We start from the raw sequence: 57,671 nt of genomic DNA on the forward strand, positions 1-57,671 counted from the left end.
AATAATTCAAGTGAATTTGTTTGAAAGAAGAACTTTAAAAGCTTTATTTTCACCCGATAAAATACCCATAAAACAAGAGGAAGCTCATTTGAGCTTCCTCTTGTGAAAAATTGTGGGACAGCAATGCTTGTCAGGCTCCTTTTTGACATTTGAAACTACGCGCTTCGCTTGTCTTGAGTAATTTTTAGAGCAGTACATAAAAAAGAATCTCCCATAACGGAGATTCTTTTTAAAGCCTACGCGCAGCATAGCTGCTTGTCTTGCGGCGTGGCGGAGCAGTACTTTTGATATAAGAAAAGCCCCGTTTATGGAGCTTTTCAAATGTTGACCTACGCGCACCTTCGGTGCTTGTCTTGAAGAAAAATAAGGCAGTGTCTTAGTTTTTTCACTTGAAGCATAGCTTCTCGTCTTGCGCAAGGGCAGAGCAGTACTCTTTTCAATAAAAAGAGCCTCAAAAGAGACTCTTTTTAAATGCTTGCCTACGCGGACTTCGTCCTTGTCTTGCGTAAAAAAGAAAAGCAGTGCTTTCTTTTTTACTCAGGCTTTAGGCCTTCAGCTTTTTCCAATGATTCATCATTGTTAAAGAACTTCTCGCGTTGCTCTTCAAGGAACTTTTTCGCATCCGGTTCAAACACGTTTAAACGCTTTTCATTGATCAGCGTGGTCTGGTGTTTTAGCCATTCTTGCCAAGCCTGTTTAGATATCGTATCAAACAGTTCCTGACCCTTTGCACCCGGGAATGGTGCAAAGTCTAAACCTTCCATTTCTTGTTGATACTTACGGCAAAAAACTTGTCGAGACATATCAATACTCCAATTTAAAGCGAAAGCAATTAAGCGTAAAGTTTCTCTAGGCGAGCATGCGCACGTTCGATCGCAGCTTCAACCTGTGCAGGTGCAGTACCACCGATGTGATTACGTGCATTCACAGATGCTTCTAAAGTCAGAGCTTTTTCAAATACGTCGGCTTGAATCAGGTTAGAGAACTGTTGCAATTGTTCAAGTGTCAGTTCAGACAGGTCTTTACCTTCCTGTACACCCAGAGCTACCGCTTTACCCACAATTTCGTGTGCATCACGGAATGCTACGCCATTTTTTACCAGATAATCTGCCAGGTCAGTGGCCGTTGAGAAGCCACGAAGTGCTGCTTCACGCATAATTTCGATGTTTGGTACAAGCGCAGGAATCATATCCGCAAATGCCATTAATGAACCACGGACGGTATCGATCGCATCAAATAATGGTTCTTTGTCTTCCTGGTTATCTTTGTTGTAAGCAAGCGGTTGACCTTTCATTAGGGTCAACAAGCTCATCAGATCACCATACACACGGCCAGTTTTACCACGGATCAGTTCAGGTACATCCGGGTTTTTCTTCTGCGGCATAATAGATGAACCAGTACAGAAACGGTCTGGAATATTTACGAACTTGAACTGAGCCGATGTCCATAGGATCATTTCTTCAGACATACGTGACAGGTGCATCATAATTAAAGATGCCGCAGCATTAAATTCGATACCGAAATCACGGTCAGAAACGGCATCAAGTGAGTTTTCAGCAACAGCTTCAAAACCTAGAAGCTCAGCGGTATAAGCACGGTCAATCGGGTAAGTCGTACCTGCTAGAGCAGCAGAACCGAGTGGCATACGGTTAACACGTTTACGGCAATCAATCAGACGCTCAGAGTCACGTACCAGCATTTCAAACCAAGCCATCAAGTGATGACCAAAAGTCACTGGCTGTGCAGTTTGCAGATGGGTAAAACCCGGCATGATGGTATTGGTATTTTTAGCTGCCAGACCCAGGATGCCTTTTTGTAATTTTTCCAGTAATTTCAGGATGGCATCAATTTCATCACGTACATACAGGCGGATATCTGTGGCAACCTGGTCATTACGGCTACGGCCCGTATGCAATTTTTTACCGGTGATGCCGATACGCTGAGTCAGGCGCGACTCAATGTTCATATGCACATCTTCAAGGTCAATGCGCCATTCGAAGTTACCTGCTTCAATATCTGCTTTAATGGCAGTCAGACCTTCGATAATGTCATCACGTTCCTGTTCGGTCAGTACGCCAACTTTTGCCAGCATGGTTGCATGTGCAATCGAGCCTGCAATGTCTTGTTTATAAAAACGTTGGTCAAATTGAACAGATGCTGTAAATTCAGCAACAAAAGCATCAGTCGCTTCAGAGAAACGACCGCCCCACATACCCGAAGTCTGGGCTTGTGATGGATTTGAGGAATTAGAAGATGTGGTCATGTCGGCTCAATCAGATTAAAAGCAGTAGAACGAAAAAGAGTATAACAAATTCAAAGCCCGTTGCCGAAGTCCAAGTCGATCAATCTTTTACATCTCCGACTGGATCAGCGCAAAGCTCCTATTTTTTTAGCCAGATTGGCAAGCTGCACTATTTGCTGGAAATGTTTATTGGCGGCAATGTGCTGGCCATGGTCTTAGCCTTGGCAAAAACACAGTCCTGGCAGGCGCTCAATCTGGTAGATCTGCTTCAATATATGCTGTATATCAACTGGATACTGTTATGTTTTGCAGCGCTAATCGAGCTTTTTCATCAGCATTTTCAGCGCATGGGGATTAAGCTGGCATTAATCTGCGGATTTTTGCTATTACAGGCGATTGTTTTGGTAACTACGACCAGTCTGAATGTGCTGACTTATTTTGGCAGCAATTTGAATTTTCAGGGACTGAGTCTGGCAGTCGCACTGGATCAGGTCGGCCTACATCTGAGTTTTGGTATCCTGTTAGGCATGTTCTGTTTTCGCTATCTGTATTTGCGTGAACAATGGGCGCAGCAGCAGCACAGTGAATTACATGCACGGATTCAGGCCATGCAGGCCAGGATTCATCCGCATTTTCTGTTTAATAGTCTCAATAGCGTGATTAGCCTGATCAGTATTGACCCGGACAAAGCCGAACAAATGTTGCTGAATTTGTCCCGTCTTTTTCGGGCCAGTTTTCAGGAATTGAAGCTGGTCAAGTTGCAGGAAGAAATTGAACTCTGCCAGCGCTATCTGGAGATTGAACAGATTCGTCTGGGAGAGCGTTTGCAGGTCGAATGGAAATTAGAAAACAAAGACTTATACTCACAAGTCCAAATTCCATTATTGACTTTACAACCCCTAGTGGAAAATAGTATTTTCCATGGAGTTGAAAAAATTTTGACAAAGAGTACCATAAGCATATTGATTGAAATCTTGCAAAATCAAATTAATATCATCATAACAAACCCCTATACGCAGGATAATAAAACATTAAAAAAGGGACATGGTATTGCAATTGAAAATGTCAGACAGCGTCTGGAAGCTTATTACGGACCTACGATGACGTTTCAGACTTTCGCCGGTGGAGGGGTGTTTACCACGGTTGTGCAATATCGCTATAAATAAAAAGAAATCAAGGAAATCACAGTTAACTTATAATCAAATGAATAATGTTGACTGGATTAAGGAGGAGAAATGGACGTCCTGATTTGTGACGATGAGCCTTTGGCTGTCGAGCGACTATCACGTTTAGTCTCTCAACTGGGGCATGATGTGGTTGCAACAGCTACGCATGGTCGTCAAGCAATTGATCTGGCTCACCAGCATGAACCTGATGTCATCTTATTAGATATTCAAATGCCTGAAATGGATGGTTTGACCTGTGCGCAGCATTTGCGTCGGCTCGACCCGATGCCGGCTATTGTCTTTTGTACGGCCTATGACCAACACGCGCTGGATGCATTCAAGTCTAATGCAGACGGCTACCTGCTTAAACCGGTGATGCAACAGGAATTGGCACAGGTTTTAGAGCATCTAATTAAACTTACCCAAGCTCAAATGAGCCAACTAAAACAAAAAGAAAATATGGAAGAAATCAATATCAGCCGCCATCAAATTGCGGCAAAGACCTATCGCGGGGTCGAATTGGTGCCAGTTGAAAATATCTATTATTTTCTGGCGGATCAAAAATATGTGACCGTACGCCATAAAAACGGCAGTGTCCTGATTGATGAAACCCTGAAGGAGTTGGAACAGGAGTTTGGACATCAGTTCATCAGGATTCACCGTAATGCACTGGTTTCGGTTCACTATCTGGAAGGCTTGGAAGTGGTGAGTTCCGGCCAGTATCAGGTGCGTTGTCGTGAACTGGAAGAGCGTCTGGCGGTCAGTCGGCGTCATTTGCCATTCTTGCGGGAACGGATTCAGAAACTCTAAACGGATCAATGAGTTCGTTTGGACCAGTATTGAAACTTGCATAAATTCGCTTGCATTTTCAAGTGAGCAGGTTAAGTTTAGACTATTGTTCTCATTGACTGTTTATTGAAATTTATGAAGACCCTAAAAATTGCTACTCGACAAAGTCCACTTGCGCTCTGGCAGGCGGAACATATCCGTGCACGCTTACAGGACCTGCATGCTGGACTTCAGGTCGAGTTAGTCACTTTTGTTACACAGGGTGATAAAATTCTTGATACGCCATTGGCTAAAATTGGCGGTAAGGGCTTATTTGTAAAAGAATTAGAAGCAGCCTTACTAGATGGTCGTGCTGATCTGGCAGTCCATTCAATGAAAGATGTGCCAATGGCTTTGCCTGAAGGCTTATCTTTGGCAGTCATCTGTGAACGTGAAGATCCACTGGATGCTTTTGTCTCAAATACTTATGCCAGTTTTGACGAATTGCCTCAAGGTGCCAAAGTTGGAACTTCCAGCTTGCGCCGTAAAACCCAGATTTTAAAACAGCGTCCGGACCTTGAGATTATCGATTTACGCGGTAATGTTGGTACACGCTTATCCAAACTGGATGCAGGTCAGTATGATGCAATCATCCTGGCCAGTGCCGGTTTAAAACGCTTGGGCCTTGCAGATCGTATTCGTCATAGTATTGTGCCTGAAGTAAGTTTACCCGCAGTAGGACAGGGTGCACTGGGCCTGGAATGCCGGAGTGGAGATCAAGCGGTATTAGATTTAATCCAGCCTCTATTACATGTAGAAACTGATGCGTGTGTCCGTGCCGAACGTGCCTTTAATGCCTATCTGGAAGGTGGCTGTCAGGTGCCAATCGCAGGCTATGCTACTTTAAATGAAGGTGTCATTTCGATTGAAGGCCGGGTCGGTAGTATAGATGGCGCAACTTTGCTACGCGCACAGCAGAGCGGAAACATGGCAGATGCAGAACAATTGGGCGTGCAGCTGGCTAAAGATCTGCTAGATCAGGGCGCAGGCGAGTTATTGAAAGCCCTTTATTCAAAATAATGTTGTTCATTAATACCCGTCCGAGTGATCGTGCTGCAAATTTAACGCAAGCCCTACAGACAGCGCAAATTCCGGTGATAGAGTTGCCCTTGCTAGAACTGGTACAGCAGCCTTATACGGATGAGCTAGCCAGTTTATTTAGGCAGCTACCCCAAGCAAAACTGATTGTCGTAGTGAGTCCGACCGCTGCCCAAATTGGCATGCAATATTTGCAGCAGGCAGGCCTATCATTGCATGATCTTGGAAGTGTCCAGTGGGTCGCTGTGGGTAAAGCTACCGAGCGGGCTTTAGCAAGCTACGGTATCCAGAGTTATGTGCCTGATGTGGAGACTTCGGAAGGGATGCTGCAATTGCCTGTGCTACAGCAATTAGCTACCGGATCAACTGTCGCCTTTTGGCGAGGTGAAGGTGGGCGTCAATTTATGATGCAGCATTTAAAGGATCAGCAAATTCATATATTGAATTTCATTTTATATGATCGTCAGTGTCCGCCAGTGACTTCCGAGATATTAGTTAAACATTTGACGAGCCTTGAAGCTAATCCCCGTTATGCAGTCTTGGTCAGCAGTGAAGCGAGCTGGCTTAACTGGCTAGCCTTGATGCAGCCGTATCCGCATCTCATTAATCGGGCATTGTATTTGGTTTTGGGGCCGCGTTTGGCTGCCATGCTTGGGGAATATCAACAGCAACATCAGGCTGGTTTTCAATTCGCTCAGTTAGAGGACTTAAGCGGATCGACGATTTTGCAGCAGCTACTGATGTACTAGGAAACGCATGAAAAAATTATTCATTGTTTTTTTCATCTTGAGCTTGGTGTGGATTGCCAAGCTGAGCTATGACCTGTTTGGCTTAAATTCAGCACAGACTGAATTGACCCAGAATTTTAAGCAGCTGCAACAGCAGAATGCCAATCTGAATGATCAGCTGGTGGCCTTAAAACGTCAGGTTGCTACGGGCCAAGCAGCAAACCCTGAAACACCGAACAAGGGGACAGTTCAGGATACTCCTAGGGCTGACTTGCAGGATGATCTGCCTTTAGTCGAGCAATATCTGGATCTGGTTGAGTTTGCCTTGCAGCAGCAACAATATGCAATGGCTATGGAAAAGTTAAACCAGTTATCTAATCAGCTTGAACATCTAGAACTGGCACCTGCTCTTCTGGGTAGCCTGAATCAGGCGATTGACAAGGATCGGGAAGTCCTTAAGCAGTTCATTAACAATCGTTTAGTACAACAGAATAAATTAAAAGAATTATTGCAACAGATTGATGCTGAGATGGAAAAGGAAATCCAGGTGCAGCATCAGAATCGCGCTATATCCCAAAGCTCATTCTGGCAGCGCTGGATTCAGATTGAATCAATCGAGAAGCCAAGTGCGGTCTTAATGCAGCGTAATCTGGTCTTAAAAGAAGCTCAGTTGCGTTTACTGATTGCAGAAAATAGTGTGCAACAAGGACAACAGGTAGCTTTCCAGCAAGCCCTGAAAAGTGTGATCGAGGTATTGGCGCAACTTCCGGATGCGCAAAGCAAACAATGGATTCAACGACTGGAACAAATCAGGGCAGCACCTCAGACGCCTACTCCTCCGCTCAATACGCGTACCCTGATCGGTTAATTGCTTATGAAACAGATTTTACTTGCTTATTTACTGGTTGGTTTGCTGGGCTTAGCGATCTTGAGTGTACTGAGCTATGGTTATGGTGCGGGTTATGTTTATCTGTACTGGCGCGAACTACAGATCCAGACCACTTTCTGGTTTCTGGTAGGCTTGCTTATCGCAATCAGTTTCCTGATGCATATGCTGTGGTATGCGACCAAACGTTATCTCAGCTTTAAACAGCGTAAACATGAAACGGTATTCAGCTTTGCACGCCTACATCCTTATGAGCAGTTAGCTGTGGTTTGGTTATTAAATGCTGCACAGGATCAACGGGATTTTATTCAGCAGTCTTTTAATCAGTCGGGATTGCTCAAGCATATTATTGATGCCCGATTATCCTGGGGACAGCAACAATATAGCGAAGCATTGAGTAGTTTAAATCAGTCCAATCCAATGGCATTTGAACTGGCAGAATTACAGCGAATTGAAATCTATTTATCACAGCAGGATGGTCAGCAGGCATTAACGCATTTAGAATTTTTAAATCAACATGAGTTATCTCCCTGGTTAAGACGAGTCAAAACCGCTTATGAAAAGCGTTTAAATGCTTTATGGGGGCAATTTGCCTTACAGTTTCCCTGGTTATATTTACGTTCAACCAAATATGGACATTTAGACCAAGAAGTAAAAAAAATATGGCTGCAGCAATTATTAATAGCTTATGATCAAGCTACTGAAGATGATTTGGAATATTTAAAACAACGTTATCTGGATTTAAAACAGGACATATTTAATCGTGACTATGAAGTCAAGCTATTATGGTTGAAACTATTATTTAGAATGCCGGAAATGAGTGTTGAGCATGAAAGCCTTGCTAAACACTTACTGGAACTCCAATTTAATCAGGATGTATTTTATTTATGGTTCCAGCAGCAGTTATTAAAGCAGTTTCCAGATTATGCAGATATTGAGCAGCAGATCTCAGTTTGGGATGCAAAATATACTGCACTGCCAATATTAAGTTTTGCCAAATGGCATATTCTACAGGCGACTGGCCGGGTAGAAGAAGCTCAGCAATTGCTGGATCTCTATCCAGATGACATCCGCATGAGCTATTTGAGAATTAAATCTGTATTGCAGGGAAGAGAGGATTTAATACAGCAGTTAAATGCCGTATTTGAATCGAATGTTAATTTTATCGAAATCAGAATTTGAGGAAATAATGTCAGAATTACAACAATATCCGGTGATTTATTCGCAAACTGTTGCATGGGGAGACATGGATGCGTTTGGGCATGTTAATAATGCGATGTATTACCGTTATATAGAAAGTGCCCGTTTGGCTTATTTGGGTAAATTAAATATTTTTGATGAAGATATTTTAACAGTAGTGGCTTCAAATCAATGCCGTTATTTAAAACCTGTAGTTTATCCAGATCAATTAAAAGTGGCGGCACGAATTGATGAAATTCGGAATAGTGCAGTCAGAATGCATTATTTATTATGGAGTGAACAGCAGCAAAGTATCGTAGCTACTTCCGAAGCAGTAATTGTATGTTTAAATAAAAATATGCAGAAAACTGAAATACCTGAACATATTCGAGAAAAAATAAAATCGCTGGAATTAACTGTACAACATGAAATTTAATATAGAGTTTCATCTCTAATTTAATGATTAATTTTGTAATGGCCCTTAAGTTTATTGTTGTAAATTTAAAATTTTATATTGAATATTACACTTAATATAAATATGATGGGTTCGTTATTTATTAAAAGAAATAATGCTATTTATTGGAGAATATGATGCCAGATATTACAAATTTATCAGTTGAAGAGTTAAAACGTTTACAAGCAGAAGCTGAGTCTTTAATTGCTTTGAAAAAAGATCAGGAAATTGAAGATGCTTATCATCAGGTATTGGATATTGCCGACAAAGTAGGCTTGACGATTGAACAGCTTCTTGAATTTGGTGCTTCTAAACGTAAAAAAACTGCACGTAAGTCTGTAGAGCCACGTTATCGCAGTAAAAGCAATCCGGAAGACACCTGGACTGGTCGCGGTAAACAGCCACGCTGGTTAGTTGCTGAATTAGAGAAAGGCGCAAAACTGGAAGATTTCGTGATCTAATCCTTCTGCCGCATTATTCATCATCAGGCTGTTATGCATACGGCCTGTGATTGATCAGCCAAGCATATCCTGCTTGGTTTTTTTATGCCTATGAATTGGCGTCAGAGAAAAAGTGTGCATAATGTGATTATAAAATGACAAAACTATAAATTTAGGGGTTTCGATTGGATAGGTTGGTCGTGGCGGGATGAGCAATAAGCCGAAAACATTAAAATGGTTGATATTTGCAATTCTAGCCTTTTTTGTCTTTGTGATTCTGCAAGTACCTGCAGCTTGGTTAATTTCAAAATTTTATAAAAATAATCAGGTCTTACATAATGTAAGCGGGAATATCTGGCAGGGAAGTGCGGACTGGAAAAAAGGTAATCTTCGGGGAAGTCTGAACTGGCAGGTTCGCCCTTTGGACCTGTTGTTGCTGAGATTAGGGGCGAATATTGATCTGCATAGCGGTAATACCCAGTTTTCGGGTGTGATGGGCTATGGTCTGAATAAAACTTTAACCGTCAAAAACCTTGAGGGACAGCTTGCACCTGAAACTTTAAAGAAGATTGCTGACTGGCAATGGCCTACCAACCCGATTCAGTTTAAAGAACTCGATTTTAAATATAAAAAAGAGCAAGGCTTTAGTCATGTAGACGGTCAGATGCAATGGAGTGGTGGTGAACTGATTTACACGTTTGCCCAGCGTCAGGAGCGTATGAATGTACCGGTTCTAAGTGGTCAGTTATCCGATGAGAATGGGCAGCTGCTGTTGGACGTACGCGACAATCGTGATCAACGTATGTTGAATATTAAACTGGATCCAAGCTTGATGCTGGATATTCAGCTGACACAGCGTTTTCTATTGAATGCTCCTTCTTATGCCGGTAAAGCTGGGCTGGATACTTATGTGATTAGTACCCGTCAGCCTTTAATGGGGGGCTTCAACTGATGGCAAGCCCACTCGATTATTTTAAAAATATTGATCTGAAACAGACAGAACGTGTTGCTCCGATTTTATTGTTCCTGCTGATTCTGTATTTATGCTGGAAATTGGCTGCTTTATTCTGGCTTCTGGTGGCTCCTCCACAAGCGATGCAGATTGATCAGGTAGAGCTGGGGTCACAACAGGCTCAAGTGCCAAATATAAGTGCCTTTTCACTATTTCAGGAAAATACTTACGCAGCGAACACTGCTGAAACTGCCAATATTGTCTTGCAGGGAGTTGTGGTGGCGAGCCCAAGCTATAACTCTTCAGCAGTCTTGAAAATTAATGACCAGTCTGACCGTTATCGGGTCGGAGAAGTATTGGGGAATAGCGGTTTTACGCTGGCTGAAGTGTATTGGGACCGGGTGATTTTGCGTAAATCAAGCGGTGCGACCCAAGAAATCCTGTTTAAAGGGTTGGAAAATGGTTTAAACCAGCCAATCGTGCCGGATACCTCAGCATCTTCAAATCCGATGCCTCCGATGCATATGGAAAGTGGTATGCCTGAGCAACCTTCACCGCAGAGTGAAATCAATCGGGCTATCCAGCAGATGCAGGAAAATAAGGACCAGTACTTACAGAATATGGGGGTAAGTGCAGCAGAGGGTGGTTATGAAGTCACTTCACGGACACCGGCTGCACTGCGTAATCGCTTGGGGTTAAGACCGGGAGACCGGATTTTGTCTTTGAATGGTCAGACCCTGTCACAGGGACAAACCGAAGCACAATTACTGGAACAGGCTCGACGTGAAGGTCAGGTCAAACTCGAAATAAAACGTGGTGATCAGGTGATGACCATACAACAGGATTTGAAGTGATGTGTCATCACGCATAGGGTTAGGAAACACAAAAGTTTATGGCTTTATTTAATAATAATCGATCAGCATGGGCATTCTGTGTGGCCGCCCCATTGGTTGCTATGGTCAGTACGGCAAGTTATGCGCAAACCTGGAAAATCAATCTCCGGGATGCAGACTTAACCGCCTTCATTAATGAAGTGGCGGATATTACCGGTAAAAATTTTGCGGTAGATCCCCGAGTTCGAGGCAATGTCACGGTCATTTCCAACAAGCCACTGAATAAAAACGAAGTTTATGACCTGTTTTTAGGCGTCTTGAATGTCAATGGTGTAGTGGCCATCCCTTCAGGAAATACCATCAAGCTGGTTCCAGACAGCAATGTCAAAAGCTCCGGGATTCCCTATGATGCACGTCATCGTGCTACCGGTGACCAGATTGTCACTCGCGTGATCTGGCTGGAAAATACCAATCCGAATGACCTGATTCCGGCCCTGCGTCCGTTGATGCCACAGTTTGCCCATTTGGCTGCCGTTCCGGGTACCAATGCACTGATTGTGTCGGATCGGGCGACCAATATCTATCAGCTGGAAACCATCATCCGTAACCTGGATGGCACGGGTCAGAATGATATTGAAGCCATTAGCCTGCAATCCAGTCAGGCCGAAGAAATGATCGAGCTGATTGACTCTATGGCAGCAACAGGTGCAGCTAAAGATTTGCGTGGTTCACGGGTGCGGGTCATGGCAGATGTGCGTACTAACCGGATTCTGATTAAAGGGGATCCAGCGACACGTAAGCGTATTCGTCAGATTATTGAAACGCTGGATGTACCTGCAGCAGACCGTCTGGGTGGTTTAAAAGTCTTTCGTTTGAAATATGCCAGTGCCAAGAATCTTTCGGAAATTTTGCAGGGGTTAGTGACAGGGCAAGCAGTCAATACTGGTTTGGATAATTCCTCTTCTAGTTCGTCTTCATATAATTCGACTAATAACCTGAATAATAACAGTACTACCAACTCAAACAGCTCAACCGCATCCAATATTCAGTTAAATACCGGCATGAAAACCGAGCAGGGCGGGATCAGCAGCTTTAATGCCAACGGCGTCAGCATTATTGCGGATGCCACGCAAAATTCATTGGTGGTCAAGGCTGACCCGCAACTGATGCGTGAAATCGAATCTGCGATTGATCAGTTAGATGTACGCCGTCAACAGGTTCTGATTGAAGCTGCAATTATTGAAGTAGAAGGAACAGATGCAGATCAGCTGGGTGTGCAATGGGCCTTAGGTGATATCAGCAGCGGAATTGGTCTGATCAATTTTGATAATTTTGGCACCAGTCTGAAAAATATTGCAGCGGGTTATCTGACTGGCGGTGGTGCAGGTGCGGCGAGTACTGTAGGTGCAGGCAGTTCATTGGTGATCGGTGATTATCGTGAAGGCAGTGATGGTTCACGCCGTTTATACGGCGCGATGATTCAGGCCTTAAAAGAAACGACCAAGTCTAACCTGTTATCTACGCCGTCGATTGTGACCATGGATAATGAGGAAGCCTATATCGTTGTCGGTGAAAATGTACCCTTTGTGACAGGTTCAGTTTCTACGGGAGCCGCAGGTGTTGCCAATCCTTATACCACTATTGAGCGTAAAGATGTTGGGGTCACTTTAAAAGTCGTACCACACATTGGCGAAGATGGTACGGTACGTCTGGAAGTTGAGCAGGAAGTCTCAGATGTAAAAGCCAATAAAGGCCAAGCGCAAGATCTAGTCACCAGCAAACGTGCGATTAAAACCTCGATTCTGGCAGAACATGGACAAACGATCGTACTCGGTGGCTTGATTTCGGACAATACCAGTTATGGACGTCAGGCAGTACCGGGTCTAGGGGCAATTCCAGGGGTGGGACGTTTGTTTCGCTCAGAAGGTAAGTCTAATCAGAAACGTAACTTATTGATCTTTATCCATCCAACGATTGTGGGGGATAAAAATGAAGTGCGTAAACTGACGCAGCAACGTTATGGTCAACTCTATAGCCTGCAATTGGCGCTCGATTCAGACGGTAATTTTGCCAAGCTACCGGAAAGTGTTGAAGATGTGTATCAGCAGCGTATTCCAGTTTCCAAGACACCACTGATGAATTCGTCCTACCAGAATGTTCCGAGTGCGCCAGCGTCAACACCGTCAGCCGCAGCAGTGGCTACACCGATAGCAATTGAGCCGGGGATTCAGCGACAAGTGGTACAGCAGCCAGTCCAGCAGGTTGAAAAAAGTAGAAATACCGTTACAACAACCACACTTAGACCCAAAAGCTAGACCATTCGCATTTGCATACAGCATGTTATGATAATGTCAAAGAGAATAGAGAAGTAGATTTCATGACTTGGAAAATACAGGCAATTACCGATGATTTGACCGGACAGGAAATAGCGATTGACCGTGACATGCTGGTGGGGCGTCATCAGGCGGCTGATATTGTGCTGCAGGCTGCGGAAATCTCGCGTAAGCATGCTGCTTTTCTGCTAAAAGACGATGCACTGTGGGTACAGGATCTAGGTTCATCTAATGGCACTTTTGTGAATGACTTGCGTATTGAGCAGGAAACGCAGTTACAGCAGGACGATGTAGTCCAGTTTGCCAGCTTGAAATTTCTGGTTCTTGAACCTGTAGCGCCTGTTGAAGTGGCGCCAGAAGTTGAAGAAACAGCAGAGCAAGTGGTTGAAGAGATCGAAACGGTTGAGAAAACTCCTGCCCAGCAGATGAATGAGCAGGGCATTCCAGAATTGAAAGAGCGTGATGCTTCAGTCAACTTGACCCGTGATGGTATGCCGACCAATGTCGGTATCCCAAAACCTGCGCCTATTGCTGAGGGTGTAGATCTGAGCTCGGTTAAGCCAGAACCCGCACCAATTCCGGTGGAACAGCCTGTTTCTCGTGTAGAGCAGGAAAAAGAAGCACAGAAAAATGCATCTATTGGACTGATTTCACTAATCGTTCTGATTATTTTGGCGATTATCGCTTGGGTGTTGTTTAAATAAGCCCATGATTGGTTACAATCGAGGCATGCATCACGCATGCCTTTTTTATGGCTGCAAATAAAGAAAATGAGGCTCAGGATGTCAATTGCACAACTGGAACAACGTAAGCTGATTTTATTCGATCTGGATGGCACCTTGGTGGATTCAGCCCATGATTTGTATCGGGCCATGAATATGAGCCTGAATGTTTTGCAGCTACCCCTGGTGACTGAGGAGCAGGTACGGGTCTGGATTGGTAAAGGAACGTCCAAGTTCTGTGAAAGCGTACTCCAGCATTTGGTGGGTGAGGTATTACCTGCCCAACATCAGGAATTACTTACGACGTTCCTGGAAATTTACAATGCCGATCCTTGTGTGGATACCAAGCCATTTGACGGAATTATCGAGTTTCTGGAATGGGGTAAGGCTAACGATAAAAAACTGATCTGTGTGACCAATAAACCAGAAGAACCGGCACGCAGTATTCTGGATATTCTGGAAATGGCGAAATACTTTGATGACACCATTGGTGGTGATCGCTTTGCCGAGCGTAAGCCAGATCCGCGTCAGTTGTTGCATTGTGTGGAACATTATGGCGTGACCAAAGACCAGGTACTGATGATCGGAGATTCGGTCAATGACATCGAAGCTGCGCGCCGTGCGGGTATAGATTGTATTGTAGTCAGCTATGGCTATAATCATGGTGAAAATATAGCAGACTGTGATCCTCAAGAAATTGTTGATGATCTACGTGAATTGCTTGCTTAAATAGGGTACGAAGGAAATAAGATGAATAGTTGTAAGGTTTTTCGATGGCGTCGCTCAGTTCAATTCCATTTTCATACTGAGTAACCCTAATTTAAAGAGAAAAACCGAATGACAACTTCAGCTCAATTCCAGCAACTTGCATCTCAAGGCTACAACCTGATTCCTGTATACCGCCAGCGCCTGGCTGATACTGATACTCCTTTATCTATCTTTGCCCGTCTAAAACAGCACCAACAGGCTTATCTGTTCGAATCTGTGGAAGGGGGAGAAAACTGGGCGCGCTATTCAATTATCGGCCTGGGTGAATCGACTGTATTCTCCTGTAATGCGGGTGAACTGACTGTTCAGCATCCAGATGGCTCTATTGAAAAACAGCACTGTGCCGATCCATTCCAGTATATCCGTGACTTTCAGGCACAGTTTAAAGTACCGACCCAGGCAGAACTTCCAGCCTTACCAAGCTTTACCGGTGGTCTTGTCGGTTACTTTGGTTATGACTCAGTACGTTATATCGAACCTAAGCTAAAAAATGTGCCTGAAGCTGATCCGGTAGGCTTGCCAGATATCTGGATGATGCTGTCCAAAACCGTCATCGTATTCGATAATCTGAAAGATACCCTGTTCCTGATTGTCCATGCCGATGCAGCGGATCAGGCAGCTTATGAGAAAGCGCAGCAGCAGCTGGATGAGCTGGAAAATATTCTGGCAACACCAGTGAGCCTGAAAGCAGAAAAACATACAGCACCGCACTTTGAGTCTTTAACTGGACATGACAACTTTATTGCCTCTATTGAAAAGGTAAAAGAGTACATTCGTGCCGGAGATGTGATGCAGGTCGTGCCGGGTCATCGTATGGTTTCTGATTTCGATGGTGAGCCTTTACAGGTCTATCGCGCATTACGTCATCTTAATCCATCACCTTACCTGTTCCTCGTGCAAGGGCAGACCTTGGAAAACAATACGCCGTTCCATATTGTGGGTTCTTCGCCTGAAATTCTTTCTCGTCTGGAAAATGGCATTGCGACTGTTCGTCCACTGGCGGGTACGCGTCCACGTGGCAAGACCAAAGAAGAAGATCTGGCACTGGAAAAAGATTTACTGTCTGATGAAAAAGAAATTGCCGAGCACTTAATGCTGATTGACTTGGGCCGAAATGATGTCGGTCGAGTATCCAAAATCGGTAAAGTACAAGTCACTGATCAAATGGTGATCGAACGTTACTCGCATGTGATGCACATTGTGTCAAATGTACAAGGTGAAGTACGTGATGATGTGGATGCACTGGATGTTTTTAAGGCAACTTTCCCTGCGGGAACACTTTCTGGTGCGCCAAAAATTCGTGCCATGGAAATTATTGACGAAGTTGAGCCAGTAAAACGCGGAATTTTTGGCGGCGCTGTTGGTTATTTAGGCTGGCATGGTGAAATGGACATGTCGATTGCCATTCGTACCTGCGTGATTCGTGAAAATAAGGTCTATGTTCAGGCTGGAGCAGGGCTGGTTGCGGACTCAAATCCTGAGTCAGAATGGAATGAAACCCAAATAAAAGCTCGTGCAGTGATCAAAGCGGTTGAATTATCATCAAACGGATTGATTTTGTGAGTTTTTGGCGTTTTTTTTGAAAAAAACACTTGCATGGATTCTGAGTTTTGCTAAACTGCACACCGTTCCGATACGAAACGTACGAAACACTAAGAAACGCCGGCATAGCTCAGTTGGTAGAGCAACTGACTTGTAATCAGTAGGTCCACAGTTCGAATCCGTGTGCCGGCACCATCTTAGAGAGTTTGGAGTGCGAAGTAAAGAACGACACTGATGTAAGTGTAAAAATGGTGAGGTTCCCGAGCGGTCAAAGGGGGCGGACTGTAACTCCGCTACGAAAGTTTCGAAGGTTCGAATCCTTCCCTCACCACCAATTTTAAGACTTCAAAGTGGTAAGTACCAACATCGTGCGGGAGTAGCTCAGTTGGTAGAGCGGCAGCCTTCCAAGCTGCATGTCGCGAGTTCGATCCTCGTCTCCCGCTCCATTGTTTGAAGTGCTAATATTTGCTCTTATAGCTCAGTGGTAGAGCACTCCCTTGGTAAGGGAGAGGTCTCGAGTTCAAATCTCGATAAGAGCTCCAGATTACAGTTTGGCAACGTGGTTGCAAAAATATTTCAAAAGCAGGCTATTTAGTCTGCTTTTCAAGTATTTGGTGTTTGGTTTTTTTTAAACGATATGTCGGAGCTGGGTTTTACTCAGAATTGTGTTCGACGTAAACGAGGAAGATTAACATGGCTAAGGCTAAGTTTGAACGTAATAAGCCACACGTTAACGTGGGCACAATCGGTCACGTTGACCATGGTAAAACAACTTTAACAGCTGCGATTGCAACTGTATGTGCTAAAAAATTCGGTGGTGAAGCGAAAGACTACGCTGCAATCGACTCTGCACCAGAAGAAAAAGCACGTGGTATTACAATTAATACTTCACACGTAGAATACGATTCTCCAACTCGTCACTACGCTCACGTAGACTGCCCGGGCCACGCCGATTATGTTAAAAACATGATTACTGGTGCTGCTCAGATGGACGGCGCGATCCTTGTATGTGCTGCGACTGACGGTCCAATGCCACAAACTCGTGAACACATCCTGCTTTCTCGTCAGGTAGGTGTACCTTACATCGTTGTATTCTTGAACAAATGCGACCTTGTAGACGACGAAGAGCTTCTTGAACTGGTTGAAATGGAAGTTCGTGAACTTCTTTCTACTTACGACTTCCCAGGTGATGACACTCCTGTAATCCGTGGTTCAGCACTTGCTGCACTTAACGGTGAAGCTGGTCAATACGGTGAAGACGCAGTTGTAGCTCTTGTTGAAGCGCTTGACTCTTACATCCCAGAACCAGAACGTGCAATCGACCAAGCATTCTTGATGCCAATCGAAGATGTATTCTCAATTTCTGGTCGTGGTACAGTTGTAACTGGCCGTGTTGAAACTGGTGTCATCAAAGTTGGTGAAGAAGTTGAAATCGTGGGTATCAAAGACACAGTTAAGACTACTGTAACTGGCGTTGAAATGTTCCGTAAACTTCTTGACGAAGGCCGTGCTGGTGAGAACTGTGGTATCTTGCTTCGTGGTACTAAACGTGAAGACGTACAACGTGGTCAAGTACTTGCTAAACCAGGTTCTATCAAACCGCACACTAAATTCGATGCAGAAGTATACGTACTTTCTAAAGACGAAGGTGGTCGTCACACTCCATTCCTTAACGGTTACCGTCCACAGTTCTACTTCCGTACAACTGACGTAACTGGCGCGATTTCTTTGAAAGAAGGCGTTGAAATGGTTATGCCTGGTGACAACGTAGAAATGTCAGTAGAACTGATTCACCCAATCGCAATGGACCCAGGTCTACGTTTTGCGATCCGTGAGGGTGGTCGTACAGTTGGTGCTGGTGTAGTTGCTAAAGTAACTGCATAATCATAGAATAGAAAATAAGCTGGAGTTTCGGCTCCAGTTTATCTACAGGCCAGTAGTTCAATTGGTAGAGCGTCGGTCTCCAAAACCGAATGTTGGGGGTTCGAGTCCCTCCTGGCCTGCCAAGTTTTTTCAAAAGACGCTTGATGTCGGCAAAACTGGTCATATAATAAGTCGCGAAACCTACGACGAGTACAAAAATGTCGAATGATAAATCACGCGACGCATTAAGCGAAGCGGCAATTCCTCAAAGAAATAATCCTGCTGTAGATGTAAGTTCTGGTTCTCCATTAGACATTGTTCTATGGGTTATCGCCTTGATTTTATTGGTCGGTGCTATGATGGTAAACCAATATTTACCTGCATACTGGGCGCCTGCGAATGATATTTGGGTGCGCGTTGGGGTAATTTTGGCTTGTATCGTTGTGGCATTCGGTTTATTATACGCCACCCATCAAGGCAAAGGCTTTGTTCGTCTTCTTAAGGATGCACGAATCGAGTTACGTCGAGTGACCTGGCCTACCAAACAAGAGACTGTGACCACATCTTGGCAAGTCCTTGCTGTTGTAGTGATTGCAGCCATTGTTCTATGGTGCTTTGACTATGTTTTAGGCTGGTTAATGAAGTTTATTATCGGGTAAGAGAGCTATGAAACGTTGGTACATTATTCATGCCTATTCAGGTTATGAAAAACAAGTGATGCGTTCGCTTAATGATCGAATCCAGCGTAGCGCTGTTGCCGATAGCTTTGGTGAAGTCCTTGTTCCTACCGAAGAAGTGGTAGAAATGAAGGATGGCAAGAAGCGTAAATCAGAGCGTAAGTTCTTTCCTGGCTATGTATTAGTCGAAATGGAAATGAACGATGACACTTGGCACATTGTTAAAGAATGTCCAAAAGTGCTTGGCTTTATTGGTGGTACGGCTGAAAAACCGGCTCCAATTACGCAAAAAGAAGCTGATGCAATCCTTGCACGTGTACGCAATACTGGTGAAGCACCGCGTCCTAAGACCATGTTTGAACCAGGCGAAGAATTACTCGTAATTGACGGTCCATTCACTGACTTTAAAGGTGTGGTGGAAGAAGTGCTTTACGACAAGTCACGCTTAACGCTGACTATTAACGTATTTAACCGACCAACTCAGGTTGAACTGGAATTTCGTCAAGTCGAAAAAACAGTTTAATTTGTTCGGGTTGAAAACGCCTGATTTGCGTGCAAATCAGGCATTGTTGTTGTAACGGTATCGTTACTTGAAATCATTGGGGAGCCTAGCGGCGTTTGCACCCAGAGGTAATTTGAAATGGCTAAGAAGATTGACGGCTATATCAAGCTGCAAGTTCCAGCTGGTAAAGCGAATCCATCTCCACCGATTGGTCCTGCACTAGGTCAACGTGGTGTTAACATCATGGCATTCTGTAAAGAATTCAATGCTGCGACACAAAAAGTTGAAGCTGGTCTGCCAATTCCAGTCGTGATCACTGTGTACAACGACAAGTCGTTCACATTCATCATGAAAACTCCACCTGCTGCTGTTCTTCTTAAGAAAGCTGCTGGTATCCAAAAGGGTTCTTCTGTACCTAACAAAACTAAAGTTGGTAAGTTGACTCGTGCTCAATTGGAAGAAATCGCGACTACTAAAGAACCAGATTTAACTGGTGCTGATTTAGACGCTCGTGTACGTACCATTGCTGGTTCTGCACGTTCTATGGGCTTGGAAGTGGAGCTATAAGACATGGCAAAGTTAACTAAACGTCAAAAAGCCATTGCTGCTGCTGTAGAAGCACAGAAAGTTTACACTTTAGAAGAAGCTGTAGAAGTTCTTACTAGCCTTCCAGCTGCGAAATTCAAAGAATCTTTGGACATCGCTGTAAACCTAGGTGTTGACCCTCGTAAATCTGATCAGGTTGTTCGTGGCGCGACTACTCTTCCTGCAGGTACTGGTAAAACTGTACGCGTAGCTGTATTTGCTCAAGGCGCTGCTGCTGAAGCTGCGAAAGAAGCTGGTGCAGACGTTGTTGGTTTCGATGATCTTGCTGAAAGCATCCAAGGCGGAAACCTTGACTTCGACGTAGTGATTGCTGCTCCTGATGCAATGCGCGTTGTTGGTAAATTAGGTACGATTCTTGGTCCACGTGGCTTAATGCCAAACCCTAAAGTAGGTACTGTAACTCCTGACGTAGCAACTGCAGTTAAAAATGCAAAAGCTGGTCAAGCGCGTTACCGTGTAGACAAAGCAGGTATTATCCACGCTGCGATCGGTCAAGTAGGTTTCTCTGCTGAAGCTGTTCGTCAAAACGTTGAAGCTCTTGTAGCTGACCTTAAGAAAGCAAAACCTGCTACTTCTAAAGGTGTTTACATTCAAAAGATCACTCTAAGCTCTACTATGGGTCCTGGTCTGATCGTTGATGTAGCAAATGTTTCTAAATAAGTTATAAACTTATACAGAATTTTAAAGCCCTGAGTAAGTTTTAAAGCACTGCTTTAAAACTTACGCAAGAAGAAACCGGTTTCGGACTACTTGCGAACTTAGGCAGACTTTGAATTGATAAATGTAAATTTATCAGCGTCAAAGACCTCAGGCGAGGGGAGTTTTATGCTTTCCTCTTAATACTCCAGCCTGCGTAGACGCGGTGGTGTGATTTGTTCATCCTCCGCGTGTGATTTCAGAGATGAATTCACGAATTGGGAGTGTGCTTGTGATCAGGCACATAAATCACCGTTAGGAGGTTTTACAATGGCTCTTCTTATTGAAGGCAAAAAACAGATCGTAGCTGAAGTAAGTGAAATTGCTTCTACTGCATTTGCCGCTGTTGTTGCTGACTACCAAGGTTTAACAGTTGAGCAATTAACTGCTCTTCGTGTTGAAGCTCGTAAACTAGGTGTTAAAACACGTATCGTGCGTAACACTCTGGCTAAACGCGCTCTTCAAGATACTCAATTCAATATCTTGAACGACAGCCTTGTTGGCCCAACAATCTTAGCTTTCTCGACTTCTGAAGACGACATGGGTGCAGCTGCACGCTTGTTCGAAGAATTCGCAAAAACTAACAAAGCATTCGAACTTAAAGCTGCTGCATTTGATGGCAAAGTTTACGAAGGTGCTGAAGTTAGCGTAATCGCGAACCTTCCGAACCAAGAAAAAGCGCTTACTATGCTTGCAAACGTTCTTCAAGCTCCTATTTCGAAATTGGGTCGCCTTATTACTGCGCTCAAAGAGAAAAACGAGTCAGAAGCTGCATAAGCTTAAATTTATTTCCACACCATTCAATTTCCATTTGGAGTTATTCTCATGGCTTTAACTAACGAAGAAATCCTAAACGCAGTTGCAGAAAAAACTGTTCTTGAACTTGTTGAACTAATCTCTGCTTTCGAAGAGAAATTCAACGTATCTGCTGCTGCTGTTGCTGTTGCTGCTGCTCCTGGCGCTGCTGCTGCTGCTGAAGAACAATCAGAATTCAACGTTGAGTTGACTTCTTTCGGTGGTAACAAAGTTGCTGTAATTAAAGCAGTTCGTGAAGCTACTGGTCTTGGCTTGAAAGAAGCTAAAGACATGGTTGAAGGCGCACCTACAGTTCTTAAAGAAGGCGTTTCTAAAGAAGAAGGCGAAGAGCTTAAGAAAAAACTTGAAGAAGCTGGTGCTACAGTTACTCTTAAGTAATTTCTTAAAGGAGCCGGTTTTTTTATAATCGGCTCCAAAAATTGGCTGATGGCTCTTGGGTCATCAGCCTTTTTGCGTTACAATAATCGGCTCGATTTTTGTTTGCATGATATAAAATTCATACAAATTAAAAATAAACATAATGAACAAACGCTTACCAATATTTTTCATTAAAAAAATATTGTTAAGCGTTTTAATACCACTAAAAATTGCAGCATTTGTAAAGAGTGGTGGCCATATCGGCCAGCGTAATTCCTTCTGAGCCCGTTCTGCAGGCGGGCTTGGTTTACACTTTCCGAGGACTCCAGATGGCATACTCATATACCGAAAAGAAACGGATCCGTAAGAATTTTGGTAAATTGCCTAGCGTCATGGATGCTCCGTACCTGCTCGCGATTCAAGTCGACTCGTACAGAACATTCTTACAAGATGGCAAATCACCAAAAAACCGCGAAGATATCGGTCTCCAAGCCGCATTTCGTTCAGTTTTTCCTATTGAAAGTTATTCTGGCAATGCTGCTTTAGAATTCGTTGAGTATAGTCTTGGTAAGCCTGAGTTTGATGTACGCGAATGTATCCTTCGTGGCTCAACTTATGCAGCACCAATGCGCGTAAAAATTCGTTTGATCCTGAAAGATCGCGAAACTAAATCAATCAAAGACGTACGTGAACAAGAAGTCTACATGGGCGAAATGCCGCTTATGACAGACAACGGTACTTTCGTCATTAACGGTACCGAGCGTGTAATCGTATCGCAATTGCACCGTTCACCGGGCGTATTCTTTGACCACGATAAAGGCAAAACTCACTCAAGCGGTAAAGTCCTTTATTCAGCTCGTATCATTCCTTACCGTGGTTCATGGTTAGACTTTGAATTCGATGCCAAAGACCTGGTCTACGTACGTATTGACCGTCGTCGTAAATTGCTTGCGACTGTGGTGCTTCGTGCGCTGGGTTATACCAACGAACAAATTCTCGACATGTTCTACGAGAAAGTACCTGTGTATCTGGACATGGGTAGCTACCAGATTGACCTTGTTCCAGAGCGCCTGCGCGGCGAAATGGCACAGTTCGACATTGCTGACAAAGACGGCAAAGTCATTGTTGAACAAGGTAAACGTATTAACGCACGTCATGTACGTCAAATGGAAGCATCTGGTCTTGAGAAGCTTTCTGTTCCTGATGAATACCTGTACGAACGTATCACTGCTGAAGACATCCCACTGAAAGATGGTGATGTGATTGCAGCCAATACTGTTCTAAGCCATGAAATTATGGTGAAAATTGCAGAAGGCGGCGTGAAACAGTTCAACGTCCTGTTCACTAACGATATTGACCGTGGTCCATTCATTGCGGATACATTACGTGCTGATACCACAGTAAGCCGTGATGAAGCACTTGTAGAAATCTACAAAGTCATGCGTCCAGGTGAGCCACCAACAAAAGAAGCTGCTGAGAACCTGTTCAACAACCTGTTCTTCTCTTCTGAGCGTTATGATCTGTCTCCAGTCGGCCGTATGAAGTTCAACCGTCGTTTGGGTCGTCCTTACGAAGTGGGTACTGATCAGAAGTCACGCGAAGTTGAAGGCATTCTCTCGAATGAAGATATCACTGATGTATTAAAAACATTAGTAGAAATCCGTAACGGTAAAGGTGAAGTCGACGATATCGACCACTTGGGTAACCGTCGTGTTCGTTCTGTGGGTGAAATGACTGAGAACCAATTCCGTGTAGGTCTGGTTCGTGTAGAACGTGCTGTTAAAGAACGTTTGTCTCAAGCTGAAACTGATAATCTGTCTCCGCAAGACCTGATCAATGCGAAGCCAGTGGCTGCTGCAATCAAAGAATTCTTTGGTTCAAGCCAGTTGTCTCAGTTCATGGACCAAAACAATCCGTTGTCTGAAATTACACACAAACGTCGTGTATCAGCACTTGGGCCTGGTGGTTTGACTCGTGAACGTGCGGGCTTCGAAGTACGTGACGTACATCAAACTCACTATGGTCGTGTATGTCCAATTGAGACTCCTGAGGGTCCAAACATTGGTTTGATCAACTCTCTGTCTGTTTACGCCAAATGTAACAACTTCGGTTTCCTGGAAACTCCATACCGTAAAGTGGTTGATGGCCGCGTAACTGATGACGTTGAATACCTGTCTGCGATTGAAGAAGTAGGTACTGTAATTGCACAGGCCGACTCTGCAGTAGATAAAGACGGCAACCTGTCTGAAGAATTCGTTTCTGTACGTCACCAAGGTGAATTCGTACGTATGCCTCCTGAAAAAGTGACGCATATGGACGTATCTGCTCAACAGGTTGTATCTGTAGCAGCATCACTGATTCCGTTCCTTGAGCACGATGACGCCAACCGTGCATTGATGGGTTCGAACATGCAACGTCAGGCTGTTCCTACGTTAATCGCTGACAAACCACTGGTTGGTACCGGTATGGAAGCGAACGTAGCACATGACTCTGGTGTATGTGTAATCGCGAAACGTGGTGGTCGTATTGAATTTGTTGACGCTTCGCGTGTCGTGATTCGTGTCAACGAAGACGAAATGGTTGCAGGCGAAGCAGGTGTAGATATCTATAACCTGATCAAATACACACGTTCTAACCAGAACACTTGTATCAACCAGAAAGTTCTTGTGAACCTGGGCGATAAAGTAGGTCGTGGTGACGTTCTGGCTGACGGTCCATCAACTGATGGCGGTGAGCTTGCGCTTGGTCAAAATATGCGTGTAGCGTTCATGACTTGGAATGGTTACAACTACGAAGACTCGATCTTGTTATCTGAGCGTGTTCTTCAAGAAGACCGTTTAACGTCTATTCACATCCAGGAACTTTCATGTGTTGCACGTGATACCAAACTGGGTGCTGAAGAAATTACTGCCGATATCCCGAACGTGGGTGAAGCAGCGCTTTCTAAACTGGACGAGTCAGGTATCGTTTACATTGGTGCTGAAGTGACTGCAGGTGACATCCTTGTCGGTAAAGTAACACCGAAAGGCGAAACTCAGTTGACGCCTGAAGAAAAATTGCTTCGTGCAATCTTCGGTGAAAAAGCAGCTGACGTAAAAGACTCATCTTTACGTGTTCCATCTGGCACCAAAGGTACAGTGATTGACGTTCAAGTGTTTACACGTGACGGTCTTGAAAAAGACGAACGTGCTCAAGCAATTGAAAAAGCACAGCTTGATGCTTACCGTAAAGACTTGAAAGAAGAATACAAAATCTTCGAAGAAGCAGCACGTGAACGTATTGTTCGCTTGTTGAAAGGTCAAGAGTCTAACGGTGGTGGTACGACTAAACGTGGTGACAAACTTTCTGAAGACGTACTTTCAGGTTTAGAGCTTGTTGATCTACTTGACATCCAACCAGTTGACGAAGCAATCGCTGAGCGTTTAACTCAAATCCAAGTGTTCTTAAAAGAGAAGAGCCAAGAGATTGATGAGAAATTTGCTGAGAAGAAACGTAAACTTTCAACTGGCGATGAACTCACAACTGGCGTATTGAAAGTTGTTAAGGTTTACCTTGCGGTTAAACGTCGTATCCAGCCTGGTGATAAGATGGCGGGTCGTCACGGTAACAAAGGTGTTGTATCAAACATTCTACCTGTTGAAGACATGCCACACGATGCGAACGGTGTACCTGTAGATATCGTTCTTAATCCGCTTGGCGTACCATCGCGTATGAACGTGGGTCAGATTCTTGAAACTCACTTGGGTATGGCGGCTAAAGGTCTTGGCGATCAAATCGACAAGATGTTGAAAGAGCAACGTACTGTACTTGAGCTTCGTGAATTCTTAGACAAGATTTACAACAAAGTAGGTGGCGAGCAAGAAGATCTTGATAGCTTAACCGACGAAGAAATCTTGGTATTATCTGGCAACCTTCGTAAGGGTGTTCCACTTGCGACGCCTGTATTTGATGGTGCTGAAGAATCGCAAATCAAAGAGTTGTTAGAACTTGCAGGTCTATCACGTACGGGTCAAACTGTATTGTATGATGGCCGTACTGGTGAACGTTTCGACCGTCCTGTAACTGTAGGTTACATGTACATGCTGAAACTGAACCACTTGGTTGACGACAAGATGCATGCGCGTTCTACTGGTTCTTACTCTCTGGTAACGCAACAGCCGCTGGGTGGTAAAGCACAATTCGGTGGTCAGCGTTTCGGTGAGATGGAAGTCTGGGCACTGGAAGCATACGGTGCAGCATATACGCTTCAAGAAATGCTTACTGTGAAGTCGGATGACGTTGAAGGCCGTACCCGTATCTATAAGAACATTGTAGATGGTAACCATTATATGGACCCAGGTATGCCTGAATCGTTCAACGTATTGACCAAAGAGATCCGTTCTTTAGGTATCAACATTGAACTGAAAAATGGTGACTAAGAAATCTCCCCCGACCCCTCTTTAAGAAAGAGGGGAGAAAGTCCCCCTTTATAAAGGGGGATTTAGGGGGATTTTTGAGATTCCCGAATTTCAGTAAAAAACAATATTTGTGACCCAGTCGGGAAGTGAAAATCTCCTCGACACACGGAGAAAAAAATTGAAAGACTTGCTCGATATCATGCGCAAAAAGACGGATTCCGACGGTCATACTCCAGTAGAGTTTGATCGCATCCGTATTGGTCTTGCGTCACCAGAAATGATTAAGTCGTGGTCTCATGGTGAAGTTAAAAAGCCAGAAACCATTAACTACCGTACGTTCAAACCAGAACGTGACGGTTTATTCTGTGCCAAAATCTTTGGTCCAGTAAAAGATTACGAATGCTTGTGTGGTAAATACAAGCGTATGAAATACAAAGGCGTCATTTGTGAAAAATGTGGCGTTGAAGTAACAACTGCGAAAGTTCGTCGTGAGCGTATGGGTCACATCGAGCTTGCGTCTCCAGTTGCACACATCTGGTTCTTGAAATCACTGCCTAGCCGTATTGGTCTTCTTTTAGACATGACGCTACGTGATATCGAACGCGTATTGTATTTCGAATCTTACGTTGTCACTGACCCAGGTATGACTCCATTTGAGAAATACCAACTTCTTAACGATGAAGAATACTTCAATGCGTTAGAAGAACACGGTGATGAATTCACTGCGAAAATGGGTGCAGAAGCGGTGCAAGACTTGCTTAAAGATATCGATCTTGAAGCTGAAATTGCGCGTCTTCGTGAAGAAATTCCAAACACAACTTCAGAAACTAAGCTTAAAAAAGCTTCTAAGCGTCTGAAATTGATGGAAGCATTCAACGATTCGAACAACAAGCCAGAATGGATGGTGATGAACGTACTTCCAGTACTTCCACCAGATCTTCGTCCGCTTGTACCACTTGAAGGTGGTCGTTTCGCGACTTCTGATTTGAACGATCTTTACCGTCGTGTAATCAACCGTAACAACCGTTTGAAACGTCTTCTTGACCTTGCGGCTCCAGACATCATCGTACGTAACGAAAAACGTATGTTGCAAGAATCTGTAGATGCATTGCTGGATAACGGTCGTCGTGGTCGTGCGATTACTGGTTCTAACAAACGTCCTCTTAAATCTTTGGCAGATATGATCAAAGGTAAACAAGGTCGTTTCCGTCAGAACTTATTGGGTAAACGTGTCGATTACTCTGGTCGTTCGGTAATTACCGTAGGTCCAAGCCTGCGTTTACACCAATGTGGTCTTCCTAAGAAAATGGCGCTTGAACTGTTCAAGCCATTCATCTTTGCGAAGCTGCAAGCCTCTGGTCAAGCAACAACCATTAAAGCTGCGAAGAAAATGGTTGAACGTGAAACTCCAGAAGTTTGGGATGTTCTTGCCTCTGTGATTCGTCAGCATCCAGTAATGTTGAACCGTGCGCCGACCCTTCACCGTCTAGGTCTTCAAGCATTTGAACCTATTCTGATTGAAGGTAAAGCGATCCGTCTTCACCCACTCGTATGTGCTGCGTTCAACGCCGACTTCGACGGTGACCAAATGGCGGTACACGTACCATTAACACTTGAAGCTCAGTTAGAAGCTCGTGCGTTAATGATGTCGACTAACAACATTCTGTCTCCAGCGAACGGTGAGCCAATCATCGTACCGTCTCAGGACGTTGTCTTGGGTCTTTACTACATCACTCGTGATGCAGTAAATGCCAAAGGTGAAGGCATGGTGTTCGCGGATACTGACGAAGTGAACCGTGCGCTTGCGACTGGTCAGGTAGATATGCACGCTCGCGTGAAAGCACGTGTACACCAAACCGTGATCAACGAAAACGGCGAACGTGAACAGCAAACGATTATCGTAGATACGACTCCTGGTCGCTGTCTGCTTTGGGAAGTTGTGCCTGAAGGTATGGACTTCCAGCAAATTAACGTTGAGATGACTAAAAAGAACATCTCTAAGTTAATTAACTCTTGCTACCGTAAACTGGGTCTGAAAGACACTGTTATCTTCGCGGACCAATTGATGTACCTTGGCTTCCGCCAAGCGACTCGTTCTGGTGTTTCTGTTGGTATGGAAGACATGGTCATTCCACCACAAAAACAAGCGATTATCGGTAAAGCCGAAGCTGAAGTTCGTGAAATTGAACAACAGTTCGAACAAGGTTTCGTAACTGCCGGCGAACGTTATAACAAAGTGGTCGATATCTGGGCGCGTACAAACGACCAGGTAGCGAAAGCGATGATGGATAACTTGTCATTCACGACTGTTAAGAACAAACAGGGTGAGGACGAGAAACAGAAATCATTCAACAGCATCTACATGATGTCTGACTCTGGTGCCCGTGGTTCTGCAGCTCAGATTCGTCAGTTGGCTGGTATGCGTGGTCTGATGGCGAAACCGGATGGTTCGATCATTGAGACACCAATTAAAGCGAACTTCCGTGAAGGTTTGACAGTACTTCAGTACTTCATTTCAACACACGGTGCGCGTAAAGGTTTGGCCGATACAGCACTGAAAACAGCGAACTCTGGTTACCTGACTCGTCGTCTGGTAGACGTTGCGCAAGACTTGGTCATCACTGAGCCGGATTGTGGTACGTTGTCTGGTCTTGTCATGACTCCGTTCATTCAAGGCGGTGACGTGATCGAGAACCTGGGTACTCGAGTACTGGGTCGTGTAGTTGCAGAAGATGTGAAACGTGCGGGTACTGAAGAAGTTATTCTGCCGCGTAACACATTGATCGATGAAAAACTTGCAAACTACCTGGAAGAGCAAGGTGTCGATGAAGTTAAAGTACGTTCAGTCGTATCTTGTGAATCTACTTTCGGTGTTTGTGCGAAATGTTACGGTCGTGACCTTGCACGCGGTCACTTGGTAAACCCAGGTGAATCTGTGGGTGTTATGGCTGCTCAGTCAATTGGTGAGCCGGGTACACAGTTAACCATGCGTACCTTCCACGTAGGTGGTGCTGCGAGCCGAACTTCTGCTGCAAACAGCGTACAAGTTCGTAATAAAGGTACTGTACGTTTCCATAACGTAAAAACTGTACAACATGCCAAAGGTCACTTGGTATCAACTTCACGTTCAGGTGAAATCGGTATTGCAGATGACTTAGGCCGTGAACGTGAACGTTACAAACTGCCATATGGTGCGTCTATCTTGCTGAAAGATGGTGAAGCTGTAGAAGCAGGCGGTATCGTAGCGACTTGGGATCCGCATACACATCCACTGGTTACAGAAGTAGCTGGTAAAGTTCGCTTCAGCCAGATTGCTGATGGTGTAACTGCAACATCGAAAACTGATGATGCAACTGGTATGACCACTGTTGAAATCTTGCCTGTAACAGCACGTCCTGCTTCTGGTAAAGATTTACGTCCAGCTGTTGTGCTTGACACAGTAGATGGCGGCGAACAGTTCTACTTCTTGCCACAAAACACTATTCTTTCTGTCCGTGATGGCGAAACAATTGGTGTGGGTGACGTAATTGGTCGTGTACCACAAGAATCTTCACGTACTCGTGATATTACCGGTGGTCTGCCACGTGTTGCTGACTTGTTCGAAGCACGTAAACCGAAAGAACACGCAATCCTTGCAGAAGTGTCAGGTGTTGTAAGCTTCGGTAAAGAGACCAAAGGTAAAAACCGTCTGGTCATTACTCCGGATGATGGTTCTGAGATCTACGAAGAGCTGATTCCGAAATGGCGTACCATTAACGTGTTCGAAGGCGAGCATGTGAACCGTGGTGAAACTATTTCTGATGGTCCACAGAACCCGCATGACATCTTACGTCTGAAAGGTGAAGTGGCGTTGACCAACTACATCGTGAACGAAGTTCAGGACGTTTACCGTCTGCAAGGTGTAAAAATCAACGACAAGCATATTGAAGTGATCGTACGTCAGATGCTGCGTAAAGTTGATATCACTGACGGTGGCGATACAAGCTTCATCAAAGGTGAACAAGTGGATTACATCCGTGTGATGCAAGAGAACCAAGCTGTTCTTGCGCAGAACAAGTTCCCTGCGAAGTTTGAACGTCAATTGATGGGTATTACCAAAGCGTCGCTTTCTACTGACTCGTTCATCTCCGCTGCATCGTTCCAGGAAACTACTCGTGTGTTAACTGAAGCGGCCGTAACAGGTAAAGAAGATGATCTACGTGGTCTGAAAGAAAACGTAGTTGTAGGTCGTCTGATCCCAGCAGGTACAGGTCTGGCTTACCACTTAGAGCGTCGTCGTCAAGAAGCAGAAGCTGCAGAATTTGAACTGCACAATGACTTCTCCGATGTAGACCAGGCGTTGAGCCAAGCATTCAGCGATGAATTTAACGGTCTGTAATTAGCCGCTAAATCATTTTAAAAAGCCACCTTCGGGTGGCTTTTTTATTTCCTAAAATTATTCATATTTATATTGCTAGAAAAGATCAGATTATCTGGTAGTTACTTGTCCTAAATATGGAGAAATCCTCAATAAAACATGATCTTTCATGCGCTCTTTACAAAATAAATCATGAGGGTTTCAAGATTTAACATCTTGTTATGAATCGCTCCTTAAAATCAGGTTAATCTTAAGTCAAAGCACGAAGGAAGGCCAAGATCATGAAAAAGTTAATGAGCGTAATGGCTGTTGCAACTATCTCCACTTTTCTGTTGGCAGGCTGTGAAAATATGTCTGCTAAAGATCAACGTATTGGCGCAGCCGCGCTCGGTGGTGCAGTGGGTGGTGGTGTAGGTAACAGAGTGGGTGGTGGTGTTGGTGCAGCAGTTGGCGGTGGTGCCGGTGCAGCAGTCGGCAGTAAAGCTCAAGGTGGTTCAAACCGTAATGCGACCTATAGTGGTGTCGGTGGTGCTGTAGGTTCTGCAGTGGGTAAAAGCATCTTTGGCGGTACAGGTGGGGCTGCAATTGGTGGTGCCATCGGTGGTGGTGCTGGTGCAGCGATCGAACAGAATAACCGTCGTCGTTAATCGACAGAACTATCCTCCAGATCGATTTAAAAGCGCCTCAATGGCGCTTTTAGTTTATTCAATTTCGTTATTTAGCTTCTCGAGGCTTGCCTTTGCTCTGTTTAAGGCGGATATAAACGGTCTTTTGTACCTCAGCGATACGCACACCGGAATCATCATAAATATTAAGCTGATACTGGCGATAAACCGGACTATGGTTAGCTGCCAGTTCTTTTACTGTTTGTACTTCCTGCTTGGAAATCCGGATGTCAGCATAGACTGTTCCGCGTCCTGGCGCCAGAAACTGAATGGTAGAGCTTTTATCCCAGACAATGTATTTTGGACCCAGATGGTGCATCAGCAATAACATATAAAACGGATCGACCATGGAATACAGGCTGCCACCAAAATGTACTCCGACAATATTCTGATTCTTGCGAGTCAGTGGCATTTTCACGCGAACGTGATAATTGGCAAAGTCCATTTCATCAATGACAATGCCTGCTCCACGGTAAGGGGCATAGCGATTCAGTATAAATTTGGATAACAAGGGCAGTTGCTGAATTTTTCGTAATAGGCTCATGCGGATATTCTTTTTTCTGGTCTCGTATGCATACTAGAACAACAAAAATAAGCTGGCATTGATAAATCGTGCCTATTTCAACAATAAAAGAGTCAATCAGCGAATAAGGATACATCTATGCAAAGACATAGCCAGTGGGTAGATACCAGCGATCATCAACGTCTCTATGTGAAAACCTGGGGTGAGCCTGAGCGACCGCCTTTAGTGCTGGTTCATGGTTATCCTGACCATCAGGATGTCTGGGAAGCGGTGATTTCTCACCTCGTTCAAGATTATTTTGTGGTGACCTATGATGTGCGCGGAGCAGGAGACTCCAGCGTTCCCAAGAAAATTCGGGATTATCGTCTGGAACGTCTGTGTGCAGATTTAGAGCAAGTGGTCGATCAGGTCTTGCCAGGACGAGCTTTCCACCTTGCGGCTCATGACTGGGGGTCAATCCAGGCTTGGGAAGCAGTCACCGAACCTAAATTTAAAGGCCGGATTTTGTCTTTTAGCACCATGTCAGGTCCATGTCTGGATCATGCTGCTTTCTGGATGCGTGAACAGTTTAAACAGTATAAGGCCAAGTTTTTTAAACAGATGACCAAGTCTTGGTATATCGCGGTATTCCAGCTACCTTTTATAGCACCTACAGCATGGAATTTCTTTAATGCAGAACGTTGGGGCAAAATGATCAGTCAGCTGGAACAGCAGGATAATCTGCCGCTAAACCAGAATATTGTCAAAGACGGCAAATATGGCGTCAATCTGTATCGGGCGAACTTTCTACCACGTTTATCTCGACCTAGACAGCGTTTTGCGATCTGTCCGGTACAGGCAATTGTGCTCAAAAAGGACCAGTTTGTTGGCCCGGATCTGATTGATGAAATGCCAAAATGGGTGGAAGATTTTTCCCGGGTAGAACTGAATGCCAATCACTGGGCTATCCTAAGCCAGCCGGAACAGGTGGCTCATCTGATTCATAATTTTATTCAGCAGAAATTAACAGCGACCATCTGATACGGAGATTGGGAACGTGACTCGGCAAGGGATAAGTGGAAGAATTTTTATCCGGATTTTCTGATAAAATAGCCGTTTTCTCTCATTCCCAATTCATTATGTTCGCAATTCTTGCTGCTATTGGAGTCATGTTTGGACTCTCATTGGCACGTGTACCTGTGGTTTTTGCCCTGGTCATTGGTGCTGTTACGGGTGGTTTGTTGGCAGGTCTTGGCCTCCAGGGAACTTTAGACGCATTTAACAATGGTCTGGGCGGTGGCGCTAAAATTGCCTTGGCCTATGGCATCCTGGGTGCCTTTGCTTTGGCCTTGGCACGTTCCGGTTTGCCTGACTTGCTGGCCTATAAAATGATCACCACTTTAAAAGGTGAGGCATCAGAAAAGGCACAGAACAAGGTTAAATATCTGATCTTCTGTACAGTGGCATTGGCTGCCGTTTTCTCGCAAAACGTGATTCCGGTACACATTGCCTTTATTCCGGTTCTGATTCCACCGTTATTGCTGGTATTTAACCATCTGAAGCTGGATCGCCGTTTGGTGGCCTGTCTGCTGACCTTTGGTCTGGTGGGAACATATATGCTGGTTCCAGTCGGTTTTGGTGCCATCTTCCTGAATGATATTTTGGGCCATAACATCAATACCTTTGGTAAGCCCTATGGCTTTGAGATTACTTATGACCAGATTCCCGCTGCGATGGCAATTCCGGTCTCAGGTATGTTCGTGGGTTTGCTGGTGGCCATGTTTATCAGCTACCGTAAGCCGCGTCTCTATAAAGATATCCATGTGGAACAGCAGCAAAGTATCTCTGCTGAACTGGGTGTAGAACAAAAATCAGCGAAACCGCAAATTGCCAAACTGACCATCTGGATGGCAGCGATCGCGGTGATTGCAACTCTTGTGGTACAGCTCTATTCAGATTCCATGATTCTTGCCGGTCTGGTCGGTGTCGCAATCTTGAGTTGTGCCGGAATCTTTAAATGGAAAGAAGCAGATGATGTGATCATCACCGGTATGCGTATGATGGCCCTGGTTGGCTTTATCATGATTGCCGCGCAAGGTTTTGCTGCCGTGATTGAGGCAACAGGACAGGTTCCTGCGCTGGTTGAAGCGTCGGTTGACTGGATTGGTAATAGCCAGGCACTTGCCGCCTTTTTAATGTTGTTGATTGGTCTGCTGATTACTCTGGGTATCGGTTCATCATTCTCTACCATTCCGATTCTGGCGATTATTTATGTACCGCTCTGTATTCAATTTGGTTTTAGTCCTGCAGCAACTATTGCGATCATTGGGACTGCGGCTGCTTTGGGCGATGCCGGTTCTCCAGCATCAGATTCAACTTTAGGCCCAACATCCGGTCTGAATATGGATGGTCAGCATGACCATATGAAGGATAGTGTGGTTCCAACCTTCATTCATTTTAATATTCCGCTTATCATTTTTGGCTGGATTGCAGCCATGGTTCTGTAAGTCCTTTTTATAATCTGCTCTGATATAAATCGGAGCAGATTTGCCTAGATTTAAAATAAATTATAAGATGTATTTGAAATATATTTTTAAATAAAAAATTAATATAAACCTGATTATTTTACTCTGAATATTATTATTTTAATCTGATTAAATTACTGGGTATTTAAAACCAACCAATATAGTCAATTTAAAATAAATATTTAATAATTACATATACTTAAATAATAAATAAAATTTAGTTTTATAATATCTATTGCATATTAATTTAAGCCATGTTTATTATTAATTAAGAAATATTTTCTTAATAATTATTCTTCCCTTGGGGGTATTTTAAAATGTTAAAGCAAGTAGCTCTAATTGCATTAATGGGTCTTTCAGCATCTGCGATGGCAGGTCAATGGCAAGTAAAGGTGGGGGCTTCTGTATTAGCGCCTGCTCAGGAAACTGACCTGATTCCTGGTGTAGTTGAAGATGCTAAAGCAAGTAGCGAACTCAATTTCACTCCTTCAGTCGAATATTTTTTCAATGACAATATTTCAGCCGAATTATTATTGGCTACCCCATTTAAACATGATGTTGAGATGGCGGGTGATGTGAAAATTGCATCATTAAAACATCTACCACCAACGATCACAGCCAAATATAATTTTAAAAATTCAAGCCGCTTTACTCCATATATCGGTGTAGGTGCTACTGTATTCATTCCATGGGATGAAGAATTTAGCCAAACTGCAAAAGACGCATTAGGTGTAGCAAAGCTTGATGCAGATGTTGCTTATGGTGTAGCTGGCCAAGTCGGCTTTAACTTCCAGCCAGCGGATGCAAAAAACTGGGGTGTATTTGTTGATGCACGTTATGCAGACTTAGATACAGATCTGGAAGCAAGAACTGCTGATGGTACAAAAATTAATTTAGGTGAATTTGGAATCGATCCTTGGGTGTATACGATCGGTTATAGCTATAAATTCTAAGCTCCAATTTTTGGTTCATTTTTTCCAAACGCCTCATCTTGAATGGGGCTTTTTTTCAAAATAACAACGATTTATAACGTATTGAAATTGAGCAAATTGGCAATACTCAAATATATTAAAACGAATAAAGTAAATATTAATTGAATACGACTTAATAATAAGGAAGATCAAAGCATGAGTTTTTTGTCGAAGAGTCTTTTGATCTTCAGCACGCTGTTTATTTCACAGAGTTATGCTGCCAGTTTTAATTGTCAGAAAGCGACAACCGCGACTGAGAAAACAATTTGTGAACATCGTTTGCTGAATGACGCTGATGTCAAAATGAGTACCAGCTATAACATCTTGCGCCGTATGGTGCCGATGGGAACACGTTCGGTGATTCAACGCGATCAGGTGAAATGGCTACAATTTCGTGACCGCTGTCAGGAATCTGTATCCTGCTTGAGTCAGGTCTATAATATGCGTCAGCAGCAGCTGGATCTGCATTTTGATCGTATCTATAAGATGGGACCTTATTAAGTCTTATCCATCCCATCAATTAAACTGATAAAAATGAAAGCCATAAAAATATTTTTTGCGAAAAAATTATTTTAAGGCTATTGAAAATTATTGAACTCACTCCATTCATATAGGCAACAGTTAACATCTGTATCTAAAATAATAGGAGTGATTCATGAGCGATTTAAGCGTACAAAAACACAGTTTCCAGGCTGAGGTAGCGCAGTTACTGCACCTTGTGACCCATTCGCTTTATTCAAATCCTGAAATTTTCCTGCGTGAATTAATTTCTAATGCTTCAGATGCGTGTGACAAATTACGTTTTGAAGGGATCAACCATCCTGAATATTATGAAAATGATCCTGACCTCCGCGTACGTGTCAGCCTCGATCCAGAAAATAAAACTATTACCATTTCAGATAACGGGATCGGTTTAAGCCAGCAAGAAGCCATTGAAAATTTGGGGACAATTGCCAAATCTGGTACCAAAGACTTTATGTCAAAACTGACAGGTGATCAGAAAGCTGATGCTCAGCTGATTGGCCAGTTTGGTGTCGGCTTCTACTCAGGCTTTATTGTGGCTGATAAGATTACTGTAGAATCACGCCGTGCCGGTACGGATGCCTCAGAAGGGGTGCGCTGGATCAGTGGCGGTACCGGTGAATTCGAAGTTGAACAGATCACCAAAGAAGGCCGTGGTACCGATATTATTCTGCATCTGCGTGAAGATGCGTTGGATTATCTGCAAAGCTATAAAGTCAAACAGATCATCAATAAATACTCAGATCACATTAGCCTGCCAATCCAGATGCAAAAAGAAGTCTGGCAGGAAGAAGAATCTGCTGAAGGTGAAACACCAAAAGGCGGTCAATATGTGAAGACCGATGAGTGGGAAGCGATTAACTCGGCCAGCGCATTGTGGACTCGGAATAAATCTGAGATTACTGAAGAGCAATATACCGAATTCTATAAAAACCTGACTCATGATTTTGCTGCACCATTGGCTTGGGTGCATAACCGTGTTGAAGGTAGTACTGAATACACCCAACTGCTTTATATCCCAAGCAAGGCACCACAGGATATTTTTACCCGTGAAGCCAAAGCTGGCATCAAGCTGTATGTGAAACGTGTGTTCATTATGGATGATGCGGATAACCTGATTCCAAACTATCTGCGCTTTGTACAGGGCGTGGTAGACAGTGCCGATCTGCCATTGAACGTGAGCCGTGAATTGCTGCAGGAAAGCCGTGATGTGAAAACCATCCGTGAAGGCAATACCCGCCGTATTCTGACCACTTTGGATAATCTGGCAAAATCTGAAGATGAAAAAGATCAGGAAAACTTCAAAACTTTCTACCGCGAATTTGGTGCGGTGCTGAAAGAAGGTTTAGGTGAAGATTTCGGTAACCGCGAACGTATCTTGAAACTGCTGCGCTATGCAACTTCAACCAATGATGAAGTAAGCACTTCATTGGCGGACTATAAAGCACGCATGAAGGAAGGCCAGAAAGCGATTTACTATATTACTGCTGAAAGCCTGAATGCTGCGAAAAACTCACCGCAACTGGAAGTGTTCAAGAAAAAAGGCATTGAAGTATTGCTGATGTCAGAGCGCGTCGATGAATGGGCAATGAACTTCGTGCATGAGTTTGATGGTACGCCATTGCAAAATGTATCTAAGGGTGCAGTCGATCTAGGTGATCTGCAAGATGCGGAAGAGAAGAAAGCACTTGAAGCGGCTGCTGAACAGTTCAAACCTGTGGTTGAAAAGCTGACAGATTCTTTGAAAGACAAAACCAAAGAAGTACGTGTAACAACTCGTCTGGTTGATTCACCAGCGTGTCTGGTCACAGGAGAAGGGGAGCTTTCTCCACAACTGATCCGTATGCTGAAAGATGCAGGTCAGGCTGTACCGGATGTGAAGCCGATTCTGGAGATCAACCCGGAACATCCACTGGTGAAAAAACTGGAAGGTTCTGCCCAGTTTGATGATCTGGCCAATGTTATCTTTGATCAGGCGATGATTGCAGAAGGTGGTCTACCAGAAAATCCGGCTGAGTATGTAAAACGTATTAACAGCCTATTGTTGGGTTAATTTTTATATTTCAAAAATCCCTCTACGGAGGGATTTTTTATGTTCTGAAATTAGCTATTAAAACTTTAATTTTCTTTTAATAATTTAAAAAAACGATAGCCAGAATAAAAAAATACCTTTAAGTTTTAAATCTATAAAATAGATAATAATTAAAATATTAATTTATAATAACGATTATTAAGTTAAGAGAATTCTCCCATGAAAAAATCACTGATGATGAGTCTGAGTACAATCATTCTGATGTCAATGAGCGTAGCCACACTGGCCGATACTGAGTCCAAAAAAGTGACTCGTAGTGATCGTATTAGTTTTCAGGCACCAATGAAAAAAGAAGCGCCAAAAGTAAAACGAATTCAGCGTACAGACCGCGCGGTATGGAATATGCCACAGATGGAACAGCCTTCTTTGCAGCAAAAACGTGTGATTCGTAGTGATCGAATTACCTTTACAACGGTTGAGCACCGCCAATAAAAACTTATTGGATTCAGACATTAAAAAGCCCATATTTTATGGGCTTTTATAGTTTCGGATTTGTTCAAATTTAGAAAATGGCCTCAAGACGTACCATCGCACCCAGATAATGGCTGCGGTCCAGTCGGTCATCATTCAGATAGTTCAGGTCGCCTTGCACAAAGAACCATTCACGTAAGAAAGGCTGTCTCCAGGACACATAAGGTCCCCAGCGATTTAAGCGTAAATCTTTATCATCCAGATAGCCGCCCGTATAGATGCCATAGTTAAAGCGGTTGCCCTGGAAAAATTGATGCTGTCTGAAGGTATAGTTGTCCCAGGTCAAATCGTCTTCCTGCTCATCTGCATAGGTCAGATTTAACTGATTGGAAAAAAAGGCCTCATTGGGACGGGCATGAATCAGTTCCAGGTTAGTTCGCAAATAGTTTTCGCTCTGCAATCCATAGCGATAAATCTGTTCAGCATGAAAAGAGAAATCATTCTGCATCGCCCAGTCTTTACTGATTTTGGCTCGTACATAGATATCATCCCCAGAACGTACCCCCAGATCCAGATCGCTGTCGAAAGGTAGGCCATTTGAAAATTCTGACCAGCGGAGTGCAAATGAGCTGTTGTTTTCGCGGGTACGGCGAATATCCAGATTTTTATCCCGGGAATTGCCAGGATTTTCATTGGTAATCGCGACATTGGTGTCCAGTTCGTTATCCAGACTGTCATCACCAAAGACCAGACTTAACTTTTGTTCCAAGGTGGGAAGCTTGATTTTTCCTCGAATCCTCGGCTTGATTTCATAGTTTTCATATTTGTCCCAGCTATTATCCAGGATAATTCGCAAGGTCGCAGTCGCTGGCTCATCCGGGTTGGTCTGGCCAAACCAGTTATCAATCTTATGTGCGGTGCGGTCTGCCCATTCACGGATTCTTTTCTGCTTTTTGTCAGCCCAAGATTTATCTTCTGTTTCCTCAGTGGTGGGCACCATCGCTTCGTCTGACTGTTCAGGTAAAATCGTAGGCGTGGCATCGATCAAGCGTGGAATCTGATCTAAAATACCTGTACCTGTACCTGTACCTGTACCTGTAGGCTGTTCTGTTTCTGCAGGTTCTGTAGGAGATGCTTCTGCCCAAACTGGGCTACTACTTAATCCCACGCCAAGTGATAGCAATAAGATTCGAGTAATTTGGTTTATTCGCATGAGTTGATTCTTGCTCTTATCGTATTTTATTTACTGCGCTAGTTTTCTAAAAAATAAGGAAAAAAAGCAAGGATAAACTACATAACTACATCAATTATTTAATGATTTGTGCCTGAATTGCCATATAAAGATCTAAAACCCGTACCGGCTGTGACAATCCTAAAACAATTTGATGAATTTTTTGCCAATTCAAGTCCTTATCTCGTTTGAGCATTAAATAAGGATAAGCGATTTCCTGATTAGACAATGCCAGGCGGCGTTCCCCATGAATGACCCGAATTTTCTGATGTTCCTGTAATAATAAAATTGGAGTGGAAAAATCAGCGGGCGCTTCCTCAAAATTGATAAATTTCTTTTGATGAATACACCGAGCCGGAATATAGGCATAGCTTTCCTCAGGCATCCAGACCGTTTCGGCTTGTTGCAGATACATTTCACTGAAAAGATCTATCTGATCAAGGCAGGCACCTAAAGCTGCCCATGATATGGATTTTATCTCTATACAATGCCATCCACGCTGCATGCCCCAGTGCTGGATACAGGAATTGGCTTGCAAGAGACTCGGTGCGCCCAAGAGCATCAGATATTTCAGACCTTGCCCTTGCTGATCGGCCTGCATGGCAAGATAAACAGGACGTGCCTGCCAGTGGTCTTCCTCGGCATAATATAGCGCTATTTCCAGATCGGCCGGTTGGGAGACAGTCGGTTGTAATTCTAGGGCACAGAGACGCCGTATAGTCGCTCCAGCATGTTCTAAGGGATGCAGCAGGGCAGAGAATTTACCTAGCTGTATAGATTCAGGAAAATTAATATTTTCATCTATTATCAAAATAGAGGATGAACTATCCGTGTTGTCTATTTCTATAGACAGCTCAGCTGTTTTAGCTTCTTCTGTTTTGCCAGTTGCTCTGTCTAAATCAGGTTTAATTGTTTTAGACAATTGAGGTGCAGTGATCTTGGTCTGAATCTGCAAACTGCCCTGATGATAACGCGCGATTTCTAGGGTAAGCGTATTGAATTCGGCATCCTGAACAGATAAAGCCGGAATATCCAGTTGGGGATCGAGAGGAAAATATGCGTCTTGTTGCTGTTGCTGCAAAAGCCAGTGATGGCAATTTGCTAATTCATCCCATTCACTATGTAAAAAATCAGTTTGCTCTACAGGACCCAGCCAGATTTGCCAGCCTTGTTGTGGCTGATGCAAAAAGGCCCAGCCTGTTTCTGAATGTGCAGTGAGTGCCTGTTGCAGCTGGACAGGATTCTTAAAATAACCGCGATAACAGTGATGAAACTCGGTGCTCGCCGCAAACTGATGTGCTGCCAGCTCAGGCTGGACACGGGATTTAAAACTTAAAATCTGATTTTTAAAAACAGGTTCATCACAGAGATGAAAAATATCCTGGAGCCGTTTTTTGGTTCGGGCGGCTTCATATAAACTGAGGGATTTATGTTCTAGTTGCTGCCCCAATTCATTTAATTCTTTAATTAACTTTGCTTTTTCTAAAGCATTCATTTTAGCTCTCTAGATATATTTGAGTGCTTTATCCAGTGACTTGGCCATGATCATATTGACTGCAAGTTCTACCAGTTTATATTCGGTAGAGTTGGGATCTGGATAACGCTCAGCCATTTCAATCAAAAAATCCACAGAAATTGCCTGCGGAGAAATTTTTCCCTGTATTAATGCTTGAAGCTGGTTCATAACAAGAAAGTCTGAAATCAATAAAAGATCAGGTTCTGATTATAAGCATCTGTTTGACAAAATACTTGATTATTTTGAGTATTTTTTAAGCGAAATTGGTAGTTGTTTTTGAATAAAAAGTGAATGAAATCAAAATAAAATAAAAAATAATGAGGTTTTTAATGCTCTTTAAATAGAAGAACAAGTTAGATTTTTAAAATCCGGAAATAAAAACAGGCTGAATAATTCAGCCTGCTGGGAGATTTCGCTTAAAGACTTAAGCCGCTTTTTCAGTTTCTGCAGTTGCAGTATCTGTTGCTACAGTTTCAACTGGTGCTTTGCTCACAGGGAAATCTGGAAGATAAACTACTTGAGCCATTTGTGCTGAAGCTTGTAGAGAAAAAGCCATCACAGTTGCTGCGCATAAAAATTTAACAGTTTTCATAACATGACCTTTTGATATCTAGATGTTCAAGAGTTTGAACAAGAAAAAAGTTAGTCCTAAATCACGTGAAAAATAATATCAAATGGCAATTAATAAAAAATGATCAAATCGGCAAGAAAAGCAAATAAACTTAGATAAAACAATATATTAGAATATTTGCTCTAGATGGTTTTGGGTTGTTTTTTATACATTTTTTAGATGTTTTAGAAGTTTTTAAGCAAACATTTATTTGTTGATTATTTAAAACTAGAGATCTAGATTTAAATTTTTTTAAAGCAGTAAGGGTAGATTAGTATTTGTTCATTCCCTGTAAGTTTTTGCTATCGCTTGTTTGCTAAGAGCTGTAGAGAAATTTAAATCAACTAAGATGAATGCTTCTATCTTCACAGAGTGAGTGTTGAATCATGGCAATTGCAAAAGTGGTAGAAGTCAATTCAAGCAGTAGTAAAAGCTTTGAGGATGCAATTCAAAGTGGCATCGCGAAAGTCACAGAAACGATTAAAAATGTTCAAGGTGCCTGGATTAATGAACAGAAAGTCGTGATTAATGACAATAAAATTACCGAATATCGTGTGAATCTAAAGATCAGTTTTCTGGTTGAATAATTCATATCATCCATAAAAAAATCCCCATCTTGAATGGGGATTCTTTGATTTGATTTAGTTTTTATTCAGGCTTTGCCGGAACATCACAAGCATCTGTAGAACACTGATCAGCTGCTGGCTGTTGCTGTGGTTCCTCTAAAGCTTTTTCAAGAACTTGCAAGAAAACTTCCTTCGGCTGAGCACCTGCCAAAGCAATGCGCTGATCAAATACAAAGAAAGGAACACCGGTAACTTTGAGCTGGTCACGTGCTACTTCCTGGTCAAATTTAACAAAGTCCGCAAACTCATCCGAGTCGAGTAAATCATCTACTTCAACCGGGTTCAGGCCAATACGCGCCGCGACATCTTCCAACGTTTCACGTTCACCAATTGGCAGGCCTTGCGTCATATAGCTGTAGAAAAAAGCTTCCTGAGCTTCATTGCCCAAGCCTTTACTTTGTGCCAGGTGAATGATGCGATGCGCATTCAAGGTATTGCCAGAGTTGGCACCTTCCCAGTTAAATTCAATGCCTTCCTGTTTGGCCATGGCTGCGATATTGCGCTGCATGTCTTCAACTTCTGCCACTGAACGGCCATATTTTTGTGCCAAACGCTCAGAGTTGGAAACTTCCTGACGGACTGGCGCTTCAGGATCTAGCTGAAAACTATGCCAATGGACTTCAAGTTCAATTCCGCTTTCCTTTGCAGCAGCTTCCAGCCGTTTTTTACCAATATAGCAAAAAGGGCAGACCACATCTGACCAAATATCTACGCGCATGTCATGTCTCTAATCTTTGTCTTGTTAGAAGTATGAGGGTGAAGAACTGGAATTTAAAGCCCTGCATCCAGACTAAGTGCAGTTTTTTAATCATTCAAAATATTTAAGAAGTTAAGCTGATCAGATTCTTATGGATAGATTTGTCTTTGTTTATTTATTATTTTTCCCATAAAAAACGCCCCGTGGGGCGTTTTCTGAAGCGGTCAATTAAGCAGTTTTGACTGCAGCTTCTACTGCAAGCATATGACCATTTTCTTCAAAGTTAGAGTGCCAAGATAATGCTTCACGAAGCAGGTGAGGTGTATGGCCACCTTTTGCACATGCACGGTCGAAGTAGTCATTCAATGCATCTCGGTACATTGGGTGTGCACAGTTGTCGATGATCGCACGAGCACGTTCACGTGGCGCCAAACCACGAAGATCTGCCAGACCTTGTTCAGTCACTAAGATATCTACATCATGTTCAGCATGGTCAACGTGAGACGCAAATGGTACTACTGAAGAGATGTCGCCACCTTTCGCGATTGATTTAGTCACGAAGATTGCAAGGTGCGCATTACGAGCGAAGTCACCTGAACCACCAATACCGTTCATCATTTTGGTACCACATACGTGAGTTGAGTTCACGTTACCGTAAATATCAAACTCAAGTGCAGTGTTGATGCCGATAATACCTAAACGGCGTACCAGTTCAGGATGGTTTGAAATTTCCTGTGGACGTAATACAAGTTTGTCTTTGTAGTGCTCAAGGTTGTTAAATACTTTTTCGCCATATTTAGCAGAAAGTGTAATAGAAGAACCTGAAGCAAACTTCATTTTACCGGCATCGATCAATTCAAACGTACAGTCTTGTAGTACTTCTGAGTACATGATCAAGTCTTCGAAGTTTGAATCTTTCAGACCCGTCAATACGGCGTTTGCAATGGAACCGATCCCTGCTTGAAGAGGGCCAAGGTTTTTCGGTAAACGCTCTTCAGCCACTTCTTTTTCAAAGAAAGCAATCAAGTGGTTGGCAATTGATTGAGTCTCATCATCTGGTGCAGTTACAGTTGATGGAGAGTCATGCAATTCATTGTTGAATACGATACCCACGATTTTTGAAGGATCGATATTGATTGCATGTGTACCGATACGCTCATCCACTTGAGTCAATGGAATCGCTTGACGTGTTGGACGGTAAGTCGGGATATAGATGTCGTGCAAGCCTTCAAATGCAGGACTTAAATTCGTGTTGATTTCAACAATCACTTTCTCTGCAAAAATTGCAAAACTTGCAGAGTTACCTACAGAAGTTGTTGGAATGATGCCGCCATCTTCAGTGATCGCAACTGCTTCAATTACCGCTACATCAGGTTTTTTCAACTGCTGGTTACGCATCTGTTCAACGGTTTCAGACAAATGCTGATCGATGAACATCACTTCGCCTTTGTTAATCGCTTTACGTAAAGTGCTATCTACCTGGAATGGTAAACGACGTGCCAATACGCCTGCTTCAGTGAGTTGCTTGTCCAAATCGTTACCGAGTGATGCACCTGTGATCAACGTGATTTTCAGTGGATTTGCTTTTGCGCGTTGTACCAAAGCTAAAGGAACCGCCTTCGCTTCACCAGCGCGAGTAAAGCCACTCATACCCACAGTCATACCATCTTCGATGAATTCAGCAGCTTGTTCAGGGCTGATGACTTTGTTGTGTAGGGAGGCTAAACGGATACGATCTAAAGACATTTCAACTCTCATAAATTCTTAAATAATGATACGGATTGTACCGATCAAAAAATGTATTTTGCATAGGTGTTAGGCTAAGGTCTAATTTTTTAGCTAAATGTAGGTATAATGAAAAATGATGTTTTTTAAATGATTGAATTATTGGAAATTAAAATGAATTATATAGAAATACTAAAAAGTCGTTTGTTGCTTTTATGATCACTTACTAGAAGTGATCAGTGAGCGTTTGACGAATTTTATCCAAGGTGGTTGGGGTAGCAGGTGCCTCTGAATCTGCTGTTTTCAGGGGTAAGGCAATAATGGCTTCCAGACCACCTTCAGGCCGATTTTGGATATGCAGCTCACCTGAGTGAATATCAACAATACGTTTGACAATTGCCAGACCTAAACCACTGCCTTGTACGGTACGCGCAGAATTTCCACGAACAAAGGGTTGCATCAACGCTTCAATCTGGTCTTCTGGAATCCCTTCACCATGATCGGATACACTGATCATCAGTTTATGATCTTGTACATAGGCAGCAAGCTCGATCGGTTCAGCACCATAACGTTTCGAGTTATTGATCAGGTTGCCAATCAGGCGTTTCAGCGACATGCTGCGTACCTCAACCAGTGGTATCTCTTGAGGTGTAAAGCGGATATCAAGTGGCTTAAACTGCTTGACCAGTTCCTGCAACAGCACATTGACATTGGTTTCTTGCAGCTCTTCATCGGAGCCATCCCGCATATAGGAAATGAACTGGTTCAGAATGGCATCCATATCCTCCACGTCATAAATCAGACCTTCCTTGAGAAAGTCTTCATCCGGCATCATTTCTGCGCTAAGACGAATACGGGTCAACGGTGTACGCAGGTCATGTGAAATCCCCGCGAGCATGATTCGACGATCACGTTCGGTTTGATCTAAGGTATAAATCATCTGGTTAAAGGCATGATTCACCTGACGGATTTCCAGCGGACCATGATTAGTATCCAGATAAGGAGCGGAACCATTTTTACTATAGCTGTTTGCTGCATTCTGCAAGCGGCGTAAAGGACGGTTCAGCTGACGCACCAGCGTCAGGATAATAATACCGGCAATGAGCGGCGTACCCAGCAGCCAGCCTAGAATCAGTTCAGGGCTATAGTTGGCATAGGTCTTAAGAGGTTCACGTACCCAGTTGCCATTCATTTCAGGGGTTTGAATCCAGATGCGTGGACTTGGCTTGAACTGGAAATAAACGGTCGCCTGTTCGATTCTTAATTCTTTGGCCAGTTTGGTCTCAATCTGGTTAGTAAAGAATTCGGCAATGACCTTGTCTTTTACATTGGGGTATTCAGCCGGATTGGTGACATATTCGATTCCGATCCGGTTTTTGAGCCAGGTATCAATATCGACTTCCTGTTCCTTATGATAAAGACGCAGGTCTGGATTATTGAGAATTTCCAGCTCCATGGCCAGATAACGCGCGTGTTGCTGAATTTCAGGTAAATAAAGCGTACGCCAGAAAAACCAGATTGACATGAACAGGCTGAAACAGACCACAAAGACCACCAGTACAGTGGTTCGCATCGCTGCGGAGCGCGGTTTGATTTTGTCCAGAAAGCGTTCCCAAGGGGTACGTTTTTTTTCTGAGTAGCTGACAAAATCGGTAAATTTTTGTGGGTCGATGGGGTCGAGTTTCACTGAGCAATCCTGTGCTATGACTTCAGCAAATTATTATGAGTTGATTAAAAGGCCTTATCACACCGGAGTCAAACCATCTGTAATTTAGATATAGGTTGAAACCTTCGGTTCGACCTACTTTTGTTTCGGCAAAAGTAGGCAAAACCATTTTCATTCGCAAAACTCGTCAAATTGCGGCAAGTAATCAATTTATCGCAGAAACATTAGAGATGAATACCTCCTGCCTCAAACAGTTGCGAATGAATTTGTCACGTAATTAAAAACTAAATTGATAGACGGACGAATATTTTACTTTCTTCTAATAAGAAAATTATTCAGCACCATCTGGAACAAACACATAACCGACACCCCAAACGGTTTGAATATAACGCGCACGGGCAGGGTTTTCTTCAATTAGGCGACGTAAGCGTGATACCTGAACGTCAATTGAACGCTCCATCGCACCCCATTCACGGCCACGTGCCAGATTCATCAGCTTGTCACGCGTTAAAGGTTCACGTGGGTGTTGTACCAGCGCTTTCAATACTGCAAATTCACCAGTGGTCAGGGTCACTACCTGGCCCTCACGAGTCAGAGTACGAGTGGACAGATCCAGTGACCAGGGGCCAAAGGATACCACTTCCATTTGCTGGCTAGGAGCGCCTGGAACTTCACGGACTTGACGACGCAAAACTGCACGGATACGTGCCAGCAATTCATTTGGATTAAATGGTTTAGGCAGGTAATCATCTGCACCGGCTTCCAGACCTGCAATACGATCTGAATCGCTGCCACGTGCGGTGAGCATAATGATTGGAATATCAATATTCGACTGGCGTAGGCGACGACAGATACTGAGGCCATCTTCTACAGGCAGCATAAAATCGAGCACAATTAGAGAAAACAGTTCCCGCTGTAATAGTCGATCCATCTGGGTGGCATCGTGCGCAGTTTTAACGACGAAGCCTTTATCTTCAAGGAAACGTTGTAACAGGGTACGCAGACGCACATCATCATCGACAACCAGGATGCGCTCGACCCGGTCGGTTTCGGTATGTACAGCATCGGGTTTTTCAGCAGGTACCACTAAACTCATGAGGTGCTCCTTTATTCTTTATTGTCGTCATAAACAAAAAATGAAATATGCTTTGAGTATACGATTCATTACTATTAATTGACTATGCTCTAAAGCATCAAATATTGCAGTTAAAATCAAGACATAGATACCAAATATATACATCTATATGCGAAAAAAATCGTCCTGGAACAAGAATAAAAAGCAAAGTTCATGCAAACTTTAGTGGAAAAACTGGAAAACGATCGTATACGGTTATATGAAGCTTATATAAATTAATAAAAACAATGGTGGATTTTATAGACCTGGTCTTTATAATCATGCCATTTAGTACTTATCCTTGTGGGATCAAACACGATGACTGACTTAGTTCAGCAGTTGGCAAAAGAACTTGCCGTACGTCCAAATCAAGTAGAAGCTGCCATCAAACTGATTGATGAGGGTGCCAGCGTTCCTTTCATTGCACGTTACCGTAAAGAAGTAACGCAGGGCTTAGACGATACGCAACTACGCCAGCTCGATACACGTTTATCGTATTTGCGTGATTTGTATGAACGCCGTGAAAAGGTGATCGAATCACTAAAAGAACAAAATAAATTATCTGATGATTTATTGGCACGGGTGAATGCGGCAGAAACTAAAAATGCCCTAGAAGAAATTTACGCACCATACCGTCCAAAACGTACCAGCAAATCGTTTAAAGCCAAAGAAGCCGGTTTAGGTCCGATTGCAGAAAAAATCTTTACTGAAGCCGTGGATCCAGCAGAAGCATTAGCGGGCTTTAGCCATGAAGATTATCCAGATCAGGAAAGCCAGCTTGATGCAATCCAGCACATCCTGATTGATGACTGGGCACAGAATATTGCGTTGACCACTGAGCTTAAAGCAATGTTTGCTAAAACTGCTGTGCTGAAAAGTCTGGTCGCTAGCGAAGAGAAAAAAGAAGTTGGTAAAAAATTCCGTGATTACTTCGATTTCTCTGAAAATCTGAACAAGGTACCTTCACACCGCTTATTGGCAATGCTACGTGGTCGTCAGGAAAATGTCCTGGGCTTGAAAGTAGATGGTGAAGATGATGCACCATTGGCACGTATTGAAACTGAATACAACCTGGATACCATTCAGCCGCAATCTCGTCAGGATTTCCTGAAACAGACTGCAAAACTGTTCTGGCTTGGTAAAGTTCGTCCAACGATCGAACATTCATTATTGACTGAAAAACGTCTGGCTGCTGAAGCTGAAGCAATGCAGGTCTTTGCTGAAAACCTGCGTCATTTACTGCTTTCTGCGCCTGCAGGCGCACGTACGACACTGGGCGTAGATCCTGGTATCCGTACTGGCGTAAAACTGGCAGTGGTGAATGAATCAGGTGATGTATTGGCACATAGCACCATTTACCCATTTGCACCGAAAGATGATAAAGAAGGTTCACAGACTGAATTGGCACGTCTTTGCCGCGAATTCAATGTTGACCTGATTGCAATCGGTAATGGTACGGCAAGCCGTGAAACTGAAGCATTGGTTGCTGAAATGATGGCTGCAAATAGCGACCTGAAATTGACTCGTGTTTCTGTTTCAGAAGCGGGTGCTTCTGTTTACTCAGCATCTGAACTGGCTTCTCAGGAATTGCCTGAACTTGATGTATCGATCCGTGGTGCAGTATCAATTGCACGCCGTCTGCAAGATCCATTAGCAGAACTGGTGAAAATCGATCCTAAATCCATTGGTGTAGGTCAGTACCAGCATGATGTGAACCAGACCGGTCTGGCAAAAACTCTTGAAGCAGTGGTTGAAGACTGTGTGAACTCGGTCGGTGTGGATGTAAATACTGCATCTGCTGCGATCCTGGGATATATCGCAGGTCTGAACAAATCAATCGCGCAGCAAATCGTGGACTTCCGTAAAGAAAATGGCCGTTTTGACAATCGTCAGGATCTGAAAAAAGTGCCACGTCTAGGCGAACGTACTTTTGAACAGGCAGCGGGTTTCTTGCGTATCCAGCAAGGTTCAGAACCATTAGATGCTTCTGCAGTTCACCCTGAGTCTTATCCACTGGTATCTAAAATTGTTGAAGCAAAAGCAATGACTGTTAAAGACATCATTGGTAATACTGAAATCATTCGTCAGGTCAATGCTGAAGAGTTTGTGGATGATAAATTCGGTCTGCCAACCGTTCAGGATGTTTTAGCTGAACTGGAAAAACCAGGCCGTGACCCACGTCCAGAATTCCGTACCGCAAAATTCCGTGATGATATTACTGAAGTGGCTCAATTGACTGAAGGCATGCAGCTGGAAGGTGTAGTCACCAATGTGACTAACTTCGGTGCTTTCGTTGATGTTGGTGTACATCAGGATGGTTTGGTACACATTTCTGAACTTGCCAATGAATTTGTGGCTGATCCGCATAAAGTGGTGAAACCAGGTCAAATCGTACAAGTTCGTGTACTGAACGTTGATGTTGAACGTAACCGTGTCAATCTGTCGATGCGTCCTGAAGGCTCTGAAGCGCCAGCGAAAGCACCACGTCAACCACGTCGTGACAATGAGCAACGCGGTGAGCGTAAGCCACAAGGTAAACGTCCACAGCATGCGCGTCCGCAAGGTGATCGCCCGCATGGCAAGAAACCTCAGTCGGCTAAACCACAAGAAAATAAAATTGGTGGTTTAGGTGCACTATTACTTCAAGCCGGGATTAAAGGTTCGAAATAATCTTTAGGCTCTAAACGAAAAACCTCCCTTTTGGGAGGTTTTTCATATCGACAATATTAAAAAATCTCAAAGAATCTAAAAATGCTAAGAAGTTATTATCAAAGTTCCATCCAAGATTTTTTATCTAGCTCAAATGACTTAATCTTAGGTAATTTGGCACAGCATCATGAATTTGCACTTGAAGATTTACAGAAAAATGCTTGGTTAGCACAAATAGATATTTTAAAAGCAAATTTAGTTGGTATAGCAAAGGGTCGTCTTTACTTTGAGTACAGCATTCCTCGAATGGGGAAGCGTGCTGATAATATTCTGATTATTCGTGATTTAATCTTTGTTATTGAGTTTAAGGTTGGGGAAAGTTTTTATTCTGCAACTGCAAAAAATCAAGTGATTGATTATTGCTTGGATTTAAAGAATTTTCATTCACAAAGTCATGATAAAAAAATTATTCCAATTCTTGTAGCTACTGAAGCGGATACACAAAAAATCATTTGGGAGGATGTAGATGATCTTCGAGCACCCATTTGTTGTCATCAGTACAATTTAAACCAAATGATTCTACAGGCTCTTGCGCATTATGATGTGGGTATGGACATTAATATCCAAGAGTGGAATCAAGCCATCTATAGACCAACACCCACGATTATTGAAGCAGCGAAAGCACTTTATCAAGGACATCAAGTTGAAGATATTTCCAGAAGTGATGCGGGGGCGATTAATTTAAAAATAACTTCAGCACGTATTGAACATATTATTGAAACAACAAAAGAAAAACGACATAAGGCAATTTGTTTTCTTACAGGGGTACCGGGTGCTGGAAAAACATTAGCAGGGCTGAATATTGCTAACCAGCGACTAAAAAAAGACGAATCAGAACATTCAGTTTTTCTCTCGGGCAATGGTCCACTTGTTGATGTGCTAAGGGAAGCGCTGATTCGACAAACAGTCGAAACAGCAAAAACTGAAGGTCAACTTGAAACCAGATCAAGTGCTGAAAGAAAAGCAAAAGCTTTTATTCAAAATATCCATCACTTTCGAGATGAGTATTTAAGGTCATTAGAAGCTCCTATTGAAAAGGTGGTGGTATTTGATGAGGCACAAAGAGCTTGGCGCAAAGAACAAGTTTCTAACTTTATGAAGCAAAAAAAGGGAATTCAGAGCTTTGATAAATCTGAACCACAATTTTTGATTGAGGTAATGGATCGGCACACAGATTGGTGCGTGATTATTTGTTTAATCGGTGGCGGTCAAGAGATTAACACTGGAGAAGCAGGGGTTATCGAATGGTTAGATGCTTTACAACAGCATTATCCTGAATGGCAGATTTATTATTCTGAGAAAATTTTAGAGGATCGTGTCTATATACAAGATCAAAGCCGAAAGCATCATTTAATTCAGCATGGCAATAAAGAACCTGATTTACATTTGGCGGTATCAGTAAGGTCGTTTAGAAGTGAAAGAGTTGCTGAACTTGTCCAAGCAATTTTAGATGGTGATGCGATGAAAGCACAGCATGTTTATAGCCAAGTTGTAGAATCCTATCCAATTGTTATAACAAGGAATTTGGAACAAGCTAAGTCATGGCTAAAACAACAAGCCAAAGGGACAGAGCGTTACGGCATGATTGCGAGCTCAGGCGCAAGAAGACTCAAAGCAGAGGGGATTGATGTTAAAAATAAAATCACACCATCTGATTGGTTTTTGAATTCTACAATTGATGTACGTTCTTCATATTACTTAGAAGATGTCGCCACAGAATTTGATGTTCAAGGATTAGAATTAGATTACTGCTGTGTTGCGTGGGATATTAATTTTTACTTTAAGGATGGTTGGTGTTATCAAGCATTTAAAGGAACAAAATGGCAGAACATCAATCAGATGGAAAAGCAAAAATATCTACTGAATACTTATCGTGTTTTGTTGACTCGTGCGCGTCAAGGAATGGTGATTTACCTACCGAATGTAGATGATAATGATTGGACCAGACCGAGTGAATTGTATGATTCAACATATCAATTTTTAAAAGCCTGTCATCTCAAAGAAATTTAAAAAAAGCCTCCCAATCGGGAGGTTTTTTATTTTGGATTAGCTATTAATAATCGGAACAATCCAGCTGGTAATAATCAGTAAAATACCCAGATGTCCCAGTTTACGTGTCACATAAACCAGTTTAGACGGTGGTTGTTCCAGCTGTTTGGCATACTCTTCCATGGTGATGCCTTGTTTGCCTTTACTAGTATATAAAAACACACCCAAATCCAGACAGATCAGAATGGTGCCAATATCTGCCACCAATTCCATCAGCTCAAATTGCTGGGTATACAGCGACATGCTAACGCTATAAATTAGATAAAGTCCAAAGGCTATACATGCATATTGCAGGATCACTAAAAATTTCTGCATAAATCTCAACAGTTCAAAAAATTAAGGCAATTATACAAACAATTCGGACAGGCTGTGCCCATTACAGGCTTTGCATCACATCGGCAAAATTCTGCTTCTCGACCAGTTCCAGAAATTCATCTCCCAAGCGCTGACTTTCTGCAATACATTGCTTCCAGAGCTGAATCCGCTGAGCTTGATCCAAACCCTTCAAAGTGAAGTCCTTACGATCCGGTAAACGACCCAAAGGCAAACTTTGCAGATATTCCTGAGAAGGTGAAATTAGCAAAGTTCGTGCCTGATTTTCCGGGCTTGCCGTGCGTTTAAACAGTTTATCGAACCAGCCAGGAGTAATGCTGTCAGTAAAATGCGGATACAGCACGATGCCTTTGCTCTGAAATGGTAGGTCAATATGATAGTCAATCAAGCCACCATCGCGATAATAACCTTGCGGTGCATCTGGAATATTATTGACCGCTGCCATGACGCCCGGAATAGAGGCAGAGGCCATCAGCCAGGACAAAACACTTTGCTCAGTCAAGGCATGATAGTGTGTGGTAAATCCATCATCGGCAATTTTAAACTGTTCACCGGTATTCGGTTGGCTGATCACACGTTGCATAAAATGGCGGCTATGTTTACGCGCCACAGCGGTAGTTCCGACAATGCCAGCTACAGAGGCGAGTAGGGGGAGGGCCTTGTCACTCTGGAAAATGTGTTGGGCTTTAATCGACAATACCGTCAGATGATAATCTGGATGATTCACCAGATCGGTTTCTTTGCCTTGTACCAGATCCAGCAGCATGCCACGACAAACGTCACTGACTTCTTGGCGAGTCATTTTCTTGTGAAAGTATAAATGGGTATACAAGTCGGCAAGACGTTCAGTACCTGCTTTGGCTCCCCAGGCCGCGACACTGGCAAAACGCCAGCTACCAATGGATGAACCGACTAGCGTTCTACGCTGAGGAGCACGTGGGAAAAACTCGCCAAAAATGGCCTGATCCAGTCCCTGAATGCCAATACCCTTGGGGCCACCTGCAGCACCCGGCACAATATCGACCTGTTCGGGTTGCAAACCTTCTTTCAGAATCAGCTCACGAGCCTGATGCCCAGCGCGGATTTTCAGAGCAGGCGCATGTTTTTGTAAAATCTGCATAAAGGTTCAACCCATATTTGACCAATGAGGACATATTTTAAGCATCTGGTCACAGAGCCCAATGGCAAGATATACCCTAAGGTGACTTTGCAGTCATAGGGAGGAGAAAAATAAAAAACCTGAACAATGTCAGGTCTTTTAAGCAGGTTATTTCAGTTATTTTGCAATCCGCCAGACTGCGAGTACGCTTGCCAGTACGATCAGAATCACTGATACAAACCATGGTGAAATGATCGCAATCGAAAGCAGGATGGCCATGATGCTGCCAAAAATCCAGCTACGTTTTTGCTGATGTTCCATTTGCAAACGCATACTTTGCAATTCATTGAGCTGTTTGGCATGCCAGGCAGACTGGTTTTTCAGACCGTTCAGGCTGTCGATCATCAGAGTCGGTAAGTCCTGCGCACCCAAAAGCAGATCCGGGATTTTTTGTCCCAGTTCTTTAATATTTTTTTGCGGATTCATCTGGGCTTTGACCCAATCGGTGAGGATTGGTTTAGCCAGGCTCCAGATATCCAGCTCAGGATACAAGTCTGTTCCCAGACCTTCTACATGAACCAGCGTTTTCAGTAACAACATCAGTTGTGGCGGGATTTCCAGATGGAAACGACGGGCGATGTCCATGACCTGAATCAGAATTCCGGCAAAGTCCAGTTCATGCATTGGCTTGGAGACCATTGGACCTACAGTGCGACGCATTTCGCGTGCTAGCGCGTCCTGATCGGTACCTGGCGGAATCCAGCCTGCCTGATGCACAATCTGAATCAGCTGCATGAAGTCGCTGTTCATGACCGCCAGCAGCATACGTGCTACCGTCATCTGGTCATGCTTGGATAGCTCGCCCATAATCGCACAGTCCAGCGCAATAAAGCGCGGATTGGCCGGATTGATAGTTTCAACAAAGACATTACCCGGATGCATATCCGCATGGAAGAAGTTGTCGCGGAAGACCTGAGTAAAGAAAATCGTCAGACCTTTACGTGCCAGATCAGCACGATCCATACCCAGTTCATCAAAGGTGGCAATATCCGAAATCGGAACACCGGTAATCCGTTCTGCCACCAGCACGTCCTTACTGTCCATATAAACTTCAGGCACATACATCATACTGGAGCCAGTGAAGTAATGACGCATACGGCGGGTATTGTCCGCTTCCAGAGTCAGATCTAGCTCATTCAGAATGATCTGGCGATAGTCCTGAATAATTTCAGACAAGTGTAGGGCACGCGCTGCTTCCAGACGCTTTTCCAGAAAATCACCCAGCCAGCTTAGAATTTCAAAATCCTGCAAGATCTGCTGGCGAATATTCGGGCGGGTCACTTTGACCACCACTTCACGGCCATCATGCAGGGCTGCAGTATGCACCTGTGCAATCGAGGCGGCTGCTAGTGGCTGAGTATCAAATCGGGCGAACAGGGTATTTACATCCGCTTTTAAGGACTCCTGAATACGCATCTTGGCGACATCATTATCAAAGGGCTTGACCTGATCCTGTAACAGGACCAGTTGTTGCAGCACTTCAGGCGGAATCAGGTCACGACGGGTCGAAAGCAACTGACCCAGCTTGATTGCCAGTGGTCCCATTTCTTCCAGTGCCAGTTTCAGCTTGAGCGGATTTTTACGCTCACGGCTGGACCAGGCTGCCGGATGCATACGAATTAAAGATAAAATATGCCGGGCTTTTTCAGGAAGTTCTTCCGCAGGAAACAACGTGTCGAGTCTATAGTGCGCGGCGATGCGCCAAAGTTCGAGTAAACGTGAAACATGCGGAATCATAAAGCGGTGTACCTAGTATTGAGAAGGAATATGAGGTGTAGCAGGAGTAAATGGCTGATCAGTAGAATCGTCAGATTCAATCTGAGCCTGAAGCTGACGGATTTTGGCTTCGACGCGATCCAAATTCTGGTTCAGGATACGGGTATCCTGATTCAGGTCATCCATTTGCCAGCGCGGGGCAAAGAGACCACTATCTTCTTTCAGGGCATCTTCAGCGAAAAATAACTGGCTTTCTAAAGTGCGTTTTAAATGCTTCGGAGCCAGCTGCAACTTGCCAATTTCATGTGCCAGAGCAGGGCCAATCCAAGGACTCAAATGCGCCGCCAGATCAGGTTCTGCCTGCTGCATGATGCGCTGGATTTCTTGCAGAAGTTTATAGTCACCTTGCAATGGAATATTACCGACTTCATCAGCAAGCAGCAGTTTAAGCAGCTCTACGACATTATTCACCTGTAGCGTCGCCGTTGCTTCAGGAATTTGAGTACTATTGGCTTCATAAGGGCGCTGTTCAAAAATCGAAGATTCTTCAGTATGGCCGGTTGGCGTTGGTTCTAGACGAACCTTGCCCTCATCAAAGAAGACATCGACGGACAGCTGCGGTGAAGTAATGACCACCCGCAGCATTTTGCCAGCCAAAGTATTGAGCTGAATGCGGGTAATCGCATCCAGATCAATCATATGATGAATCAGGCGTTCAACAGCACCGAGGGCGAGAAGTGACCACATATCGGGTACGACCCTTAAAGCTTGAAGCCACGGTGAACGGCAACGATACCGCCGGTCAGATTGTGGTAATCACAGTTCTGGAAACCAGCATTTTCCATCATGCCTTTTAAAGTGCGCTGGTCTGGATGCATACGGATTGATTCAGCCAGGTATTTATAACTTTCTGAATCATTCGCCACGATTTTACCCATGAGTGGTAAAGCGGTGAATGAATACAGGTCATAGAGTTTTGAGAATGGCTCGAAGACTGGTTTAGAGAATTCCAGAATCAGTAAACGACCGCCTGGCTTAAGTACGCGATACATCGCAGCCAGTGCTGCATCTTTATCGGTGACGTTACGCAGACCAAAAGAAATCGTTACCAGATCAAAGCTGTTATCGGCAAATGGTTCTAATGTTTCCGCATTCGCCAGAACGAAATCAACATTGGTACAGCCGGCATCAATCAGACGGTCACGGCCAACATTCAGCATGGATTCGTTAATATCAGACAGTACTACATGACCGGTAGGGCCCACTTCACGGCTAAATACTTTGGCCAGGTCGCCTGTACCGCCCGCAATATCCAGCACATGCTGGCCACGGCGCACGCCTGACATATTAATCGCAAAACGTTTCCACAGACGGTGAATGCCGAATGACATCAGGTCATTCATGATATCGTATTTGCTGGCCACCGAATGGAATACTTCAGCCACTTTCTGGGCTTTTTCATCGCTGCTCACGGTCTTGTAGCCGAAGTGCGTGGTTGGACCGACGTTACCGGTATTGGCACCGCGTGGCAGGTTATATTTAGGGACAGTTCCAGTCACAGGCGTATCGGTCAGGCGTTGTTCTAGAGATTGTTGCTGACCTTGTGGAGCGCCTTGCGGAAGCGGAGTGGTTAAGAATGGGCTCACTTTGTCTGTCTGTTGTGCCGACTCGGGTGTAGGGGTAGGCGTTTGATTTTCATTCGACATTGGAGTCACTCCTAACATATCAATCGGGTTAATCTTGCATTGCCTGCATAATGACAGATTCTTGGATGTTATTCAGCAATCATGATGCAATTGTTATGAATAATATACAGAAAAATAGGAATATGGGCGGAAATCTTCACTGCCAGTGATCGAATAATTCATATGATTTATCACTGGCGATGGCCTGCCCTAAAAAACTGAAAATATCAGGATCAGGCAGGACTGCAAGCCTTCCTCATCATGGATGGGAAAGGAATCTATTATTGGAATGGTGTTGGATCGCCTGAATGCACCTTATCAATAATGCCACGTTCAATCGCAGTAAAGTCATGCACGAATTTTTCTGCCGACTTTAACGGTTTCATGGCTTGGAAACCGTCCTGCATAAACTCATACATCACCTGAAAATGATATTTATTGGCAGCGCCTTTACACATCTTGAAAGCGGTATAAACCACAAAGGAACGCATATATTTGTCCAGGCTAACACCCAGCTGATCCAGCAATGCCAGCTGTTTCAAGCGCGCTTCACCCTGATCCAGTTTCAGATAGGTCACACGCATCATTTCATCGGTCAGTGGTGCGTTGGCAGGATAATCCTCTAAAAGCTGGATCGCGACCTGTTCATCCAGTTGCACGGCTAAGATCGCCAGTTCTACGCCTGAAGTTCCGGTTTTCAGGGCATTTTCCGGAATCATTTTTTCTGCTTTATGCGCATATTTCATCAGTCGGGCAATCTGCTCG

The 57,671-nt window shown here is 43.7% G+C and carries 51 protein-coding genes and 5 tRNA genes (1 of these 56 running past the window's edge); 38 read left to right on the top strand and 18 right to left on the bottom strand.

The features are described 5' to 3' along the window. Positions 1-533 precede the first annotated feature (533 nt). Both FTV31_RS04310 and argH read right to left on the bottom strand, forming a co-directional pair. Entirely contained in the window at positions 534-803 is a 270-nt protein-coding gene (locus FTV31_RS04310) for an oxidative damage protection protein (RefSeq protein WP_005232563.1), read from the bottom strand. Positions 804-832: 29 nt separating this feature from the next. Beyond that, positions 833-2,263: an argininosuccinate lyase gene (gene argH / locus FTV31_RS04315; protein WP_180013241.1), complete on the bottom strand. Its 1,431-nt coding sequence runs from the start codon at positions 2,261-2,263 to the stop codon at positions 833-835. On the opposite strand from argH, the gene FTV31_RS04320 reads away from it, so the two are divergent. The 26 genes from FTV31_RS04320 to rplL all read left to right on the top strand — a co-directional run bounded on the left by FTV31_RS04320 (position 2,254) and on the right by rplL (position 21,649). Then, positions 2,254-3,408 carry a sensor histidine kinase gene (locus FTV31_RS04320; RefSeq protein ID WP_180013243.1) on the top strand — a complete coding sequence of 385 codons (1,155 nt, stop codon included), beginning with the start codon at positions 2,254-2,256 and terminating at the stop codon, positions 3,406-3,408. The two genes, argH and FTV31_RS04320, sit on opposite strands and share 10 nt — an antisense overlap. Positions 3,409-3,477: 69 nt before the next feature. Beyond that, positions 3,478-4,218: a LytTR family DNA-binding domain-containing protein gene (locus FTV31_RS04325; protein ID WP_180013245.1), complete on the top strand. Its 741-nt coding sequence runs from the start codon at positions 3,478-3,480 to the stop codon at positions 4,216-4,218. Positions 4,219-4,332: 114 nt separating this feature from the next. After that, the gene (hemC, locus tag FTV31_RS04330) at positions 4,333-5,256 is read left to right on the top strand and encodes a hydroxymethylbilane synthase (RefSeq protein ID WP_180013247.1); all 924 of its coding nucleotides are present in this window, start codon (positions 4,333-4,335) and stop codon (positions 5,254-5,256) included. Beyond that, on the top strand, positions 5,256-6,023 hold the full coding sequence (locus tag FTV31_RS04335) for a uroporphyrinogen-III synthase (protein ID WP_166136799.1): 768 nt from the start codon (positions 5,256-5,258) through the stop codon (positions 6,021-6,023). The genes hemC and FTV31_RS04335 overlap by 1 nt, the downstream gene beginning before the upstream one ends. Positions 6,024-6,030: 7 nt before the next feature. Then, on the top strand, positions 6,031-6,870 hold the full coding sequence (locus tag FTV31_RS04340; protein WP_180013249.1) for a hypothetical protein: 840 nt from the start codon (positions 6,031-6,033) through the stop codon (positions 6,868-6,870). A gap of 6 nt (positions 6,871-6,876) precedes the next feature. Continuing rightward, positions 6,877-8,070, top strand: coding sequence for a heme biosynthesis protein HemY (locus tag FTV31_RS04345; RefSeq protein WP_180013251.1), 1,194 nt, complete (start codon positions 6,877-6,879; stop codon positions 8,068-8,070). A gap of 7 nt (positions 8,071-8,077) precedes the next feature. Beyond that, positions 8,078-8,503, top strand: coding sequence for a thioesterase family protein (locus FTV31_RS04350; protein WP_004781650.1), 426 nt, complete (start codon positions 8,078-8,080; stop codon positions 8,501-8,503). A gap of 152 nt (positions 8,504-8,655) precedes the next feature. After that, the gene (locus tag FTV31_RS04355) at positions 8,656-8,982 is read left to right on the top strand and encodes an H-NS family nucleoid-associated regulatory protein (RefSeq protein ID WP_079281036.1); all 327 of its coding nucleotides are present in this window, start codon (positions 8,656-8,658) and stop codon (positions 8,980-8,982) included. 187 nt (positions 8,983-9,169) lie between these two features. Further along, positions 9,170-9,913: a type II secretion system protein N gene (gene gspN, locus FTV31_RS04360; RefSeq protein ID WP_180013253.1), complete on the top strand. Its 744-nt coding sequence runs from the start codon at positions 9,170-9,172 to the stop codon at positions 9,911-9,913. Then, positions 9,913-10,767 carry a type II secretion system protein N gene (locus FTV31_RS04365; protein WP_180013255.1) on the top strand — a complete coding sequence of 285 codons (855 nt, stop codon included), beginning with the start codon at positions 9,913-9,915 and terminating at the stop codon, positions 10,765-10,767. Before gspN ends, FTV31_RS04365 begins: the two co-directional genes overlap by 1 nt. 38 nt (positions 10,768-10,805) lie before the next feature. Then, entirely contained in the window at positions 10,806-13,061 is a 2,256-nt protein-coding gene (gspD, locus tag FTV31_RS04370) for a type II secretion system secretin GspD (RefSeq protein WP_180013257.1), read from the top strand. Positions 13,062-13,123: 62 nt separating this feature from the next. Continuing rightward, the gene (locus tag FTV31_RS04375; RefSeq protein ID WP_180013259.1) at positions 13,124-13,783 is read left to right on the top strand and encodes an FHA domain-containing protein; all 660 of its coding nucleotides are present in this window, start codon (positions 13,124-13,126) and stop codon (positions 13,781-13,783) included. Positions 13,784-13,861: 78 nt separating this feature from the next. Beyond that, a complete protein-coding gene (gene gph, locus FTV31_RS04380; protein WP_180013261.1) occupies positions 13,862-14,530 on the top strand; it encodes a phosphoglycolate phosphatase in 669 nt (222 codons plus the stop codon). 108 nt (positions 14,531-14,638) lie between these two features. Continuing rightward, complete coding sequence (gene trpE, locus FTV31_RS04385) at positions 14,639-16,132, top strand: anthranilate synthase component I (protein ID WP_179991966.1); 1,494 nt, start codon at positions 14,639-14,641, stop codon at positions 16,130-16,132. 98 nt (positions 16,133-16,230) lie between these two features. Next, positions 16,231-16,306: transfer RNA gene (locus FTV31_RS04390), tRNA-Thr, on the top strand. A 55-nt stretch (positions 16,307-16,361) separates the two neighbouring features. Further along, a tRNA-Tyr gene (locus FTV31_RS04395) sits at positions 16,362-16,445 on the top strand. Positions 16,446-16,481: 36 nt separating this feature from the next. Further along, positions 16,482-16,557, top strand: a tRNA-Gly gene (locus FTV31_RS04400). Positions 16,558-16,578: 21 nt separating this feature from the next. Then, positions 16,579-16,653 (top strand) — tRNA-Thr (locus FTV31_RS04405). Between the two features lie 151 nt (positions 16,654-16,804). After that, on the top strand, positions 16,805-17,995 hold the full coding sequence (gene tuf / locus FTV31_RS04410; protein ID WP_179991967.1) for an elongation factor Tu: 1,191 nt from the start codon (positions 16,805-16,807) through the stop codon (positions 17,993-17,995). A gap of 46 nt (positions 17,996-18,041) precedes the next feature. Next, positions 18,042-18,117: transfer RNA gene (locus tag FTV31_RS04415), tRNA-Trp, on the top strand. Between the two features lie 75 nt (positions 18,118-18,192). Beyond that, positions 18,193-18,633 carry a preprotein translocase subunit SecE gene (secE, locus tag FTV31_RS04420; protein ID WP_179991968.1) on the top strand — a complete coding sequence of 147 codons (441 nt, stop codon included), beginning with the start codon at positions 18,193-18,195 and terminating at the stop codon, positions 18,631-18,633. 7 nt (positions 18,634-18,640) lie between these two features. Further along, positions 18,641-19,174 (top strand): transcription termination/antitermination protein NusG, encoded by a 534-nt coding sequence (gene nusG / locus FTV31_RS04425; protein ID WP_005232530.1) that lies wholly within the window; start codon positions 18,641-18,643, stop codon positions 19,172-19,174. Positions 19,175-19,291: 117 nt separating this feature from the next. After that, positions 19,292-19,720 carry a 50S ribosomal protein L11 gene (gene rplK / locus FTV31_RS04430; protein ID WP_004781668.1) on the top strand — a complete coding sequence of 143 codons (429 nt, stop codon included), beginning with the start codon at positions 19,292-19,294 and terminating at the stop codon, positions 19,718-19,720. Between the two features lie 3 nt (positions 19,721-19,723). Further along, the gene (gene rplA / locus FTV31_RS04435) at positions 19,724-20,419 is read left to right on the top strand and encodes a 50S ribosomal protein L1 (RefSeq protein WP_004781669.1); all 696 of its coding nucleotides are present in this window, start codon (positions 19,724-19,726) and stop codon (positions 20,417-20,419) included. A 306-nt stretch (positions 20,420-20,725) separates the two neighbouring features. Continuing rightward, complete coding sequence (gene rplJ / locus FTV31_RS04440; RefSeq protein ID WP_004781671.1) at positions 20,726-21,232, top strand: 50S ribosomal protein L10; 507 nt, start codon at positions 20,726-20,728, stop codon at positions 21,230-21,232. A gap of 48 nt (positions 21,233-21,280) precedes the next feature. Beyond that, a complete protein-coding gene (gene rplL / locus FTV31_RS04445; RefSeq protein WP_159123444.1) occupies positions 21,281-21,649 on the top strand; it encodes a 50S ribosomal protein L7/L12 in 369 nt (122 codons plus the stop codon). Positions 21,650-21,712: 63 nt separating this feature from the next. Here the strand turns inward: rplL and FTV31_RS04450 are convergent, their stop codons facing one another. Continuing rightward, positions 21,713-21,964, bottom strand: coding sequence for a hypothetical protein (locus FTV31_RS04450; RefSeq protein WP_034170979.1), 252 nt, complete (start codon positions 21,962-21,964; stop codon positions 21,713-21,715). Between FTV31_RS04450 and rpoB the strand changes: the two genes are divergently transcribed. The 3 genes from rpoB (at position 21,958) to FTV31_RS04465 (ending at position 31,029) form a co-directional block, all read left to right on the top strand. After that, the gene (rpoB, locus tag FTV31_RS04455) at positions 21,958-26,046 is read left to right on the top strand and encodes a DNA-directed RNA polymerase subunit beta (protein WP_180013263.1); all 4,089 of its coding nucleotides are present in this window, start codon (positions 21,958-21,960) and stop codon (positions 26,044-26,046) included. The genes FTV31_RS04450 and rpoB overlap by 7 nt on opposite strands. Before the next feature lie 157 nt (positions 26,047-26,203). Then, positions 26,204-30,403 carry a DNA-directed RNA polymerase subunit beta' gene (rpoC, locus tag FTV31_RS04460; RefSeq protein ID WP_180013265.1) on the top strand — a complete coding sequence of 1,400 codons (4,200 nt, stop codon included), beginning with the start codon at positions 26,204-26,206 and terminating at the stop codon, positions 30,401-30,403. Positions 30,404-30,663: 260 nt separating this feature from the next. After that, positions 30,664-31,029, top strand: a complete 366-nt coding sequence (locus FTV31_RS04465) for a DNA transfer protein p32 (protein WP_180013268.1) — start codon at positions 30,664-30,666, stop codon at positions 31,027-31,029. A 67-nt stretch (positions 31,030-31,096) separates the two neighbouring features. Here the strand turns inward: FTV31_RS04465 and FTV31_RS04470 are convergent, their stop codons facing one another. After that, positions 31,097-31,591: a DUF4442 domain-containing protein gene (locus FTV31_RS04470; RefSeq protein ID WP_159123442.1), complete on the bottom strand. Its 495-nt coding sequence runs from the start codon at positions 31,589-31,591 to the stop codon at positions 31,097-31,099. 117 nt (positions 31,592-31,708) lie between these two features. Here FTV31_RS04470 and FTV31_RS04475 point away from each other — a divergent pair, with 117 nt between their 5' ends. The 6 genes from FTV31_RS04475 (at position 31,709) to FTV31_RS04500 (ending at position 38,091) form a co-directional block, all read left to right on the top strand. Next, positions 31,709-32,590, top strand: a complete 882-nt coding sequence (locus FTV31_RS04475; RefSeq protein WP_180013270.1) for an alpha/beta fold hydrolase — start codon at positions 31,709-31,711, stop codon at positions 32,588-32,590. Between the two features lie 98 nt (positions 32,591-32,688). Further along, on the top strand, positions 32,689-34,056 hold the full coding sequence (locus tag FTV31_RS04480) for a Na+/H+ antiporter family protein (RefSeq protein ID WP_159123440.1): 1,368 nt from the start codon (positions 32,689-32,691) through the stop codon (positions 34,054-34,056). Between the two features lie 335 nt (positions 34,057-34,391). Further along, the gene (locus FTV31_RS04485) at positions 34,392-35,027 is read left to right on the top strand and encodes an OmpW family protein (protein ID WP_180013272.1); all 636 of its coding nucleotides are present in this window, start codon (positions 34,392-34,394) and stop codon (positions 35,025-35,027) included. A 174-nt stretch (positions 35,028-35,201) separates the two neighbouring features. Beyond that, the gene (locus FTV31_RS04490; RefSeq protein WP_034170983.1) at positions 35,202-35,546 is read left to right on the top strand and encodes a lysozyme inhibitor LprI family protein; all 345 of its coding nucleotides are present in this window, start codon (positions 35,202-35,204) and stop codon (positions 35,544-35,546) included. Positions 35,547-35,700: 154 nt separating this feature from the next. Further along, positions 35,701-37,620: a molecular chaperone HtpG gene (gene htpG / locus FTV31_RS04495; RefSeq protein ID WP_180013274.1), complete on the top strand. Its 1,920-nt coding sequence runs from the start codon at positions 35,701-35,703 to the stop codon at positions 37,618-37,620. 198 nt (positions 37,621-37,818) lie between these two features. Beyond that, complete coding sequence (locus FTV31_RS04500) at positions 37,819-38,091, top strand: hypothetical protein (RefSeq protein WP_180013276.1); 273 nt, start codon at positions 37,819-37,821, stop codon at positions 38,089-38,091. 70 nt (positions 38,092-38,161) lie between these two features. Here FTV31_RS04500 and FTV31_RS04505 read toward each other — a convergent pair whose 3' ends face one another. From FTV31_RS04505 to FTV31_RS04520, 4 genes are all read right to left on the bottom strand, one after another. Further along, complete coding sequence (locus FTV31_RS04505) at positions 38,162-39,283, bottom strand: hypothetical protein (protein ID WP_180013278.1); 1,122 nt, start codon at positions 39,281-39,283, stop codon at positions 38,162-38,164. A 94-nt stretch (positions 39,284-39,377) separates the two neighbouring features. Next, positions 39,378-40,796, bottom strand: coding sequence for a hypothetical protein (locus FTV31_RS04510; RefSeq protein WP_180013280.1), 1,419 nt, complete (start codon positions 40,794-40,796; stop codon positions 39,378-39,380). Between the two features lie 9 nt (positions 40,797-40,805). Beyond that, positions 40,806-40,985 (bottom strand): hypothetical protein, encoded by a 180-nt coding sequence (locus FTV31_RS04515; protein WP_004781696.1) that lies wholly within the window; start codon positions 40,983-40,985, stop codon positions 40,806-40,808. A 256-nt stretch (positions 40,986-41,241) separates the two neighbouring features. Further along, on the bottom strand, positions 41,242-41,409 hold the full coding sequence (locus FTV31_RS04520) for a hypothetical protein (RefSeq protein ID WP_004781698.1): 168 nt from the start codon (positions 41,407-41,409) through the stop codon (positions 41,242-41,244). 404 nt (positions 41,410-41,813) lie between these two features. On the opposite strand from FTV31_RS04520, the gene FTV31_RS04525 reads away from it, so the two are divergent. Then, on the top strand, positions 41,814-42,014 hold the full coding sequence (locus FTV31_RS04525; protein WP_179991974.1) for a dodecin family protein: 201 nt from the start codon (positions 41,814-41,816) through the stop codon (positions 42,012-42,014). Positions 42,015-42,075: 61 nt separating this feature from the next. Here the strand turns inward: FTV31_RS04525 and FTV31_RS04530 are convergent, their stop codons facing one another. From FTV31_RS04530 to ompR, 4 genes are all read right to left on the bottom strand, one after another. Then, positions 42,076-42,771: a DsbA family oxidoreductase gene (locus FTV31_RS04530; protein WP_159123435.1), complete on the bottom strand. Its 696-nt coding sequence runs from the start codon at positions 42,769-42,771 to the stop codon at positions 42,076-42,078. Positions 42,772-42,978: 207 nt separating this feature from the next. After that, entirely contained in the window at positions 42,979-44,496 is a 1,518-nt protein-coding gene (locus FTV31_RS04535; RefSeq protein WP_180013282.1) for an acetyl-CoA hydrolase/transferase family protein, read from the bottom strand. Positions 44,497-44,701: 205 nt separating this feature from the next. After that, a complete protein-coding gene (locus FTV31_RS04540) occupies positions 44,702-46,162 on the bottom strand; it encodes an ATP-binding protein (RefSeq protein WP_180013284.1) in 1,461 nt (486 codons plus the stop codon). Positions 46,163-46,472: 310 nt separating this feature from the next. Beyond that, positions 46,473-47,237, bottom strand: coding sequence for a two-component system response regulator OmpR (gene ompR / locus FTV31_RS04545; protein WP_004781707.1), 765 nt, complete (start codon positions 47,235-47,237; stop codon positions 46,473-46,475). A gap of 336 nt (positions 47,238-47,573) precedes the next feature. Here ompR and FTV31_RS04550 point away from each other — a divergent pair, with 336 nt between their 5' ends. Both FTV31_RS04550 and FTV31_RS04555 read left to right on the top strand, forming a co-directional pair. Next, positions 47,574-49,925 carry a Tex family protein gene (locus FTV31_RS04550; RefSeq protein ID WP_180013286.1) on the top strand — a complete coding sequence of 784 codons (2,352 nt, stop codon included), beginning with the start codon at positions 47,574-47,576 and terminating at the stop codon, positions 49,923-49,925. 81 nt (positions 49,926-50,006) lie between these two features. Then, positions 50,007-51,974 (top strand): DUF2075 domain-containing protein, encoded by a 1,968-nt coding sequence (locus tag FTV31_RS04555; protein ID WP_180013289.1) that lies wholly within the window; start codon positions 50,007-50,009, stop codon positions 51,972-51,974. A 36-nt stretch (positions 51,975-52,010) separates the two neighbouring features. On the opposite strand, the gene FTV31_RS04560 is transcribed toward FTV31_RS04555, so the two are convergent. The 6 genes from FTV31_RS04560 to FTV31_RS04585 all read right to left on the bottom strand — a co-directional run. Further along, positions 52,011-52,328: a hypothetical protein gene (locus FTV31_RS04560; RefSeq protein ID WP_004781714.1), complete on the bottom strand. Its 318-nt coding sequence runs from the start codon at positions 52,326-52,328 to the stop codon at positions 52,011-52,013. A gap of 61 nt (positions 52,329-52,389) precedes the next feature. Further along, positions 52,390-53,466, bottom strand: coding sequence for a patatin-like phospholipase family protein (locus FTV31_RS04565; protein WP_180013291.1), 1,077 nt, complete (start codon positions 53,464-53,466; stop codon positions 52,390-52,392). Between the two features lie 156 nt (positions 53,467-53,622). Continuing rightward, positions 53,623-55,242 carry an AarF/ABC1/UbiB kinase family protein gene (locus FTV31_RS04570; protein WP_180013294.1) on the bottom strand — a complete coding sequence of 540 codons (1,620 nt, stop codon included), beginning with the start codon at positions 55,240-55,242 and terminating at the stop codon, positions 53,623-53,625. A 12-nt stretch (positions 55,243-55,254) separates the two neighbouring features. Next, a complete protein-coding gene (locus tag FTV31_RS04575) occupies positions 55,255-55,968 on the bottom strand; it encodes an SCP2 domain-containing protein (RefSeq protein ID WP_180013296.1) in 714 nt (237 codons plus the stop codon). A 14-nt stretch (positions 55,969-55,982) separates the two neighbouring features. Next, the gene (gene ubiE, locus FTV31_RS04580) at positions 55,983-56,927 is read right to left on the bottom strand and encodes a bifunctional demethylmenaquinone methyltransferase/2-methoxy-6-polyprenyl-1,4-benzoquinol methylase UbiE (protein ID WP_180013298.1); all 945 of its coding nucleotides are present in this window, start codon (positions 56,925-56,927) and stop codon (positions 55,983-55,985) included. 260 nt (positions 56,928-57,187) lie between these two features. Further along, positions 57,188-57,671: the 3' portion of a hypothetical protein gene (locus FTV31_RS04585; RefSeq protein ID WP_180013300.1), read on the bottom strand. 221 nt of this gene lie beyond the right edge of the window; the window shows 484 of its 705 coding nt (coding positions 222-705); its start codon lies beyond the right edge, outside the window; it ends in the stop codon at positions 57,188-57,190.

The organism is Acinetobacter sp. YH16031, from assembly GCF_013417335.1.
Taxonomy (GTDB): Bacteria; Pseudomonadota; Gammaproteobacteria; order Pseudomonadales; family Moraxellaceae; genus Acinetobacter.

Coding starts and splice junctions, on each gene's coding strand:
- rplL (WP_159123444.1), top strand. CDS start 21,281: ATGGCTTTAACTAACGAAGAAATCCTAAACGCAGTTGCAGAAAAAACT.
- gspN (WP_180013253.1), top strand. CDS start 9,170: ATGAGCAATAAGCCGAAAACATTAAAATGGTTGATATTTGCAATTCTA.
- FTV31_RS04310 (WP_005232563.1), bottom strand. CDS start 803: ATGTCTCGACAAGTTTTTTGCCGTAAGTATCAACAAGAAATGGAAGGT.
- FTV31_RS04510 (WP_180013280.1), bottom strand. CDS start 40,796: ATGAATGCTTTAGAAAAAGCAAAGTTAATTAAAGAATTAAATGAATTG.
- hemC (WP_180013247.1), top strand. CDS start 4,333: ATGAAGACCCTAAAAATTGCTACTCGACAAAGTCCACTTGCGCTCTGG.
- FTV31_RS04470 (WP_159123442.1), bottom strand. CDS start 31,591: ATGAGCCTATTACGAAAAATTCAGCAACTGCCCTTGTTATCCAAATTT.
- FTV31_RS04500 (WP_180013276.1), top strand. CDS start 37,819: ATGAAAAAATCACTGATGATGAGTCTGAGTACAATCATTCTGATGTCA.
- rplA (WP_004781669.1), top strand. CDS start 19,724: ATGGCAAAGTTAACTAAACGTCAAAAAGCCATTGCTGCTGCTGTAGAA.
- FTV31_RS04520 (WP_004781698.1), bottom strand. CDS start 41,409: ATGAAAACTGTTAAATTTTTATGCGCAGCAACTGTGATGGCTTTTTCT.
- gspD (WP_180013257.1), top strand. CDS start 10,806: ATGGCTTTATTTAATAATAATCGATCAGCATGGGCATTCTGTGTGGCC.
- FTV31_RS04475 (WP_180013270.1), top strand. CDS start 31,709: ATGCAAAGACATAGCCAGTGGGTAGATACCAGCGATCATCAACGTCTC.
- FTV31_RS04575 (WP_180013296.1), bottom strand. CDS start 55,968: ATGTGGTCACTTCTCGCCCTCGGTGCTGTTGAACGCCTGATTCATCAT.
- FTV31_RS04345 (WP_180013251.1), top strand. CDS start 6,877: ATGAAACAGATTTTACTTGCTTATTTACTGGTTGGTTTGCTGGGCTTA.
- FTV31_RS04570 (WP_180013294.1), bottom strand. CDS start 55,242: ATGATTCCGCATGTTTCACGTTTACTCGAACTTTGGCGCATCGCCGCG.
- FTV31_RS04555 (WP_180013289.1), top strand. CDS start 50,007: ATGCTAAGAAGTTATTATCAAAGTTCCATCCAAGATTTTTTATCTAGC.
- rplK (WP_004781668.1), top strand. CDS start 19,292: ATGGCTAAGAAGATTGACGGCTATATCAAGCTGCAAGTTCCAGCTGGT.
- FTV31_RS04485 (WP_180013272.1), top strand. CDS start 34,392: ATGTTAAAGCAAGTAGCTCTAATTGCATTAATGGGTCTTTCAGCATCT.
- FTV31_RS04350 (WP_004781650.1), top strand. CDS start 8,078: ATGTCAGAATTACAACAATATCCGGTGATTTATTCGCAAACTGTTGCA.
- FTV31_RS04465 (WP_180013268.1), top strand. CDS start 30,664: ATGAAAAAGTTAATGAGCGTAATGGCTGTTGCAACTATCTCCACTTTT.
- FTV31_RS04355 (WP_079281036.1), top strand. CDS start 8,656: ATGATGCCAGATATTACAAATTTATCAGTTGAAGAGTTAAAACGTTTA.
- rpoB (WP_180013263.1), top strand. CDS start 21,958: ATGGCATACTCATATACCGAAAAGAAACGGATCCGTAAGAATTTTGGT.
- FTV31_RS04515 (WP_004781696.1), bottom strand. CDS start 40,985: ATGAACCAGCTTCAAGCATTAATACAGGGAAAAATTTCTCCGCAGGCA.
- trpE (WP_179991966.1), top strand. CDS start 14,639: ATGACAACTTCAGCTCAATTCCAGCAACTTGCATCTCAAGGCTACAAC.
- FTV31_RS04320 (WP_180013243.1), top strand. CDS start 2,254: ATGTGGTCATGTCGGCTCAATCAGATTAAAAGCAGTAGAACGAAAAAG.
- FTV31_RS04335 (WP_166136799.1), top strand. CDS start 5,256: ATGTTGTTCATTAATACCCGTCCGAGTGATCGTGCTGCAAATTTAACG.
- ompR (WP_004781707.1), bottom strand. CDS start 47,237: ATGAGTTTAGTGGTACCTGCTGAAAAACCCGATGCTGTACATACCGAA.
- FTV31_RS04490 (WP_034170983.1), top strand. CDS start 35,202: ATGAGTTTTTTGTCGAAGAGTCTTTTGATCTTCAGCACGCTGTTTATT.
- FTV31_RS04505 (WP_180013278.1), bottom strand. CDS start 39,283: ATGCGAATAAACCAAATTACTCGAATCTTATTGCTATCACTTGGCGTG.
- FTV31_RS04480 (WP_159123440.1), top strand. CDS start 32,689: ATGTTCGCAATTCTTGCTGCTATTGGAGTCATGTTTGGACTCTCATTG.
- argH (WP_180013241.1), bottom strand. CDS start 2,263: ATGACCACATCTTCTAATTCCTCAAATCCATCACAAGCCCAGACTTCG.
- gph (WP_180013261.1), top strand. CDS start 13,862: ATGTCAATTGCACAACTGGAACAACGTAAGCTGATTTTATTCGATCTG.
- FTV31_RS04565 (WP_180013291.1), bottom strand. CDS start 53,466: ATGCAGATTTTACAAAAACATGCGCCTGCTCTGAAAATCCGCGCTGGG.
- FTV31_RS04535 (WP_180013282.1), bottom strand. CDS start 44,496: ATGTCTTTAGATCGTATCCGTTTAGCCTCCCTACACAACAAAGTCATC.
- FTV31_RS04340 (WP_180013249.1), top strand. CDS start 6,031: ATGAAAAAATTATTCATTGTTTTTTTCATCTTGAGCTTGGTGTGGATT.
- nusG (WP_005232530.1), top strand. CDS start 18,641: ATGAAACGTTGGTACATTATTCATGCCTATTCAGGTTATGAAAAACAA.
- FTV31_RS04525 (WP_179991974.1), top strand. CDS start 41,814: ATGGCAATTGCAAAAGTGGTAGAAGTCAATTCAAGCAGTAGTAAAAGC.
- FTV31_RS04550 (WP_180013286.1), top strand. CDS start 47,574: ATGACTGACTTAGTTCAGCAGTTGGCAAAAGAACTTGCCGTACGTCCA.
- htpG (WP_180013274.1), top strand. CDS start 35,701: ATGAGCGATTTAAGCGTACAAAAACACAGTTTCCAGGCTGAGGTAGCG.
- tuf (WP_179991967.1), top strand. CDS start 16,805: ATGGCTAAGGCTAAGTTTGAACGTAATAAGCCACACGTTAACGTGGGC.
- FTV31_RS04375 (WP_180013259.1), top strand. CDS start 13,124: ATGACTTGGAAAATACAGGCAATTACCGATGATTTGACCGGACAGGAA.
- FTV31_RS04530 (WP_159123435.1), bottom strand. CDS start 42,771: ATGCGCGTAGATATTTGGTCAGATGTGGTCTGCCCTTTTTGCTATATT.
- FTV31_RS04325 (WP_180013245.1), top strand. CDS start 3,478: ATGGACGTCCTGATTTGTGACGATGAGCCTTTGGCTGTCGAGCGACTA.
- rplJ (WP_004781671.1), top strand. CDS start 20,726: ATGGCTCTTCTTATTGAAGGCAAAAAACAGATCGTAGCTGAAGTAAGT.
- FTV31_RS04560 (WP_004781714.1), bottom strand. CDS start 52,328: ATGCAGAAATTTTTAGTGATCCTGCAATATGCATGTATAGCCTTTGGA.
- FTV31_RS04365 (WP_180013255.1), top strand. CDS start 9,913: ATGGCAAGCCCACTCGATTATTTTAAAAATATTGATCTGAAACAGACA.
- secE (WP_179991968.1), top strand. CDS start 18,193: ATGTCGAATGATAAATCACGCGACGCATTAAGCGAAGCGGCAATTCCT.
- FTV31_RS04450 (WP_034170979.1), bottom strand. CDS start 21,964: ATGCCATCTGGAGTCCTCGGAAAGTGTAAACCAAGCCCGCCTGCAGAA.
- ubiE (WP_180013298.1), bottom strand. CDS start 56,927: ATGTCGAATGAAAATCAAACGCCTACCCCTACACCCGAGTCGGCACAA.